Below are 56793 nucleotides of genomic sequence, written 5' to 3'. Positions count from 1 at the left end.
CGCCTGCGCCGTCGGCGTTGGACGGTCGTCACCCGGCGGCTCGGCCCGGTGGCGAGAAACCCCGTAGGCGTGCCTTCGACAAGTGACCGGCGGGGCCGTAACGGCAGGGCACGCTGAGCCACAGCCGGAGAAGAGCACTCAGCCCCGCCCCGCCGCCCAGCCCGCCAGCTCCGCCTTCGCCGCCCGCAGCAGTTCCCCCGACGGTGCCGCCGCCCCCGCCCCGTTCGTCACCAGCGCGTAGTGCGGCCCCTCCGCCGCCGGCGTGAGCAGCAGTCGTCTACTGCCCGTTCCGCCCACCTCCGGTGCCACTCCCACCGGCGCCCCCGCCGCGTACGCCGGCAGTCCGTGTACGGCACCCAGGTCCGAGACCACCGTGGTTGTGGCACTCGGGAACGAGGCCGGCAGGTGCAGTTCCGTCGGTGCGGTGGTGGTCGTCGAGCGCCAGAGCAGGAGGCCGTACTGGCCCCCGCCCACGAGTTCGCGGACCTTCGGCAGCGAGGCCGGGACCGGGTTCCATGTCAGCGTCGTCGAGCCGTCGCGCGCCCGGTCCTCGTAGGTGAAGGCCACCGTGCGGCCGGCCACGGCGCTCGGGTACAGCCGGTCCAGGAGCCGGGCGTCCTGGCGAAGGGTCGGGGTGCCGGAGTCGTCCAGACGGATCGCCGAGAGGTCCTCGTCGTTCCATGCGTCCGCCGCGGTCAGGACCTTGTCCGGGTTGCCGTTCATGAGTTCGTGGTGGCGGCCGTGGTAGATGTCCCACTGCCATTGGGTGCCCGAGAGCACGGGGCCCGAGTCCTGGGGGCGCGACCACCATGTGGCGCCGGGCAGGCGGGAGTCCAGGGCCTGGTACATCGCCTTGCCGATCGTCGGGGCCTTGTCGGACACCGAGCCCGTGAGCGGGTGGCCGAACTCGCTGACGATGCCGGCCGTTCCCGCGTCAGCCGCGCGGTCGCGGACCGTGCCGAAGTCGGCGGTGTACTGCCCGTCCGCCGCCTTGCCCCACATGAAGATGCCGGAGATGGCCTTCTGGTCGTAGAAGTGGGTGTTGAAGACGTAGCGCGGGCCGAGCGCGCCGGCGTCCAGCAGACCGCCTTCCTGCTTCTGGAAGGCGAGGTTGGCGTTCCAGAAGAGGTTCGGCTCCACGAACGCGGGCTTGTGGCGCCAGCCGGCCTCGTCCATGCGGGCACGGAACTTCTCGTAGAACGGCCAGAGGACGTCCCGCTCCCAGGCGCGGCTGCTCTGGCCGGAGTCGTAGGTCCCGGCGTGCGGTTCGTTGTAGGGGTCGAAGCCGGCGACCCCCGCGAACTCCGCCGGGCTCAGGTGCTCGGCGAGGTACGCCATCGTGGTCCGCGCGGTAGCGAGGAAGGCGTCCTGGACTCCGCCCCTGTTGTGCCAGAAGTCGTACGTGGCGCGCTTCACGGCCTCGTTCTGGGTGATGTTCTGCCCCCAGAAGAGGCAGATTCCGCAGGACTCGCGTGGGTAGCCGCCGGCCTCGACGACCCATTGGGGCGCGCCGTCGCCGGTGTACCAGCTGCTCTCGTGGAAGAGATGGCGGGAGAAGAGGTCCTGGTGGAAGTCGGGGTAGACGCGGACGCCTGCCGCGAGGAAGGCCCGCATCTGCGCGGTGACGGCGGCGAGGTAGGTGACGTCGACCTGCCCGCGTACGGGCTCGGCGTATGCCCAGGAGAGCAGGAAGCGCGCGGTGTTGCCGCCGCCGAGGTTGCGCAGCGCGACCGCCGACTTGTGTGCGTCGGCGACGGAGGCGAAGGGCAGGCCCTTGTTCTCGGCGAGCTTGGTCTCGCCCGAGACGTTGTAGCCGCGCAGGACGACTTCGCGGCCGAGTCCGTCGGTGAAGCGCCCGTTCAGGGCGGTGAACGAGGAAGCGGCCTGCTCGTCGAACCACTGCCCGCCCGGGCCTGCGCGCACGGCCGATGCCCGTTCGTCGAACAGCGGCGTGCCCGGCGCGGGTTCGGGCATCGGAGCGGCGGCGGACGACTCGGCCCCCACCGTCAGGGGGGCCGTCAGGGAGGCCGTCAGGACGATGAGGAGACCGATCAGACGCTCGCGCATCTTCGCCATGCTCACAACATCCTGACGGGTCGTCAGAATGTCAATGGGTGCGGCAGGGGTCGTTGTCGCACCTTGCACCACCTCGCCCCGAAAGCAGCCGAAGAGGGCCCGGGGCAACCGAAGAATCCGCAGTAATTCGACCATTCCGTGCCTCGCCCGACGGAACTCCGTTATGCCTTTATGTGCCGCCCACTCAGGCCCGGCGGTAGCGCGGAATAGCCTCTCGACTGCATCGCGTGACGATCGGCGAGATGCCGCCGGAACCCACGCCACTCTTCAGCGAATCTGCACACTGAATACCTCGGCGTCACAACGTGTCCGACACGCGTTCCCATAGAGGTCCGCGCACCGTACACGTCGAGGCGGAATGTCCCGTTCCGTCGGTGTGGTCGCGCTGACATGCGGCGATCAATGCGTGGAGACACGTGAAGAAGCTGCTGCCAACTCATGGACGCGCGTACACGTCAGGTAATCCAGCGGCCTTTGAGGCAGCGGTTCGGTGCTTGTCCGATTGGCTGAGCAACGCAGGCCCGTGCTTTGATCCTTCGCACCGCGGGAGTTGTACGAAGGGGTTTCCGAATACGGGCTCGCCTGACTCGTACGACCACCGCCGCTGCGACAGGACTCACCTGACGATGGCTCGGTCGCGGCAATTTCGATGTATCCATGCGAAGGGAACCCCCATCATGAACAACTTCCAGGTCGAGACCCAGGAAATCTCGGACGCCGACCTCGACAACGTGGCCGGTGGCCTCGTGAACCAGGCCGTCGGCGCCGTCACGGGCACCGTTGACTCGGTCGTTCCCGTCTCCGGCACCCTCGCCGCCGCCGCCGGCACCGTCGGCTCCGTGACCGGCACGGTCGAGGGCCTCACCGGCCTGAACACCGCCGGCGTGACGGGCCTCGTCGCCGGTCTCTGACTGGGCCGTGTGCCGCCCCGAGCGGCACACCCACCGGTCGATGACGGCCCGTCGGCTGTCCCCCTCTTGAGCCGATGCGCCATGGCCGTGCTGTCCGAGCCCACCAGGTTCCGGACAGCACGGCCGTCGTCCGTGTGGGGGTCCGGCCCCACACGTCCTTCCCGCCGTGCCCGTGCACCCCACGGACTCGCCGTACCCGTGCACCCCACGGACCCGTACTTCCACGGGTGTTCCGCGCCCGTCACCGGTCCCCCGCACCGCCGGGGATCCCGCAGTAGAGGGAAAGCGTCGTGCAATTCCGCCAACAGGCCCTCTCCAAACTGCGTTCGCCCGAGGAACTCGACCTGCCGGTACGGTTCGCCCGGCCGCAGGGTCTGCTCGTGCTGTCCGTGACCGTTCTCGTCATGATCGCCGCAGCGTTCTGGGCCGTGACCGGATCGGTCACCTCGACCGTGAAGGCCCCCGGCGTCCTCACCTACGGCCAGGGCAGCTACGTCCTCCAGAGCCCCGTCTCCGGCCAGATCACCGAGGTCCTCGCCGAGGAGGGTGAACGGGTGGCCGCCAACACCCCACTGGTGAAGGTGCGTACGCAGCAGGGAACGGTCGTCGTGCGCAGCATCGCCGCCGGACGGCTGACGACGCTCGCCGCCACCATCGGATCCGTGGTCACGACCGGAGCCGACGTGGCAGCCGTGGAGCGGGCGAAGGGGGCGGACGACCCCCTGATGGCGATGGTCTACGTACCGGCGGAGCGGGGATCGACCGTGCCCGTCGGCGCTTCGGTCGATCTCACCGTGCAGTCCGTGCCGACCCAGCAGTACGGCGTGCTCCGCGGCACGGTGAAGGCCGTGGGCAGGACCGCGCAGACCCGTCAGCGGATCAGCGGCTTCCTCGGCAGCAGCCAGCTCGGGGAGCAGTTCTCGCAGAGCGGCCAGCCGGTGGCGGTCCTGGTGCGGCTCGACGCGTCGAAGACGACCACCTCCGGTTACACCTGGTCCTCCTCGGAGGGCCCGCCCTTCGAGGTCGAGTCGATGACCCTCACGAGCGCTGCCATCCGTCTCAGCGAGCAGCACCCGATCGATTGGCTGCTTCCATGACCGCGACAGGCAACACCGCACCGTCACAGCGGCAGGGATCACAACGGCAGGCGCCGCAGCAGCAGTTGCCGCCCGGGGGCCGCCGTCGCGGGCGGCAGGAGACCGGTGGTGGCCGGCGGCGCGCACAGCGCAGCCGTCCCCCGAAGCCGCGCAGGCGCAGCGCCGTCCGCACGCCCACCATCCTCCAGATGGAGGCCCTGGAGTGCGGGGCCGCCTCGCTCGCCATGGTGCTCGCCCACTACGGACGGCACGTACCGCTGGAGGAGCTGCGGATCGCCTGCGGCGTCTCGCGCGACGGATCGCGCGCCAGCAACGTCCTCAAGGCCGCCCGCAGTTACGGCCTTCAGGCCAAGGGCATGCAGATGGAGCCGGCGGCGCTCGCCGAGGTCCAGGCGCCGGCCATCCTGTTCTGGGAGTTCAACCACTACGTCGTCTACGACGGCATGGGGCGCCGCTTCGGCCGGCGCGGGGTGCACATCAACGACCCCGACAAGGGCCGCCGCTTCGTCACGATGGAGGACTTCGACACCAGCTTCACCGGTGTCGTCCTGGTCTTCGAGCCGACCGCCGCCTTCCGCCGGGGCGGCCGCAAGCCGGGTGTCGCGGGCGCGATGCCCGCCCGGCTGCGCGGCACCAAGGGCACGCTGCTGGCCGCTCTGTTCGCGAGTCTGCTGCTGGTCGCCGTGGGTGCCGCGCTGCCCGCACTGAGCCGCACCTACATCGACATGTTCCTGATCGGCGAGCAGACCTCGCTGCTCGGACCGCTGTTCGCGTCGATGGCCGCGCTGGTGGTGCTCACCGCCGTCCTCACCTGGCTCCAGCAGGCGAATCTGCTGCGCGGCCGGATCATCTCCTCGACCCTCGGCAGCGCACGGTTCTTCCGGCATCTGCTGCGGCTGCCGGTCACGTTCTTCGCCCAGCGCAGCCCGGCCGACCTGGTGCAGCGGCTTCAGTCCAACGACGCGGTCGCCGAGACCTTGGCGCGCGATCTCGCCGCGGCGGGCGTGGACGGCGTGGTCGTGATCCTCTACGCCTTCCTGCTGTGGACCTACGATCCCCAACTCACCGTCATCGGTGTGCTGATCGCGCTGCTGAACGTGGTGGCGATGCGGATCGTGATCCGGCTGCGGGCCACCCACACCCAGAAGCTGCGGGCCGACAGCGCGAAGCTGACGAACACCTCGTACACAGGCCTTCAGCTCATCGAGACCATGAAGGCCACCGGGGGCGAGAACGGCTTCTTCCGCCGCTGGGCAGGCCAGCACGCGACCACGCTGGATGAGCAGCAGCGCCTGGGTGTGCCGAGCGCGGTCCTCGCGGTCGTCGCACCGACCCTCGCGACCTTCAACAGCGCGCTGATCCTGTGGATCGGCGGTATGCGGGCGGTGGAGGGAGCGATCTCGGTCGGTCTGCTCGTCGCGTTCCAGGCGCTCGTGACCCGCTTCACCGCGCCGATCACCCGGCTGAACGGTGTGGCCGGCCGTATCCAGGACTTCGCCGCCGACGTGGCCCGTCTGAAGGACGTCGAGAACTTCCCGGTCGACGAGCTCTACTCGCGCGACGAGCCGGACCCCAGCACCCGCAGGCTCACGGGCCATGTGACGCTGGACGGCATCGCCTTCGGCTACAGCCCGCTGGACAAGCCCCTGCTCACCGATTTCTCGCTGACGGTCGGGCCGGGGCAGCAGGTCGCGCTCGTCGGCGGGTCCGGCAGCGGCAAGTCCACCGTCTCGCGCCTCATCGCCGGGCTCTACAGCCCGTGGGAGGGCACGATCCGGATCGACGGCCGCCGCCTGGAGGACATTCCCCGCAGCGCGCTGGCGGCCTCGGTCTCCTTCGTCGACCAGGACGTCTTTCTCTTCGAGGGCACCGTCCGCGACAACGTGGCGCTGTGGGACCCCTCGATCCCGGACGACGCCGTCGTCGCCGCTCTGCGGGACGCGGCGCTCTACGACGATGTGATCGCCCGCCGCCCCGATGGCATCCACAGCCGCGTCGAGCAGGACGGCCGCAACTTCTCCGGCGGGCAGCGCCAGCGGCTGGAGATCGCCCGCGCGCTGGTGCGCCGGCCCAGCGTCCTGGTCCTCGACGAGGTGACGAGCGCCCTCGACGCGCAGACGGAGCAGCTCATCATCGACAACCTGCGGCGCCGCGGCTGTGCGTGCGTCGTCATCGCCCATCGGCTGAGCACTGTGCGGGACAGCGACGAGATCGTCGTCCTCGACCACGGCACAGTGGTCGAACGCGGCCGTCACGAGCACCTGGTGGCAGCCGGCGGTGCCTACGCCGATCTGGTCAGGGAGCACTGACGTGTCGTCCGTCCACCCGTCCGCCGTCGCCGATCCGGGCAGCGGCGACCCGGTCACCCACGCCCTCGGCGGCCTCGGCCACCCCGTCGACTGCACGGAGCTGCGCAGTGTGCCGCTGGAGGGGCCGCAGGTGCTGTGGCTCGTCGTGGGCGGCGCGCTCGACGTGTTCGCCGTCGACGCGGCACAGCAGGGGCAGTGGCACTTCCTCGGCCGGCTGGAGGCGGGGGCCGTGCTCCTCGGCCCCGTCGAGGGACCGCAGCACACCCTGGTCGGCCGCCCGTCGCAGGACTGTCTGCTGCGCCGGATCCAGCTGAGGGAGCTGTACCGCCCCGAGTACGCCGGATACGACACCGGACAGTTCGACACGGGCCAGTACGACACCGTGCAGTACGGCCAGGAGGGTGTGCCGACCGCCCTGGAGTACGCGTTCTCCCTCGGGACGGGCCGGGCTCTCGGCGTCCTCTTCGAGGCGGCCCTCAACGGCCGGCCGGTCGAGGAGGCCGTCGCCGACGACGACATCCTGTGGATGCCCGTACCGTCCGGCAGCGTCCAGTACGGAGGCGCCTACAGCGCCGACGCGGCCGGCGACCTGCTCGTCGACGCCGCGCTGTGGCAGCGCATGGTGAACCAGCACTACCGCCTCCTGTCGGCGGTCGACCGCTGGATCGACCAGCTGGAGCGCGCCCACGAGGACCGTACGGCCGCGGGCATCAGGGCCGGTGAAGCCGTACGGGTCAGGGCCGATCAGGCGCTGATCGCCTCGATCGGCAGACCGGACCGGGCCGGACGCGGCGCGAGCGGCCGGGACACCGCCGCGGACGACGCCACGTACGCGGTGTGCCGTCAGGTGGCCGAGGCGACGGGGATCACGCTGACCGAGCCGCCGAAGGGCACCGCGGTCGACGACCAGGTCGGCCCGGTGGAGCGGGTGGCCATGCACTCCCGCATCCGGACCCGTACGGTCCGGCTCTCCGGACGCTGGTGGCGCACCGACGTCGGCCCGCTGGTCGGCCACTGGGCCAAGTCGGGGGCGCCGGTGGCGCTGCTGTGGCGGCGCGGGCGTTACGAAGCGGTGAACCCGGCATCGGGTCTGCGGCGGCGTATCGGCGCGGACAGCGCGGAGGAATTCGAACCGAGCGGCGTGATGTTCTACCGGCCGTTGCCGGAAGAACCGCCGACATTCTGGCGGTTGCTGCGGTTCAGCCTGCGCGGCACCCGGATGGATCTGCGCAATCTCGCCGTCGGAGCGCTGGTGACGGTCGGTCTCGGGGCACTGGTGCCGATCGCCACCGGGCAGGTCCTCGGCGTGTACGTGCCCACGGCCGAGCGGAGCCTGATCGTGCAGGTGTCGGTGGCCGTGATGATCGCCGGCATCGTGGCCGCGGCCTTCATGCTGCTGCAGAACCTCACCGTTCTGCGGATGGAGGGACGGATCGAGAGCTCCTTGCAACCGGCCGTGTGGGACCGGCTGTTGCGGCTGCCGACGACGTTCTTCGCCGAACGCTCGACCGGGGAGCTGGCCAGTGCGGCGATGGGTGTCAGCGCGGTACGCCGGGTGCTGTCGGGCATCGGCCCGGTCGCCGTGCAGGCGAGCACGATCGGGACCATGAACGTCGTGCTGCTGCTGTGCTACAGCGTGCCGCTTGCGCTGGCGGCCATCGGGATGCTGGTCGTGATCGGCGCGGTCTTCCTCGGGATGGGCCTGTGGCAGTTGAAATGGCAGCGGGAGCTGGTGGAGCTCGGCAACAAGCTGAACAATCAGGCGTTCCAGACCCTGCGGGGGCTGCCGAAGCTGCGGGTGGCCGCGGCGGAGAGCTTCGCGTACGCGGCGTGGGCACGGGAGTTCGCGCGGTCGCGCGAGTTGCAGCAGCGGGCGGGCCGGATCAGGAATCTGACGACCGTGCTCGACGCGGTGTGTCTGCCGCTGTGCGCCCTCACCATGTTCATGCTGCTGGCGGGCCCCGCACGCGGCAGCATGTCGGCGGGTGAGTTCCTGACGTTCAACACCGCCGTCACCATGCTGCTCTCCTCGGTCACCCAGCTCACCGGCGCGCTCGTCTCGGTCGCCGCCGCACTGCCGATGATCGAGCAGATCAGGCCGGTGCTCGACGAGGCCCCGGAGGTCCGCGGCTCCAGCGCCCAGCCCGGCGCGCTGACCGGCGCCCTGGAGGCTCGCCGGCTGTCGTTCCGCTACGGCGACGACGGCCCGCTGGTTCTCGACGACGTCTCCCTCCGGGTGGGTGCCGGCGAGTTCGTGGCGATCGTGGGTCCGAGCGGCTGCGGCAAGTCGACCCTGCTGCGGCTGCTCATCGGCTTCGACCGTCCGGTCTCCGGCAGCGTGCTCTACGACGGTCAGGATCTGGCGGCGCTGGACCAGGCGGCCGTGCGACGGCAGTGCGGCGTCGTCCTGCAGAACGCGCAGCCGCTCACCGGCTCGATCCTGGACTGCATCTGCGGTGCCGAGGAATTCGGTGAGGAAGAGGTTTGGGAGGCCGCCGAGATGGCCGGCCTCGCCGAGGACATCAAGCGGATGCCGATGGGGCTGCACACCATGATCGCGGGAGGCGGCGCGGTCTCCGGCGGCCAGCGGCAGCGGCTGATGATCGCCCAGGCGCTGATCCGCCGACCGCGCGTCCTCTTCTTCGACGAGGCCACGAGCGCACTGGACAACGAGACCCAGCGCATCGTCATCGACAGCACCCGCAGGCTCAGCGCCAGCCGGGTCGTGATCGCGCACCGGCTCTCGACGGTGATGGACGCCGACCGGGTGATCGTGATGGCGGACGGCAAGGTGGTCGAGGAAGGGGCACCCGCGGACCTGCTCGCGCGCGGTGGCCACCTTCAGGAGCTGGTGCGCCGCCAGATGGCGTGAGGACCGGCCGGGCAGACGCGGCCGGTCCGGCTGACGCGACATCACCCGGTCGTGGGGACCTTGTCGGCGCGGCCCGAGGAGCCCGCACCGACGTCGTCGGGTCGCGGGGGCGCGGGCCCGTAACGGCGTGTCCCGGCCGCACCGACGTCGTCCGATCGCGGGGGCGCGGGCCCGTAACGGCGGCGTCCCGGCCGCACCGCCCCGGTCGCCAGCCCGGCTCTCGACGATTCGCGTGCCACCGCCGACGGACGCCCCACCCCCGGACGACCCCGCGCGGGCTGCCGACGTACGACCGCCGGGCGACGATGGGTTCGTTGTCCGCGCAGGTGACGCACGGTGAGGAGGCCCATGACCGGCGCGCAGACCGAGACCGGGCGCCGGCAGCGGGCGGTGGAGCGACGCTGGCGAACCTGGCTGCTCCAGGGCAGCGAGCAGGCGGCCCAGTACCCCGCGCCGCACGGCGAACCGCCGCCCGATCACCCGGGCCATCCCTGGTGGCGGGTCATGTGCCTCAGCGGCGTGGACTACTTCTCGACCCTGGGCTACCAGCCCGGTATCGCGGCGCTCGCCGCGGGACTGCTGTCCCCGATCGCGACCCTCGTCCTGCTGGCGCTGACCCTGTTCGGCGCACTGCCCGTCTACCGGCGGGTGGCGAAGGAGTCACCGCACGGCGAAGGCTCGATCGCGATGCTGGAGCGGCTCCTGCCGTGGTGGTCGGGGAAGCTGTTGGTCCTGGTGCTGCTGGGCTTCGCGGCCACCGACTTCGTCATCACCATCACTCTTTCGGCCGCCGACGCCGCGGCGCATGTAGTGGAGAACCCGTTCGCGCCGCACTGGATGCACGGCTCGGGCATCTGGATCACCCTGATCCTCATCGGACTGCTGGGGGCCGTCTTCCTCAAGGGCTTTCACGAGGCGATCGGCGTCGCGGTCCCTCTCGTGGCCGCATATCTCGGGCTCAACCTGGTGGTACTGGCCTCCGCCGCCTGGCAGGTGATCGACAAACCCGTGGTGATCGGCGACTGGTGGAGCGCCATGACCGCCGAGCACTCCTCGCCACTGGCCATGATCGGTGTGGCACTGCTGGTGTTCCCGAAGCTGGCGCTCGGCATGTCCGGCTTCGAGACCGGCGTGGCGGTGATGCCCCAGATCAAGGGCGATCCCGGCGACACCTACGCGAATCCGGCCGGCCGCATCCGCGACACCCGCAAGCTGCTGACCACGGCCGCGCTGACGATGTGCTGCTTCCTCCTGCTGTCCAGCCTGGCCACCACCCTGCTGATCCCGCAGGAGGCGTTCCGGGCCGGCGGCCCCGCGAACGGGCGGGCGCTCGCCTATCTGGCGCACGAGAATCTGGGCGAGGTCTTCGGCACGGTCTACGACGTCTCCACCATCTGCATCCTGTGGTTCGCCGGAGCGTCCGCGCTGGCCGGACTGCTGAACCTCGTACCGCGGTTCCTGCCCCGCTACGGCATGGCGCCCGAGTGGGCACGGGCGGTGCGGCCCCTCGTCCTGGTCTTCATGGCGATCGCCGTGCTGATCACGGTGTACTTCGACGCGAACGTGGACAAGCAGAGCGGAGCGTACGCCACCGGCGTGCTGGTCCTCATGCTGTCGGCGGCCTTCGCCTCGACGGTCGCGGTGCACCGCAGGGGCCGCCGGCGGGCCGCCATCGGCTTCGGGACGATCACCGCCGTCTTCGCGTACACGCTGGTCGCCAACATCATCGAACGCCCCGACGGCATCAAGATCGCGCTGCTGTTCATCCTGGCCATCACGGTGACGTCCTTCGTCTCCCGCGTCCGCCGCGCCTTCGAGCTGCGTGCGGTCGAGGTCGTCTTCGACGACAGGGCGGCGCAGTTCATCGATGAAGCGGCCGCCGAAGGGCCGCTCCAGCTCATCGCCAACGAACCGCAGGAACACAGCACGGCCGCCTACCGCGAGAAGGAGCGGAGCCAGCGCGAGGAGACCCCCATCCCGCTGGGACGGCAGGTCCTCTTCCTGGAGGCGTTCGTGAGGGACTCCTCCGACTTCAGCGCAGACCTGATCGTCCACGGCGAGGAGAAGCACGGCGTGCGCCGGCTGCGGGTCGAGGGCACGACCGTGCCGAACACGGTCGCCGCGGTGCTGATGGCGTTGCGCGACAGAACGGGCCAGGTCCCCCACGCGTACTTCACCTGGACGGAAGGCGGCCCCGTCGGCCAGTTGTTCCGCTTCCTCATCTTCGGCAGCGGCGAGGTGGCCCCGGTGACGCGCGAGATCCTGCGCCGGGCGGAACCGGACCCGGCACGCCGCCCCCGGGTGCACGTGGGCTGACGGCAGACTCGCGCCCGAGCCCGTCCGCGACCGGGCGACGAAGGGCAGAGCGGCGGGCCCGCGGGTCTCTTGACTTCACGAGACCACCGCGCGACCTTCTCTGACGACCCATCAGCATAGCGCCGCACCGCCCCCGTCACCCCACTGGAGCGACTCACCATGCCCGAGATCACGTCGGTACCGGACACCATCGGACCCTCGCGCCGCCGCGTACTCGGCGCCGCCGGGGCGGGGCTCGTCGTCGCGGCCGGTCTGCCCGCGGCCGCCGCTCACGCGGCGGAGCCGCCTCTCCTCGGGACGTACGACGTCGTCGTGGTCGGCTCGGGTGCGGCCGGGATGACCGCCGCGCTCACCGCCGCGCGTCGCGGGCTGAGCTGCGTGGTCGTGGAGAAGGCGCCCACGTACGGAGGTTCGGCCGCGCGGTCCGGCGCGGGGATCTGGATCCCGAACAATGAGGTGACCCTGGCCGCGGGCGTGCCCGACACCCCGCAGAAGGCCGCGGCCTATCTGGCCGCCGTCGTCGGCGACGAGGTCGGCGCGGACCGGCAGCAGGCGTTCCTCACCTCCGGACCGTCCATGATCTCGTTCGTGATGGCCAACAGCCCGTTGCGCTTCCGCTGGATGGAGGGCTACAGCGACTACTACCCCGAGCTGCCCGGCGGGCTGTCGGTGGGACGGTCCATCGAGCCCGCCCAGTTGGACGGCAACATCCTCGGCGCGGAGCTGGCCCCGCTGAACGCCCCGTATCTCCCCGTCCCCGCCGGGATGGTCGTCTTCAGCGCCGACTACAAGTGGATCGCCCTCGCCGCGGTCAGTCTCAAGGGTGCCGCCGTGGCGGCCGAGTGCCTGGCCCGCGGGACCCGGGCCGCCCTGCTCGGACAGCGGCCGCTCACCATGGGCCAGGCCCTGGCGGGCGGACTGCGGGCCGGGCTGATGAGCGCGGGCGTCCCGGTGTGGCTGAGCACCCCGCTCTCGGATCTGCACATCGAGAACGACCGGGTCACCGGAGCGGTCGTGACACGCGGCGGCACCCCCGGGCTCGTCCGCGCCCGGCGCGCGGTCGTCATCGGGTCGGGCGGCTTCGAGCACAACGCGGGGATGCGCGACCGCTATCAGCAGCAACCGATCGGCACCGACTGGACGGTGGGCGCCAAGGAGAACACGGGTGACGGGATCCGGGCGGGCGAGCGGGCCGGAGGTGCACTCGCCCTGATGGACGACGCCTGGTGGGGGCCGGCGATCCCGCTGCCGGGCGAACCGTACTTCTGTCTGGCCGAACGGACCCTGCCGGGCAGTCTCCTGGTGAACCAGGCCGGGGCACGTTTCGTCAACGAGGCGGCGCCGTACGGCGATGTCGTCCACGTCATGTACGAGCGCCACGCCAGCTCACCGGACATCCCGGCGTGGCTGGTGGTGGACCAGAACTACCGCAACCGGTATCTGTTCAAGGACATCGCGCCCACCTTCGTCCTCCCCGAGTCCTGGTACGCGTCCGGTGCCGTGCACAAGGCGTGGAGCCTGGACCAGTTGGCGGGGCGGATCGGCGTTCCGGCGGCGGCGCTCCGAGCGACCGTCAACCGCTTCAACGGCCAGGCCCGTGCGGGCTCGGACGCCGACTTCCACCGCGGCGACAGCGCGTACGACCACTACTACACGGACCCCGGAATCGTGCCCAACTCCTGCCTGGCACCGCTGTGGCTGCCGCCCTTCTACGCGTTCCGGATCGTGCCCGGCGACCTCGGCACCAAGGGCGGGCTGACGACGGATGCCAACGCCCGGGTCCTCCGCCCCGACGGCACGGTGATTCCGGGCCTGTACGCGGCGGGGAACGCCAGCGCGGCTGTCATGGGGCGCAGTTACGCCGGCGCGGGCTCGACCATCGGCCCGGCGATGACGTTCGGCTACATCGCGGCGAACGACATCGCGGACAGGCCCTGACCGGGCCCGGATACGAGCGCGCCGGGACCCGGGCACCGGGCCGACCACCGTGACCTGAGCACCTGGCCGACCAGCCTGACCTGAGCACCCGGGCCAGGCCACGGACATGAGCGCCGGGCCGACCAGCCTGACCTGAGCACCCGGGCCAGGCCACGGACATGAGCGCCGGGCCGACCAGCCTGACCTGAGCACCGTGCCGGCCCCGGACATGAGCAGCAGGTCTGCTTCGGCCGCCGGCCGCACCGAGTTGCGCCTCGCGCCGGCAGACCACCGCGCCGAGCGCGCCACCGACCGGGACAGTCCACAGGGCTCAGTCCGCCGCGACGTCCAGATGCGGCAGGTAGTGGTCGAGGCGGTCGCGCTTCGTCCACTGGTAGGACTTGTTCTCCTCGCTCGGCGGAATCAGCAGCGGCACCTGGGAGTCGATCTTGATCCCGTGTCGTTGCAACGACTCCCGCTTGCGCGGGTTGTTGGACAGCAGTCGCACGGACCGCACGCCGAGATCGTGCAGGATGTCGGCCGCGACCTGATAGTCGCGCGCGTCGACCGGCAGCCCCAGGGCGATATTGGCCTCGACCGTGTCCATGCCCTCCGCCTGGAGTTTCATCGCACGGAGTTTGGCGAGCAGTCCGATTCCCCGGCCCTCATGTCCTTGGAGATAGACGAGAATGCCCCGGCCCTCCTTGACTATCGCACCCAGCGCCGCGGACAGTTGGTCACCGCAATCGCAGTGCTTGGAGCCGAAGACATCTCCGGTGAGACACTCCGAGTGCATTCGAATGAGTGCGCCTTCGGTCTCGACGTCTCCGTAAATGAGCACCATCTGCTCCTCACCGCGATTGCGGTCGAGGTAGCCGATGGCAAGGAAATCGCCGTGCACGGTGGCAAGTCGGACACTCACCGCGCGTTCGACTCCGGACGGGCGAGTACCGTCGCCGAACACGGCATCACTTTCTATCATGTCTCGATCCTAACCGGGCAGGTGGTAATTCCAAGGCGGTGTGGGGGAAAATGAGAGACGACGCATCAACCGAGTGCCCGGTTCATCACGTTCGACCGGCCATATCCCTTGCAGTGACGTACGAAAGGCCGGAACGACATGAGCGGTTCGGGAACACCACAGTGGGCTTCGGGCCTGCTCCCGACGGACACCACGGAGGACGTACGGGCCCGCCGGGCCGACGTTGCCGTGCTTCCCATCGGCAGCTTCGAGCAACACGGCGCATTTCTCCCCCTGGTGACCGACACGGTCATCGCGTGCACGATCGCCGCCGAGATCGCCGCCGCGCATCCGGTTCTCCCACTCCCTCCCCTGACGGTGTCCTGCTCCCACGAGCATGCCGCCTGGCCGGGCACGGTCAGTATTTCCGCGACGACGCTTTACGCCGTGGTCCGTGATATCGCCGACTCCCTCCACCGCTCCGGTATCACCTCGCTGATTCTGGTGAACGGGCACGGCGGAAATTACGTGCTGCGCAATGTTGTTCAGGAATCCGCCTCCTCCAGCGGTATGCGGATGGCTCTTTTCCCGGGCTCGGGCGACTGGGGCGCGGCCCGGACGAGAGCCGGTCTTCAGACCTCGTCGCACAGCGATATGCACGCCGGAGAAGTGGAGACTTCCATCCTGCTGCACGCCCATCCGGACGTGGTCCGTACCGGATATGAGACGGCCGATCACCTCGCCGACGACCGCAGACATCTGCTCACTCTCGGTATGCCGGGCTATACGGAGTCCGGTGTCATCGGCCGCCCGTCGCTGGCGTCCGCGGACAAGGGGAAGGAGCTGATGGCCTCACTGGTCGATTCCTTCGGTGAATACCTGTCACTTCTCTCCGGTGGGGAGGCGTGATGAGCGTTCACAGCACTGCCCTGACGGAGGAACAGGCCTGGGAACTGCTGCTCGGCGTGCGCTCCGAGGCGGACGCCGAGGCCGCCGGGCTCGTACGCGGACCGGACGGGATCCGGCGGTGGAGCCAGGACGCGTCGCCCGAAGCGGAGACCCTCGCCGATCTGTATCTGCCGCTGTGCCTGGCCGGTCCGCGTCTGACCGTCGCTCAGCTCGGTCAGAGCGTCGACGGCTTCATCGCCACCCGCACCGGAGACGCCGACTTCGTCACCGGCGAGGAGGACCGTCGTCATCTCCACCGGCTCCGTGCGCTCGCCGACGCGGTCGTGGTCGGGGCGGGCACCGCCGTCTCGGACGACCCGCAGCTGACGGTGCGCGCCTGCGCCGGCGCCAACCCGGTGCGTGTCGTGCTCGATCCGCGCGGCCGGGTTCCGCTGGAGCGCAAGGTCTTCACGGATGGGTCAGCTCCCACTCTGTGGGTGGTCGGCGCCGGCGGCGACCACGAGAAGCGGGTGCCCGACGGGGTCGGTGTCGACGTGCTGACGCTGCCGGACGACGAGGCGTTCGCCCCGCGGCGTCTGGTCGAGACCCTGGCGCGCCGCGGTCTCGGCCGGACGCTGATCGAGGGCGGCGGTGTCACCGTGTCGCGCTTTTTGCACGAGCGGGCACTCGACCGGCTCTATGTCACGGTCGCACCGGTCCTGCTGGGCGACGGCGTTCCCGGTCTGCGCTTCGCGGGCACGTCCGTGATGCGTGAGGCGCTGCGCCCGCCGACGCGGCGCGCCCTGCTCGGCGAGGACACCCTCTTCGAGTTCGGTCTCGGGACGCCATAGCCGCACGAGCCACTGCCCGGCAAGCACGAGGATGCCGGGCAGACTCGCGGCGAAGGCGAGAACTCCGTAGATCACGGCGACGGTCAGGCCCTGTGCCGCGCCGAGGCCGGCGGCGCCGAAGGCCCAGGCAGTGGCGCCTTCCCTGGGGCCCCAGCCGCCGACGTTGAGCGGCAGCGCCATGGCGAGCAGCGCCAGCACCATCAGCGGCGCCAGTTCGGCGAAGGGCGCTGTGGAGCCGGCGGCTCGGGCCGCCACGAGGAACATTGCGAGGTGGCCCGCCAGTACCGCGACGGACGAGACCACCACGGCGGGCCAGCTCCCCCGCGCCAGCAGGGCGGTCCGTGCCTCGGTCAGCGCGGCGCGGACCAGCCGGCGCCGGCCGGATGTTCCGGGCTTCCGGCGCCTGCGGACGGCGGCCGCGACGCCGAGGGCGCACAGCGCGGCGATGACGACGGCGGCCAGGGGGGACGCCACCGCGTCGCGGGTCACGGCCAGGAAGGGTGAGGGCAGCGTGAGCAGGATCGTTACTCCTGCGACGAGCAGCACGATCTGGCCTGCCGTCCGCTCCAGGACGACAGCGCGGACTCCCCTGCCGATGTCGCCCGTGTTCCTCCCGTGCCGTACGGCTCGGTGCACATCGCCGAGTACGCCGCCGGGCAGCGCCGCGTTGAGGAACAGGGCGCGGTAGTAGTCGGCGACGGCGCCGCCGAGCGGCAGCCTGATGTTCAGTCCGCGGGCGACCACGCACCAGCGCCAGGCGCTGAGGACGGTGGTGAACAGACCGATTCCGAGCGCGGCCAGCAGGGAGGGGCCGTCGATCCTGCGCAGTCCGTCCAGGAAGGCGCCGGTGCCCAGGCGCCACAGCAGCACCGCGAGGATCGCCGCACCGGCTGCCGTGCCGATCCGGCCCTTGAGGTTCTGTGCGCTCATGACGTCCCGCCCGCCGTCCGTGGCTGTGCCAGCAGATCGCTGTGGTGCACCACCACCTCCAACTCGCCCGCGGCGCATGCCGCCAGTCGGCGCCGCAGATACTCGACGGCGCGCGGCCCGAGGCCCGGGCGCTCCTCGCACGCGGCGCCGACCCAGCCCTGCAGCCACTCCCCCGTCAGCTCCGACTCCTCGGCGCCGAGCCGCCACGGGCTGGCCTGCACCCGTACGGTCATGCCGTACCGTGCGAAAGCCTCCGAGGCCTGCGTCACGGCGTCGGGACCCAGCAGTTCGCCGCGCCGTTGATGGGCGTTGAAGGCCTCTTGGATCTCGGCGTCCAGCGGGTCGGCCGGAGTCAGCTCGACCCGGCCCGTGACGGACAGGGCCAGCAGGGCCGGACAGCCGGCCTCGGCGCAGGCCGCGGCGAGAGCGTCGATCTCCTCGCGGGTCAGGACGTCCAGCAGAGCCGACGCCGTCACGAGCGAGGCGCCCGCGAGGCTCTCGGCGGTGAGACCGGCGAGGTCGCCGCGTACGGTCGCCACCGTGACGGGACTGCCGTCGTCGGCGGTCCGGGGCGTACGGTCGGCGGCCAGCACCAGCAGTTCGGGGTCGCGGTCGTGCAGGATCCAGTGCTGCGGGCCGGTCAGCCGGGGTGCGAGCCAGCGGCCCATGGACCCGCTGCCGCAGCCGAGGTCGTGGATCACGAGGCCCGTTCCGTCGTCCTGACCTCTCGGCAGAGCGCTGATCAGGGGGTCGAGGAGTTCGCTCGCGCGGGCGGCGGCGTCGGCGGGCTCGCGCAGCTCCAGCCACTCGGGAGCGTAGCGAGGTACTTCGGTGGCGGTCATGCGACCCTCCGGGTTTCGTGCAGGAGGTGTTCGAGTGCTCCGGCGAGATGACGCGCTGTCGTCTCCCAGCCGTCGAGCACGGCGCGGCGGCCGAGTGCCGCCGTCTTCAGCCGGCGACGCAGCTCGGGCTCGTCGAACCAGCTGCGGAGCGCCGTCGGGAGGGCCGTCGGGTCGTCGGAGCGGACGAGGATGCCCGGCACAGTGCCGTCCGGTGCCCGGCCGACCGCCTCGGGGAGTCCGCCCACGGCCGTCGCGAGGACGGGGACGCCGTGGGCGAGCGCCTCGGTGACGGCCATGCCGTACGTCTCGGCGTACGAGGTGAGGACGAGCAGGTCGGCGGCGGCGTAGTGGGCGGCGAGTTCGTCCCGCGCGAGCGGTCCCGCGAGCCGGACACGGTCGGCGAGACCGGAGTTGCCGATGAGCTCACGCAGCCCGGAGACATAGCCGGGGTCGGGGTCGAGGCCGCCGACGCACAGACACGACCAGGGCAGATCCGCGACCCCGGCGAGCGCCTTCACCAGCCGGTACTGGCCCTTGCGCGGGGTCACGGCCGCCACGCACAGCAGCCGCGACACCCCGTCGGTGCCCGGTGCGGCGGGCCCGATGTCGACGCCGGGGGCGGCCACATGGAGCCTGTCGGGTGCGAGCCGGTGGTGGGCCACGAGGCGGCGGGCCGCCCAATGACTGGTCACCACGACCGCCCTGACGGCGCGCAGGGTCTCACGCTCCAGGGCGTCCAGCTCCGCCGCCCGGGCGGCGACCAGTCCCGTCTCGTCGCCGAGCGGCAGATGCACCAGGACCACCAGTCGCAGCCGCTCGGCCTCGGGGACGACGATGTCGGGCACCCCGCAGGCGACGATTCCGTCGACGAGGACGAGGGAACCATCGGCCCGCTCGGCGAGAATGCGGCGCAGTTCGTTGCGCGCCGCGGCGTCGGGCCGCGGCCAGCCGCCGGCGACCGTGTGCTCGTGGACCTGCCAGCCGATTCGGGACAGGTCCCGGCAGACCCGGCGGTCGTACACGTTGCCGCCGCTGGGTGCGGCGGGGTCGTCGACACCACCGGGCATGACGAAGTGCACCGCGCGCGAGGGCGGGGTGGCGGCACCGGCACGGTCCACGGGCGTCACAGCGTGCGCTCGTAACTCGCCCACGCGATGTGGGACTCGTGCAGCGTGACCGTGATTCCCGCGATCTCCCGGGCGCCTTCGCCCAGTGCGCCGGCGTGCACCCGGTCGGCGAGACGGTCGGCGATGACCTTGGCCAGCGCCTCCGTGGAGGTGTTGATGCCCGCGAAGTCCGGTTCGTCGTCGAGATTGCGGTAGTTCAGCGCGGCGACGACGGTGTGGAGCTCGGTGGTCGCGAGGCCGATGTCGACGACGATGTTGTCGGCGTCGAGTTCGGCCCGCCGGAACGTGGCGTCCACGAGGAAGGTCGCTCCGTGCAGGCGCTGCGCGGGCCCGAAGACCTCTCCACGGAAGCTGTGGGCGATCATGAGGTGATCGCGGACGGTGATGCTGAACAACGGACGATCCTCCAGGTACGGCGCCTCTGACCCCCTGCCGGGGTCTGTCGTGTAGTACGGCCGGCCTGTTCTCCTTGTTCAGGCCGGATCAGCAGCAGATTCGTACAGAACCCGGAGGCACATCGCAGGCAGGTCGCCCGAGGCGAGCCGCGGCAGTACCTCCGGAAGCTCGTCGAACGCGCACTCGCCGGTGACGAACGTGTCGAAGACGGGGTCCGCGAGAAGATCGAGCGCGATGGCGAGCCGGTCGGCGAAGGTCCGGCGGGAGCCGCGGGCCGGGGACACGGTCCCCACCTGGCTGCTGCGGACGACCAGCCGGCGGGAGTGGAAGGCCTCCCCGAGCGGCAGGCTGACGCGACGGTCGCCGTACCAGCTCAGTTCGAGGACCGTCCCCTCCGGGGCGAGCAGTTCCAGCGAGCGGGTGAGTCCGGCCTCGGTGGCGCTGGCGTGGACGACGAGATCGCAGTCGCCCGTGGCTTCCGCGGGGAGCGCGAAATCGACACCGAGGGCCTTGGCGACGGCGGCGCGGCCGGGGTCGGCGTCGACCAACTGGACGCGGACGGCGGGGAACCGGGCGAGGACGGCGGCCACGGACGCGCCGATCATGCCCGCTCCGACGACGGCGATACGGTCGCCGACCAGCGGCGCCGCGTCCCACAGGGCGTTCACGGCGGTCTCCACCGTCCCGGCCAGCACGGCTCGCGCGGCGGGCACGCCGTCCGGCACCGGTGTCACGGCGCTCGCGGGGACGACATAGCGGGTCTGGTGCGGATAGAGACAGAAGACGGTACGTCCGACGAGCTCCTGCGGACCCTCTTCCACCAGGCCGACGTTGAGGTACCCGTACTTCACCGGGCCGGGGAAGTCACCCTCCTGGAACGGCGCCCGCATCGCCGTGTGCTGGTTCTCCGGAACCCCGCCCCGGAAGACGAGGGTCTCCGTCCCACGGCTCACTCCGGAGTAGAGCGTGCGCACCACGACGTCGTCGTCCGCGGGCGCCGGCAGGGACACGTCCCGGATCTCTCCGTGGCCGGGCGAGCGAAGCCAGAAGGCGCGGGCGGTGAGCTCCATGAGGCGTCCTCCTGAACATTCGGGCAGCGGTCCACGTACTGATCTTTACGAAGCCGCGGACACGGTACGCGGCACTCACGGACTCTGTCACACGGCCGGAGGACACACGGTGACCTTGAACGACACGCTCGACAGGAGGCTCCTGCACCAGGAGACGGCCGTGGGTGCGGGTGCTCAGCTGCTGCTTCTTGCCCTGCTCGGATCGGCGATGGGTCTGGGGCTCGCGGGCTGGCTGACGGGCCTGGCGTTCGCGTTCGTCACCTGGGCGGTGCTGACCCGCGCCCTGTCCCGCTCCTGGCTCCGCTCCTTCGGCGCGGCCAACCGCGTCACCCTCGCCCGGGCCACGCTCGTCGGCGGAGTGACCGCTCTCGTCGCGGACTCCTTCGAGAGCCCCCGCCCGGTCACCGTGCTGGTCGCCCTGACGGCGGTGGCGCTGATACTCGACGCGGTCGACGGCAAGGTGGCCCGCCGCACGGGCACGTCGTCCGCACTCGGGGCGCGCTTCGACATGGAGGTCGACGCCTTTCTCATCCTGGTGCTCAGCATCTATGTCGCCGTGTCGCTGGGCCCCTGGGTGCTGCTGATCGGCACGATGCGCTACGCGTTCGTCGCCGCGGCCCGCGTCCTCCCCTGGCTCAACGGCGCCCTCCCCCCGAGCACGGCCCGTAAGACCGTGGCGGCGCTCCAGGGGATCGTGCTGCTGGTGGTGGGCGCCGGAATCCTGCCTCGGTTGCCGGCACTGACGGCCGTGGGCATGGCGCTGGGCCTCCTGCTGTGGTCCTTCGGACGGGACATCAGGTACCTGTGGCGGGTGCGGAACGTCCCGGAGTCCGAGGTCTTCGCAACGTCGTGTCACCTGGCGGCGGACGCCGTGCGGCACAGCTCGGCGGCGTAACGGGCGGAGACCGCACGGGCGTTGTGCAGGGACCGTCTGCTAGGACCCACGGCCCTGAGGCGCCTGCGAGTCCCGCCTGTGTGCGCCGGACGGCAGCAGGAAGACCCAGGTGCGGTAGGCCCAGAACCGGAAGGCCGTGGCTGCCGCGATGCCGAGCGCCTTCACCAGGTTGTTCTCCAGGACACCGTTCCAGCCGAGCCCGTAGGTCGCCGCGTAGAGCGTTCCGTTCTCGATGAGCAGGCCGACGAGGCTGAAGGCGACGAACAGGGAGAACTGCCGGGCGGGGCTTCGCTTGTCCCTCTCGCGGTAGGCGAAGTAGCGATAGCCCAGGTAGTTGAAGACGATCGCCGCGGCGGTGCCGGCGATGCTGCATCGCACGACCGATTCGGACGTGACCGCCCGGCACAGATTGAAGACGGCGAAGTTCACCGCCACGCCGAGGCCGCCGACCGTGCCGAACCGCAGCATCTCGCGCATCAGCGGGGGCGGCGTCGCGTGGTGCCTCGGCTTCGCCTCGTGCATGGGCAGCTCCGGGACGGGACGAGGCACGCACCGTGTGGTGACCGGTCACGTGCGACTGGGCCCTGGTCGGGGTCATGCGCTCGACGCCACCGTTCCCGCGCGGCGGGTCGCCCCTGGACGAAGGGGCCCGCCCGGGCGGCAGACACACCACCTATGCCCGGGGACATCGCATGGGTGGTGCGTGACGGCGGCAGTTCACCCGGTCGCGCCACGCCACAGGGCGTACGAGCTGAGCCGTGACACGGAATCCGCGGACGGGAACCGGGACACGGACAGCTCACCGGCGCCCTGAGGTGTGGCTCCGACCTGCATGACGGGCCGTCATCCCGCGTGACCGAGCAGCCGTGCCGACAAACGGAAATGTGACGATGTGCCCGGAACCTAGGCAGCCGGACCGTCCGGACGGTATCTTGCGCTTCCCTGAGTGCACGGCACGGCGCCCCGGGGGCGGGGGAAGGAGAGGCCACGATGCAAGGACACGGTCCTCCGTTCCGTCCCGGGCACGAACGCGCGGGCGGCCTCGCCGACTCGGTGTTCGAGGCCGCGCTGCGTCATCCCTCCCTCGTGCAGGTGTCTCGCCGTACAGGACGGGAGGAGGGCACCTGGGAGCCGGTGACCGCACGGGAGCTGTGCGATCAAGTCGTCGCCGTGGCCAAGGGGTTCCTGGCCAACGGCATCCGGTTCGGCGACCGCGTCGCGCTCATGTCCCGTACGCGCTACGAATGGACGGTGCTGGCCAACGCCCTGTGGTCGGTGGGTGCGGAGGTCGTTCCCGTGTACCCCACCTCGTCCATCGAGCAGGTGCGCTGGATCCTCAACGACGCCCAGGTCAGGGCAATCGTGGTGGAGCACGAGAACCACGCGATGACGGTCGCGGCAGCCTCCGACGCACAGTCCGCGCTGACGGCGATCTGGCAGATGGACCGCGGCTGTCTGGCGTCCCTCGTCGAGGAAGGGCTCTCGCTGGACGACGAGATGATCCATCGTCACCGCGCCGCGGTGCTGCCGGACCAGATCGCCGCGATCACCTACACCTCGGGAACCACCGGCAGCCCCAAGGGCTGCCTCATCACGCACGGCAACCTCGCCGCCGAGTGCGACATCCTGCTCGAAGGGTGGGGCGGGCTGCTCGCCGAGCCCGGTGAGCAGCCGTCGATCCTCAACTTCCTTCCCGTCGCGCACATCTACGGTCTGATGGTGGGGGTCGCCTGCCTGCGCGGCGGCATACGGCTGGGCCATCAGCCCGACCTGAGCCCCGAGTCACTGCTGCCGGCCCTGTCGTCGTTCCGCCCGACGTCCCTGTTCGCGGTGCCGTACATCTTCGAGAAGATCTTCCACAAGGCCCGCCGGACCGCCGAGGGCGCGGGCAACCTCGGTCTCTTCGACAAGGCAGCCGCCGTCGCGGTGCGTTACGCGGAGTCCGTCGAGCGCCAGTCGACCGGCACGGGCCACGGCCCGGGTCCCTCGCTGAAGGTCCTGCACGCCGTGTACGACCGGCTCGTCTACACCAAACTGCGTGCGGTACTGGGCGGCCGGGTGCGCGCCGCCGTCTCGGGCGGCTCCACTCTCCGCCGCGAGCTGGGGCTGTTCTTCGCGGGCGCGGGCATCACCGTGTACGACGGCTACGGCCTCACCGAGACCGCGGGAGCGATCACGGCACAGCCCCCGGGCGAGGTCAGGTTCGGCACGGTGGGCCGGCCGATTCCCGGCTGCGCGGTGCACATCGCGGACGACGGCGAGGTGTGGGTCGCCGGCGACACGGTCTTCGCGGGCTATCTGAACAACCCGAAGGCCACCGAGGCGGTGCTGAGGGACGGTTGGTTCGCCACCGGTGACACCGGCCATCTCGACGAGGAGGGCTACCTCGTCATCACCGGCCGCAAGAAGGACATCATCATCACCAGCGGCGGCAAGAGCGTCGCCCCGCTGCCGCTGGAGGAGCAGCTGCGCCATCATCCGCTGATCTCCCAGTGCCTGATCGTCGGCGACGATCAGCCGTACATCGCCGCCCTGATCACGGTGGATCCGGAGGCGCTGGCGCACTGGCTCGCCCTGAAGGGGAAGCCGCAGGGGGACGTGTCGGCGATGACGGACGACGAGGACCTGCGGGCCCAGATCCAGCGCGCGGTCTCGCGGGCCAACACCCAAGTGTCCCAAGCGGAGTCCATCCGCGCCTTCCGGATCCTGCCGGGGGAATTCACCCTGGACTCCGGCCTGATGACTCCGACGCTGAAGCTCAGGCGGCGGGCGATCGCGGGAGCGTACGCGGCGGACATCAACGCGCTGTACCGGCGCTGAGGCGACGGCTCGCGGGCGGGGCGACCGGAACCGCGTGGGCGCGGCACGCGGGCCGGACGGCGTGGCCGGAACCGCGTGGGCGCGGCACGCGGGCCGGACGGCGTGGCCGGAACCGGACGCCCGGTCACTCCCCGGACCCCGCGGGCCCGGAAACACAAGAAACCCCACATGATGTGGGGTTTCTCCGTGGTGTCCGAGGGGGGACTTGAACCCCCACGCCCGATAAAGGGCACTAGCACCTCAAGCTAGCGCGTCTGCCATTCCGCCACCCGGACAAGGTGTGTGTCGGCCGTGAGGCATCCCCGCGGCGACATGGACAACAATACCAGGGGTTCAGGGCCCTCCGTGACTGCCTTTTCCCGGCGTCCGTATCGGCCGTGACCAGGCAGGACGAGCCTCCGGGACGGGCCGGGCCGACCAGCCGGGCGCTCCGTTTGGGCCACCGTCGGGAGCCGAGCGCGCACCTGCCGGCGTTTCCGCAGCGTCACACCGGTCACCGCCCGTGCCCGGCCACCGTACGCAATCGCCCCACCGGCCGCTGGACGAGGTGGGGGCGGTGTCAGTCCTTGCGGCCCGTCGCGGCGACCGTGACACCGAGGCCGATCATGGTCACCCCGCCCACCCCGCCGACGAGTGCCAGCCGCCGCGGCGACCTGGCGAACCAGCTCCGCGCGGTGGCGGCGACCAGCCCCCAGATGCTGTCGGAGGCCAGCGCGATGATGTTGAAGACCAGGCCGAGCAGCAGCATCTGGGCCGTGACGTCTCCCTGGCCGCGGTCGACGAACTGCGGCAGCACGGCGGCGAAGAACACGATGGTCTTCGGGTTGGCCACCCCGACGGCGAACCCGTCCGCGAGCGTGCGCCAACTGCTGTGCGCAGGAGTGCCGCCCGGGAACGCGGCGTGCAACGACCCGCGTTCCCGTACGGCCTTGATCCCCAGGTACACCAGGTACGCGGCGCCCACCAGCTTCAGCGTGGTGAAGACGACGACCGAGCGCTCAACGACTGCCCCGACCCCGAGGGCCACGGCGACGACGAGGACGCAGGCACCGAGCGTGTTCCCCACGACCGTGGTCAGCGCGGCGCGACGGCCCTGCGCCAACGCCCTCCCGACCACGAACAGCACGCTCGGGCCGGGTATCACGATCAGCAGGAAGGACATCGCCGCGAAGGCGAGGAGACGGTCGGTGGACACCATGCGGCCGATCGTAGCCAGAGCCCCGCTCGCGTCCGCAGCCCTTTTCCGCCTGCGGATCCGCCGCCTACGGGCCACCGGCACGTCGTCCGGCGGCCGACGCGATCAGTGCAGTCGCGACAGCGCGCGCTCCAGCCCGCCCGGAGTCGGCGCGGGGCCGGGCAGGGACGCGCCCGTGGCCCGCAGCCCATTGAGGAGGAGCGCCAGCGGACGCCGCCATGCGCCGGGCGACGCCGCCTCGGCCGCGGGGACGGCGCGGCCCAGGGCGGCGAGGACGAAGAGCAGGTCCTCCACCGTCACGTCCTCGCAGACCGTGCCGCTCTCGCGGCAGCGGGCGAGCAGCAGGCCGAGGGTTTCGGCGTTGTGGGCGTGCAGGTCCTCCAGGGAAGGGATTCCGGGGATCGTCGTGGTCATCAGATCGGTGACGCCCCGGTCGGCGGCGAGCCCCGTGAAGATGTGCATCACGTAGCCGACCAGGCCTGCCCACGGATCCTCCGCCGCGCGGGCACGCTCGCCCGCGTCACGCGTCGCTGCCAGCAGGTCGTGGAACACCGCCTCGATCAGGGCGGCACGGTCCGGGAACCGCCGGTAGAGCGTGGCGTTGCCGACGCCCGCCCGGCGGGCGATCACGTCGAGCGGGGCCTCGACGCCCTGCTCCGCGTAGACCTCCCGTGCTGCTTCGAGGATCCGTAGCCGGTTGCGTTCCGCGTCTTGTCTCACGTCCTCACGCTACCCGAACCGTGGAGCACTCCCCACTTTCTGCTACGGTCGAAAAACATAAGCGGGGAGCAGTCCCCATTTGATGGACGGGCCGCGGCCGCCGTCATCCCCCGCACGTCCACGACCCCGGAGGGCAGGCACCGTGACGCTCGTCGAACTGGTCCCCGACCCGGACCGCTTCACCGCCGATCCGCACAGCCGCTACGCGGAACTTCGCGCCCGGGGAGGCATCCACCATCTGCTCCTGCCGTCGGAGGAGGCCGCCTGGCTGGTGACCGACGCCCGAGCGGTACGGGCCGCGCTGGCCGACGAGCGGCTGCGCAACGACGTACGGCACTCCGCGTCCTGGACCCACGACGGCGGGTACTCGATCGGGCGGAACCTGCTCCAGGTCGACCCGCCGGACCACACCCGGCTACGACGGCTGGTGGCACGCGAGTTCACCCGGCACCGCGTCCGGGCGATGCGCGGGCGCGTCCAGGAGACGGCCGACGGTCTGGTCGACGCGTTGGCATCGGCCCGGGAGGCGGACCTGGTCGACGCCTACGCCTTTCCGCTGCCGGTGACGGTGATCTGCGAACTCCTCGGCGTACCGGAGGAGGACCGCGGCCCCTTCCGTGCCTGGTCCGCCGAGATCGTCGCGGCCACCGGTCACGAGGCCGCGTCGGCCGCCGGGTCGGCGATGACGGCGTATCTCACCGACCTGATCGTGGCCAAGCGCGCCCTTCCGTCACCGGCGGAGACCGAGGCGGCCGGATCGGCACGGGGCGACCTGCTGCACGCTCTCGCCCATGCCGACAACACAGAGGAAGAGCCTTTGACGGCACCGGAGTTGCTCGGGATGGCCTTCCTGCTCCTGGTGGCCGGCCATGAGACGACGGCCAACCTGATATCGAGCGCCCTGCATCTGCTGCTCCGCAACCCGGAGCAGCTCGCGGCCCTCCGCGCGGACTGGACCCTCCTCGAAGGCGCCGTGGAGGAAGCCATGCGCTACGAACCCCCTGCCCTCGCCGCGGCCTATCGCTATCCGGTGACCGACGTGACGATCGCCGGCATCACCGTCCCCAAGGGCGACCCCGTCGTGCTGAGCCTGGCCGCAGCCAACCGCGACCCGGCGGTGTTCGCCGAACCCGACCGCTTCGACATCCACCGCGACCCGGCCGCCACGCGTACGCATCTGTCGTTCGGCCATGGCATCCATCACTGCCTGGGCGCTCCGCTGGCTCGGATGGAGTCCGCGGTCGCTCTGCGAACCCTGCTCGAACGCCTGCCGGGCCTCGCTCTCGCCGACCCGTCCGCTCCGCCCGCGTGGCGGCCCAGCCTGCTGCGAGGACTGGACCGGCTGGACGTGACGTGGTGAGGAGAAGCCCGGGCGGGGACACCCGCTGAGCCGGGCGAACAAGGTCGCCTCCGTCGACGGCTTCGTGGTGGTGACGCCTGAGTACAGCCTCTCCCCGTCCGGCGCGCTGAGCAACGCCGTCGACTTCCTCTACGCCGAGTGGACCATCAAGGCCGTCGGCTTCGTCGGCCACGGCTCGGCCGGCGAAGCACCCGCGCGGTGGAGCCTGCGCCGGACAGCGGGGAGCTCCGGGTGGCCGATGGGCGTGCGCAGAGCGCGTTGTCGCAGTTCACGGACTTCGAGAGCGTCAGCGGGTTCAATACGGGTGACCTCCGGCGGGACGCGCTCACGACGACACCCGACCAGGTCGTCTCCTGGAGCCGGCCGCCGGCGCCGCTGCGGGCCGTCTCGGCGGCCGCGTCGCGAGACCGGGCGGAACCCTGGGCCCGGGGGCGGGACCCCCGGCCCCACCACCTTCGGCAGCCGCCCGCGCCCGGCGGTCAGGGCAGCAGTTTGTCGATGGCGCCGGGGCCTTCCTCGGCCATCTTGCGCTGCGCCCAGGCCAGGTTCTCCGGGGTGAGGTCCCGCCCCGAGGCGAGAACGAGATCCTCGGGTGAGACCTCGCCCTCGGCGCCGGTGTGCAGCAGCGAGTCGGGCGTGACGGAGTCGTCGGGCGGAGGGTTCGCGCCGGACTGTGCATCGGTCATGGTCTCTCCCTGTTCGGTCCGATGTGTCCCCTCGTACCCACCCCCCGTCCGCGCGCGCTCCCCCTCCTCCTAAAACACTCGTCTGGCCGGTGCGGCACGCCGCCGGCCGGCAGGGCCTCCCTTCCGGGGACCCCGGGTGCCGACGGACATACGGCGCTTCGTAGGGTGAACCCTTGGGGAGTGGTCCGGCCAGGGCCACTGGGAGGCGTGGGGCTAGATGTTCAACGGTGAGGACGTCGGGACCGTCCGACGGCGCGGGGTGGTGCCGGACCATGGGTAAACACGGACGAGGGCCCGGGACGGACGGCGACGACGCCGCACCGGCCTCCGGCCGCACCGCACTGAGCAGCCTCCGCACGCGCCTCAGGGTCGTGCGCCTCCAGGAGGCGATGCGGCAGCCGAACGTCAAGCGGGTCGTGCGCGCGCTCGGACTGCGCACCCGGCTGGCGGACATGTGGCACAGCGTGGACTACCCGCGCTCGGCCCGGCAGGGCTGGCGGCGCTGGGTGCCGTCGTGGCGCCAGTCCCTGAGCCTGTTCCTGGTCTCCACGGCCGGTGTGACGCTGCTGGTGATGTTCGCCTACGTCAAGACCGACATACCCAAGAACCTCAACGAGTTCGCCACCCAGCAGGACAACGTCTACTACTGGTCCGACGGGACGCAGATGGCACGGTCCGGCTGGGTCAGCCGGCAGGAGACATCACTCGACCAGGTGCCGGAGGACGTCCAGTGGGCGGTTCTCTCCGCCGAGAACGCCAACTTCTACTCCGACCCCGGCATCTCCGTGTCGGGCATCCTCAGGGCGCTCGGTCACATGGTCGGCGGCGGCAACACCGAGGGCGGCTCGACCATCACCCAGCAGTACATCAAGAACGCCTATCTGAACCAGGACCAGACCTACTCCCGGAAGTTCACCGAAGTCCTGCTCGCGGTGAAGCTGGACAACCGGCTGAGCAAGAAGGAGATCCTGGAGGGGTACCTCAACACGAGCTGGTTCGGCCGCGGGACGTACGGCATCCAGCGGGCGTCACAGGCGTACTACGGCAAAGAGGCCTCGCAGCTCAACGCCAGCGAGGGCGCCTTCCTGGCCTCGCTGCTCAAGGGCGCCGCGCTCTACGACCCGACCATCAGCGCCAAGAACCGCGAGCGGGCGGAGCAGCGGTGGAGCTGGACGCTCGACCGGATGGTGGCGGTCGGCAAGCTCTCACGCGAGGAGCGGGCCCGGTACACGAAGTTCCCCGAGCCGAAGCCCTCGGCGCCGCAGGGCAATCTGAGCGGCCAGCAGGGCTATCTGGTGGAGCTGGCGAAGGACTACACGTCCAAGCACGTGGAGATCTCCGACGCACAGTTCGACCTCGGCGGCTACCAGATCTACACGACGTTCGACAAGCAGCGGGTCGCCTCGCTGACCTCGTCGGTGGAGAAGGTGCGGGCCACGTTCGACCCGAAGAAGCGTCCCACCGACACGTACGTGAAGACCGGCGCCGCGTCCGTCGCCCCGAACGGCCGCATTCTGGCCGTGTACGGCGGGCCCGACTACCTCAAGCAGGGTTTCAACGAGGCGAACGCGGTGACCGTGCCCGCCGGTTCGGCCTTCACGCCGTTCGTGTACGCCGCGGGACTCGCCGAGGGCGTCCAGAAGGAACGGGAGACGCCGCGCGTTCCGGTGTCCCCGGACACCCTCTACAACGGCAACGACAACATCGCGGTCCGTACGCCGGAGGGCCCGTACTGGGACCGCAGTGGCAAGATCGTCAAGGGACGCAACGACGAGAACCGGTCGTGGGGCGAGGCGATCAGCCTGCGCACGGCCCTGGCCAACTCGGTCAACACGCCGTTCCTCCAGCTGGGCATGGACGTCGGCCTGGACAAGGTCCGCAAGACGGCGGCCGACTCCGGGCTGCTGACCTCCAGTTTCGGACGCTCCATACCGGAGTTCTCGCTCGGCAACTCCAAGCCCAGTGCCATCCGCATGGCGACCGCGTACGGGACCTTCGCCGCGGGAGGCATGCACACCGAGCCCTACTCGGTGCTGAAGGTGACCCGTAACGGAAAGCTGCTGCGGCTGCCCCGGCCGGACGCGGACCGGGCGATGAGCCCCGATGTGGCCGCCAAGGTCACCGACGCCCTCCGGGACTCGGTCCAGGAGGGCAGTGGACGGGCGGCCAAGTCGGTCGGCGAGGACGCGGCCGGCAAGACCGGGACGACGCAGGACGACATGGCGGCCTGGTTCGTCGGGTACACACCGCAGGAGTCCACGGCGGTGGTGCTCTACCGGACGGACCTGAGGAAGCTGGAACTGTTGCCGCTCAAGGGGCTGGGCGGGCCGGACGCCGACTCACCGGTCTCCATGGCGACGAAGATCTGGAAGGACCACATGTCGACGGCGTGATGACCGGCGGCCGGGCGTGACGGGCTGGGGGGCGGCCGGGCCAGGGGCGTGCGGCGACCAGGGTGCGAGCGGCGGTCGCAGGCCACGGCCCGGCCGGGTGCGCGTGCCGCTGCCGGCGGGCACGGGCGGTCCCGGCGACGACCTTCCGCCGTGCAATGCGCCATCCGGCACAGCGCGCCGCCCGATCGGGGATGACGGGACGGCCCTCAGTCGATCAGCGTCTTCCAGTCCGGGGACTGCGCCGGGTCGAGACCGCGCAGATTGGCGAGGACCTTGGGGTCCTGCACGTCGAGCCAGTCGCTGAGTTCGCGGAACGACACGCACTTCACGTCGGAGCGGGGGCACACCTTCCGCATGACGTCCTCCACGGCGTCCATGTAGATGCCGCCGTTCCAGTTCTCGAAGTGGTTGCCGATGAACATGGGGGCGCGGCTGCCGTTGTAGACCCGCTCGAAGCCGTTGAGGTAGGCGTCGCGGGTCTCCTTCTCCCACTCCGCGTAGCGCGACGGATCACCTTCGGTGGTACCGCCGGACTGGTTGTAGAGGAAGTTGAAGTCCATGGCGAGGACCTGGAGTTCCTTGCCCGGGTAGGGCAGGAGCTGCAGCGGGAAGTTCCAGATGCCGTTGATCTTGGACGGCCATATCTGGAAGTCGCCGGACGAGCTCGCGTCGTAGCGCCAGCCGAACTTCTTGATCGCGGGGATCAGGTTCTTCTGGCCCTCCAGGCACGGAGCACGGCCGCCCACGGTCTCCTTCTGGACGTCGAAGGGCAGCGGCGGCAGATCCTTCAGGCCGGTGTTCGTCTTCCACTTCTTGACGAACCCGTAGGTCTGCTCGATCTCGCTCTGCCACTCCTGGACGCTCCAGTCGCCGCCGCCCTTCTCACCGCAGAAGTGCCCGTTGAAGTGGGAGCCGATCTCGTGGCCGTCCTTCCAGGCGCCGCCGAGCTCCTTCAGGGTGGTGCGGATGTGTTCGTCCGTGGGGTACGAGATCGCGGCCTCGCCGACCTCGTGCTGCGGGGGGCGGTACAGGTCGGCCTTGTCCTTGGGCAGCAGGTAGATGCCCGTGAGGAAGAACGTCATGGTGGCGTCGCTCTCCTTGGCCACCTGGCGGAAGCGGGAGAACGTCCGGTCGTCGCCCTCCAGGGCCCCGTCCCAGGAGAACACGACGAACTGCGGGGGCTTCTCCCCCGGCTTGAGCTTCTTGGGTTCGAGCTGCTTGGGCTGCGGCCCGGTGTAGGAGGTCGAGCCGTCCCCCAGCACCTTGGTCGTGCCGTCCCACTTCTCCTCGTCGCCCTTGGCGGACTTCTCCCCCACGCCCGTGCGTGACGCCGCGTTGGCGGCGCCGTCCCCGTCCCCGCCGGTCAACGCCAGGATTCCCACCGCGCCGGCCACGACGGCAGCCACCCCCGCGGCTCCGAACCGGATGCGTGCCCGTTTGCGGGCACGGGCACGTGCTTGGGCCCTCACACTCTGCGCCATAGATTCCGCCCCCAGAAAAAACGAACACACGCCCCCGGTTACACCTGTCCGAATATACGTGTTGATTCGGAACAGGGCGGAAGTGGTCCGTGATGTGACGTGTTTTGCACGGGCGGATGTGGCCGACGCGCCGCCAGTGACAGTGCCGTGATCAGCCTCGCCCTACGTCAAACCGGTCGACCGCCGGTCCGGGACACCTCTACGGTGTCGGCCATGACCGGCCTGCCTGTACGGGTACCCGACGTCCGTGTCCACGTCAAGATGAACATCGGCGCCTGCGGCCCCTTCGCGTACATCGTCGCCACGTTCGAACCGCCCCGCGCGGACGCGGTGTTGGAGTTCCGGAACGCCCTGCCGGAGGACCGGCTGCCCCCGGAGTACGTGCCGGCGCTACGGGAGGGCCTGCTGGACGGGCTGGGCGGAGTGGCGGCCGCGGTACTGCTCACGGACGGCAGACACCATGAGGTGGATTCGTCCGAGTACGGCTACCGGATCGCCGGCCATCAGGCCGGCCGCGCGGCACTCGTCGGCGCGGGCCTGCTGCCGCCGGAGGAGTGCGACTCCCTGCGCTGGGCCACCTGGCCGGGCCGGCTCCGCCCGTGGTCCCTCCGACCGCAGGCCTGACCGGACCGGCACGACCGAGCGACATCACGAGGATGAGCCGATGATCACAGTGCGCCAGGCTGAGCCGGACGACGGGCGTGTGCTGGGTGAGATCCATGCCGCCGCCTGGGAGGCGGCCTACGCCCCCTTCTTCGCGCGCGATTTTGCCGCACGCGGTGTCCGGAGCAGGCTGACCCGGTGGCACGATCGGGTCGCGGAAGGAACGGGGACGATTCTGCTCGCGGTCCTCGACGACCGCCCCGTGGCGCTGTCCCTCTGCCTCCCGTCCCCGGCCCTCCCCGGTCTGGCGGAGATCTGCAGTTTCTACAGCCATCCAGACGCCTGGGGCAGCGGGGTCGCCGCCGCGTTGATGACGGGGACGCTGAACCGCCTCCGCGATGACGGGTTCACGCGGGTGCATCTGTGGACGTTGCGCGACACCCCGCAGTCGCGTCGCTTCTACGCCAAGTCCGGCTTTGCCGAGACCGGCGTCACGCGGGCCTTCGACTTCGGCGAGGGCAACCTGCTCGACCAGGTCGAGTACGAGCGAGGCTGCTGACCTACGCCAGCAGTCCCGGCACATCCGCGAACGAGTCGACGACGTGGTCGGGTTCTCCGGACGCGGCCCGGTGCGTCTCGGCACGGTACTTCCCCGTCCTGACCAGGACACCCGTGATGCCCCGGCGCTGTGCGGCGAGGACGTCGGACTCGATGTCGTCGCCCACCATCAGCGTCCGCGACGCGTCCGCGCCGAGACGGGCCAGGGCGGTGTCGAAGAACGCCCCGGCCGGCTTGCCGAGCACCTCCGCCTCGACACCGGCCGCGCGTTCCAGGCCCTGGAGGAAGGCACCCGCGTCGAGTTGCAGCCCCGCGTCCGTACGCCAGTAGAGGTTGCGGTGCATCGCGAGAAGGCGGGCTCCGCGCTGGAGGTGGGCGAATGCCGTGTTGAGGGCCTCGTAGCCGAACTCCGGTCCCGCGCCGCCGACGACGACCACATCGGGGCGGGCGTCCGGGTCGTCGAGGTCCACGAGGGTCACTTCCGCCAGGTCCTCGGCGATGTCACCGCTGTTGAGGACCGCGCACCGGGCCCCGGGGAAGTGCTCCGTGAGATACCCGGCGGTCGCCGCCGGCGCGGTGAGGATGTCGTCCGCCGTGACCGGGAAGCCCGAGTCCACGAGGAGCCGCGCGATGGAACTCCTGGTACGCGACGTGGTGTTGGTGAGCAGGGCCAGCGGTACGCCCGCCTCACGCACGCGTTCCATGGCCTCGACGGCTCCCGGAAGCGGCTTCCAGGAGACCGTGAGCACACCGTCGATATCGATGAGGACAGCGCCGACCCGTTCCATGGCCCCGACCGTACCGACGGACGGGGGCCGGACCAAGGAGCCTCCCGGTGACCGGCCCGGTCGTGCGGTGGGCCGTCCGCCGGTGCGACGTCACCAGTCGCCGTCGGCCACCGGTTTCCCGGGCTGCGGTGCGTCACCGAGGGGGTGCACCTGGTGGGCGCCGGGCGCCTGCCAGGGCACGGAGTCGTCGCCGAGCCATTCACCCACCGGCTCGACCCCGCCGAGGGAGTCGGTGGGCGCGAGGTCGTCCGCACCGTCGTCGTAGTAGTCGAACCACGGCAGTCCGGCACGCGTGTACGCGGCCCGGTCGACCGGCGACGGGGGTGCCGCCTCACCGGTGATGCGACGCCATTCCGGAGGTGTCACCAAGTGGACGAAGACCCGCCCCGCGGGCGTCTTTGCCCAGTCGGACAGCGGCCGGTCGTCCTGGTAGACCTCTTGGCGCATGGTGCCGCCCACTCCCAGCCCCATCGCGGCGGCCCGCGGCCGGGACGGGGCCGACGCCGGCGCGGCCGTCGCCGGTGCCATGGCCGGGGCGTCGAAGGCGGCGGGCGGTGCGCCCGCGGGCATCGGCATGCCTCCGTAGCCGGCCTGAGCGGTCGCCGCCCTGGCCCGCGCCTCGCGCTCGGCGCGGACCCGCTGCTCCTCGCGCCAGGCCTGGAGGACACCGTCCGCGAGCGGGAACGACTGGAGCTGCACTCCGCCCCAGGTCTCCTCGCCGGTCACCTGGCCCTCCACGGTGGCGCCCATCCCCAGCGGTACGGCGACGAACTGACGCACTGTCCCCTTGCCGGAGTTGATGCCGTCCAGCCACGGCTGACGGGGCAGCACCACGTAGTTCTGCGGCTTCCGCGTGAGCTCGCCGCTCCAGCGCTCGCCGGACACGGCACACACCTTGCCGACGCCGACCTGGAGTGCGGCCGGCTCCACGGTGCCGGAGAAGCTCAGCCACATCGCCTCCCGCAGATACACCGGGAGCATGACCCCACCGCGTGCCGACCACTCGGGCGGCACGGTGTCCGGGAAGTCGGCGACACGCCGCACCGGGAACTCGCCCAGCCCCGGCGGCAGCGGGTGGGTGCCGGACTCCGGAAGCCGCAGCGTGCGGATGAACCGCACCCGTACTCCCCCGCCCAGCACCAGACAGTTACCGTCGATCCGCACATCGCTGGTGGACACAGCGAACTCCCCTCGTCCCGGCCGTCTTCCAGGTGCTATCACGACGGGCGGCCGACAGCGGTTCCGGTCTGCCGGCACGCAGCGCCGATCAGGCGCCGGCGGCCGTCGGCCCGGCTACTCGAAGCGCTCGGGGTCGCCGGCCCCCCGGCGAACGATCTCGATCCCGCCACCGGAGAAGTCGATGACCGTGGTCGGCTCCGTGCCGCAGTCGCCCGAGTCGATCACCGCGTCCACCACGTGGTCGAGCCGTTCCTTGATTTCCCAGCCCTGGGTCATCGGTTCGTCCTCGTCGGGCAGGAGCAGGGTGCTGGAGAGCAGCGGCTCGCCCAGCTCGGCGAGCAGGGCCTGGGCCACGGCGTGGTCGGGAATCCTGACGCCGACCGTCTTCTTCTTGGGGTGCAGCAGCTGGCGGGGCACCTCCTTCGTCGCGGGGAGGATGAAGGTGTAGCTGCCGGGCGTCGCCGCCTTGATCGCGCGGAAGACGTCGTTGTCGATGTGCACGAACTGCCCGAGCTGCGCGAAGTTCTGGCACACCAGCGTGAAGTGGTGACGGTCGTCGAGGTTCCTGATGGTCCGGATCCTGCTGATGCCGTCACGACTGCCCAGCTGGCATCCCAGGGCGTAACAGGAATCCGTGGGATACGCGACCAGCGCACCCGACCGGATGCTGTCCGCCACACTGCTGATGGTGCGCCGCTGAGGGTTCTCGGGGTGCACGTCGAAGTACTTCGCCATCCGGCGAGCTTACGGGCTGGAACCCGTTCGGCCTCCGCAGGCTCCGCCGGCGGTGGACACGGGGAGCGGCCGTGTCCCACGATGGGGCCCGTGGGTTCGGGGAATTCCGCCGCAGCGTGGGCACTGAGTCAGGTCGAGGCCGTGCGGGACGATCCGGCGGCCCGCCTCGACCTGGTCACCCGCACGTATCACGGCCCGGTCGGCAGGGCCCCGCAGCATCTGCCCTTCCGGCGGGCGTCGCTGTCGTTCATGCGCTGGCAGATCCGCCGCGGTGTGCTGGCCCCGATGGACGGGGCGCTCCCCGGGAGCCCATGGTGGCGCGCGGTCAACGAGCGGCTCCTGCGCGACGGCTGCGAGGCCGTCGCCCGCAGCGGCGGACTCGGCGGTACGGCGTCCTCGCCCACGGTCGGACTGTGGATGTCCTTCATCTCCGAGCCGACCGCGCGTACGTGGTACCGGGCCCACAACGCGAGCATCGCCTCCGCCTACCTGGACCACCGTGACCTGGCCGGTGAGGAGAGCCGGCCCGAACGCTTCTTCATGAATGTCGTGCTGCTGCGCGTCCTCTACACCCACGCCCTGGTCTCGGCCCCGCGTCTGGCGCTCGGACGCCTCGCCCCGCTCGGTCCACGGCTCGGCGACCCCCGGCTCGGGATGGCCGGGATCTTCCTGTCCCTCTCGCGCGTCCTTCCCGACCGGTACCCCCTCGACGACGCGGTGGCCGACTACCTCGCCGTCGAGCACAACATCGGCCGGGTCCTGGACTACGGCCTGATCGGGCCGCGGCTCCAGCAGCTCTACGCGTGGTCGGCCGAGGAGCTTGACGAGCCGCGGCTCCTCGACTGCATCCGGGACGGCAGCCCGACGTACGCCTGGCCGTTCGCCGACCGGTCGGTGTGGCATCCGATGCGGCCGACCGCGATGGTGCGGGCGATCGAGCGGGTCCTGCCGCCGGACAGCCGCGCTCGGCGCTGACGTCTTCCGGTCGGCGTCCCGGGGCGGCGGAGCGGTGCGCGGTCCGGTGGGGTGCGCGGTCCGGCGGGGTGCGTCGCCCCCTGCTCGGCGTACCGGAGAGCGACCCGTGCGGTCCGCTGCGAACACGAGAAGGCCCCGGCCGAGGACTGAGGAGGCCTGCCGGGGCCGTTCGTGGTGGCCGGCGGAGGGCGGTCGCCTCGCGGCGAAAGGCTCCATGGGGCTTCAGCCGAACGATCTTCCCCATGGGCAATGGGTAGGCCCGGGGACACTGTCCCCTCCGCAGCCACGTAAACCAGAACCGCGGATGCCCCCGCATTGTTCCCGGCCGTCGCCAGACCTTCGGAGTGGTTCACCGCGGCCGCCGCGGGTGCGGCTCGTACGCTGGGTCGGGGCCGCGCCGGGGCCCTGCGAGGACGCCGGGCCCGTGATCGGTGCCGGCGCGGAAGCCGGGGGACGCAGGGCGATGACTTCTGCCCGCTCGCGCCGTCTACCGAAGCACACGGGACATCACCGACGACCTTGGGGAAGAGCCCACCATGAAGAAGATCATCGCTCAGCTGTTCATCTCGCTCGACGGCGTCGTGGAGGCGCCCGATCAGTGGCACTTCCCTTACTTCAACGACGAGATGGGTGCGGCGGTCGACGCCGCCCTCAGCCCGTCGGACACGCTGCTCCTCGGCCGTAAGACCTACGACAGCTTTGCCGGAGCCTGGCCGGAGCGCGAAGCGGCCGGCGGTGAGGACGCCCACTTCGCCAAGACCCTCGGAGACGTCCGGAAGATCGTCGTATCGAACCAGCAGCTCGACTTCACCTGGCGGAACTCCGAGCTGCTCGGCGGCGACCTCGTCCAGGCGGTCACCGCTCTGAAGAAGGAAGCGGGCGACGGTCCCATCGGGATCAGCGGCTCGGTCTCCGTCGTCAGGCAACTGCTGGAGGCGGGCCTGCTGGACGAGCTGCGCCTGCTGGTGCACCCGATCGCCGTGCGCAAGGGAATGCGCCTGTTCGACGAGGGCGGGGCCCCGATCCCGCTGACCCTGATCTCGTCCGAGACCTTCCGGACCGGGGTGCTGAACCTCGTCTACACCCGCGCCGAGTCTTCCGGCGACGGCACCTACGAGGACGCCAAGACCCAGCTGCCGCAGTCCGAGTAGTCGCGGCTTCCAGGCCCGCGCGACAGGTGCGGGCGGTCCCGGACACGCCTCGGCGACTGTCCGCGGCTCTCGCGGCCATGCCGGGGCCGGTGCACAGTGCACCGCCCCCGGCCAGCAGGTCTCGGGATCCAGGGATCTGGTGGGCCGGTGCCAGGACGAACTCCACCGCCTGGGCGACCAGGACGACCTCCTGCGGCGTCCAGCAGTCCGACCGCTCCACCGCGATGTCGGCCGTGCAGAACCGGCACACCAGGTTGGGCCCGTCGCAACCGTCCAGCCCGCAACAGCCGTTCCGCCGCGCCCGGATGGCCGACCGCAGGCCGGCCGGATCCGAACGACCGGCTCTACGACGTCGGCAGTGTCAGCACCACAACCGCCAGCAGGACGTCGAGGACGCCGCAGAACTCCGCGTACCACCGGGGGACGATCAGGTCTGCGCGGTGGTGTGCGACATCCCAGCCGGCGTGGGCCAGCCATCCCGCCGCGAGCACCAGCCGTGCCTGTTCCCCGTCGAGAGCCAGGGCCACCACCATGACCGCGCCGAAGAGGACGACACCCGCTGTCTCCAGCGTCAGCCGTCCGGGCCGCCACAGCTGTCCGCGTACAGCGCCCCAGACCCAGTAGACGATCGCCGCGACGACGATGCCGTGCGCGAACTTCGTGTGCACCCCGATGACGGCGAGCAGCGCCACGGTCGCCGCCCCGGCCCAGCTGGGCCAGTGGTACCTGACCAGCACCGGTTGCATCCGCGTGGCGAGGTCGGAGGGTCTCATGACCCCACTCCGTGGGCGGCGCGGCGGCGGAGCATGACGAGCAGCATGAGCGGGAACATCGCCACATGCAGCAGGACCATGAGGGTCTCGTCCGAGACGAAGCCCAGCCACAGCAACGGGAGGAGTACGGGGAGGGGGACGAACATGACCCCCGACGTCTCCGCGATGCCCGCCCGCGGGTGGCCTCGCAGGCGCATCCAGATCGCCATTGCGAGCGCCATCTCGACGGTCATCACCACACAGGCGAGGGCCGGTTGCCGCTCTGCCGAGTAGCCGATGTCCGCGGCGGCCACGATGCCCTCCACGACCGCGCCGAAGACCATCATCCCGGCGAACATGGCGACGACCATCTCCGCGTAGTGCAGTGCGAAGCGCGGCCAGTGCCCTTGTTCCGCTGCGACGTTGCTCATGAGAACCCTCCCTGCTGTGACGACCGGACCGATGTCCTCACCCTCGGATTCCGGCGAGGCAGCGGCAAGGAAGACCGAAGGCGGTGTCCGAATACTTGGGATCCCTGTCTTTCGGACATAGCATGGGGGCCATGGACGAGCGGTTGGTGGTCGTCGTCGCCTACGACGAGGCGCAGTTGCTGGACATCGCCTGCGTGACCTCGACGCTGGAGGCGGCGAATCTGGGAGGCGCCAAGCCTCCGTACCGCGTACGCCTGGCCACCTCCGGCGGCCGGGCGGTCAGCTGCGACCAGGGGCTGACTCTCCAGGCACAGGAGTGTCTCGAACGGATCAAGGGCCCGCTGGACACGTTGATCGTCTCCGGGGGCCTGGGGTTCAAGGCGGCAGCGGCGAACCCGCGCATCGTGGGCCATGTGCGCCGCCTCGCGGGCGAGAGCCGGCGCGTGGCGTCGGTGTGCACCGGCGCCGGTGTCCTGGCGGCCGCAGGCTTGCTCGACGGCAGACGCGCCGCGACCCATTGGATGTGGGCCGACGAGATCGGCATGACGTATCCGAAGGTCACGGTGGACCCGAGCCCCATCTACATCCGCGACGGGCAGGTGTCCACCTCGGCCGGCGTGACCAGCGCGCTGGACCTGACGCTGGCGTTCGTCGCGGAGGACAACGGCCCCGAGCTGGCGCGAGGAGTGGCCCAGGCTCTGGTGACCTATCTGCAACGGCCGGGCAATCAGGCGCAGATGAGCATGTTCGTCGCCGCCGCCCCGCCCGAGCACGACCTCGTACGCCGCGTCGTCGACCACGTCACCAGCCATCCGGGAGCCGACCTGACCACGAAGTCGCTGGCCGCGCTGGTAGGGGTGAGCGAACGCCACCTCACGCGGCTGTTCCTCGAGCATCTCGGCCGGACACCGGGCCGGTTCGTGCGCCACGCACGGACCGAGGCGGCGGCCCACCTGCTGGCCGCCACCGGACTACCGGTGGCGAGCGTCGCGAAGCGCTGCGGCTTCGGGACGGCCGAGACCCTGCGCCAGGCGTTCGTCGACCGCTACGGGATCCCGCCCTCGCGCTATCGGGCGGCCCAGGCACACTCCGATGCGCACCACGCCGTGGCGGCCTCACCGCCGAAGGCTCGTGGAACAACTTCCGGGGCCGGGCAGCATATTCGGGCCGTGCGGGGTGATCGTGCCTGCACGGAGCCGACGGCGGGGCATAATTTGCCGATGGAGGGCGGCGGATGATGCGTTTGACCGGCAAAGACAGCCAAGGACCGGACCACGGGGGTCCGTTACCTGTGCCTGTCTTCCCCTGGCCCACGTGGCGCGGCGACGAACCCGTGACCGCGCCGGACGGCCACCCCTATCTCCTGGCCACACTGCGGATGAGCGTGACCAGCGGCAGGACATGGCAGCGCCACCGTCTGATCGAGAACGACCGGCTCCGCACCCGGCTCACCCCCCTCCTCGGCACGCTCCCCCTGAGCCATTCGTATTTGCAGGAGCCACACGGCGGCCACGCCTGCCGCTTCAGCGAAGCCGGCCTGACGATGTGGCAGGACGCCGACCCCGACCACTGGCCGAACACGCTCTACCGCCGACTCACGGCGGAGGACGGCCCCCGCCAGGGCCTGGGCGAGGTCACCGTGACCCTGCGTCTGGAGCCCCGCGACGGCGAGGTCTGCCAGGTGGATCGAGTCATCAGCGAGTGCAACGTACGGGCGGACGGCCGGCTCCTGGTGGCACAACTCGGCCACGACAGGCTGCCGTTCACCGCGTAGCCGCGGCCGGCCGTCCGGCGGTCGGCCCGGGGGCGATGTAGACGTACAGCCCTCGGTACGGACCCGGGTCTTCCAGGCGGTACGCGCGCCAGGTGAGGGCGTACGGCGGCAGGGCCGAGGCGCTGGTGGTGAGCACGGCGACCGGCATCCTCTGCGCCGCGCGGCCGATCTCCGCCGCGGTGGTGTTGGCGTTGTTGCCATGGGTGTGCGCGGAGGCGCAGCCGGCGTAGTAGGCGATCGGAATGGACTCGTGCCCGGACAGCAGGCACGGCGGTCGCACCCCGAGCCGGTGCAGCTGCTCGACGACGCGGGACCAGGCCGCGCGGGAGACCGTGGTGCGCTCCACGGTGCGTGAGAGTACCGCGTACTGCACCGCCAGATGCCCGGCCAGTGCGACCGCCAGCAGGGTGACGGCCACCGCACGCCACCGCCCGCTCGGCGCGACGGCCAGGTGCAGGAGCCCGTCGGCGACCGGAATGGCGAGCAGGGCGTAGGCGGGCAGCAGGAACCGGGGAGCGGCGTAGCCGATCAGGAAGAGATACGGCACGGCCACACTGACGGCGCAGGCCAGCGGTACCAGCGTGCGCGCCGTGCGCCGGGCCCGGACCGCGACGGCCAGCGCGAGGGCGGCGAGCAGCGGAAGGGCGCACCACCAGAGCAGTACCGCCACGTCGGGCATCGGGCTGGTGCACGGCCGGCACAGGGTGCGGCCGCTCAGGCTCCGCAACTGGTCCCCCACGGCGATGTTCCAGCCGAGATCGCCCTGCACGCGTGAGGCCTCGGCCATCCGGGTGCGCAGACCCCCGTAACTCACGTACGCCTCGACCACCCATGGCGCCGCCCCGACCAGCAGCCCCGCCGACAGGGCGGCCAGCAGCCGCAGGTGCCGCCATCCGGGTACGCACACGAGGAGCACGAACAGCGGCAGCCCGACCCAGACCGCGTCGGTCGGCCGCATCAGCGCCATCAGGGCCGCGCCGCACGCCACCCCCCACACGGGCGCCCGGGCGGAGCGGTCGGCCTGGGCCCGCAGGAAGCAGCCCACCGCCGCCAACGCGCCGATCGCGACCCAGAAGTTGGGCATGGCCTGCGGGCCGTAGAACATCGTGATCCACAGGGTCACGAACAGCGCGCCGCCCGCCGCGAGCACGCGCACGGGGAACAGGCCCCGCCAGCATCGCAGGGCGATGAACAGCCCCAGCCCGGCCAGCACCGCCAGACAGACGCGCAACAGGGCGGTGGACGACGACCAGGAAGCGATCGGAGCGACCAGCAGCGAGACGCCGCGGGCGCGGGGCGCGCTGAAGAACGCCGCCGGCGCCTGCCCGCCGACCTGGCTGACATACACCGTCTCGTCCCAGCCCAGCCCCATCCACGGCGGTACCAGAACCAGTTGCAGCACGGTGAACGCGACCGCCACGGCCGCGAGCAGCCGCGTGTCCGACGGGCTCCACGACCGCCTGTCGACCACCGGCAGTCCGCGCGAGGTGGTCCGGGTCCGCCGCGAGTGCACGGTCGTCTTCGGCATCGTCCACCCTTCGCGCTTGACGGCCGGGAGCCTCCTTCGTCCTCGGTCCGCAGGACGGAGAGGTAGAAACATGCACAAATTACCCCGCAGGAGTCGGGTGCGCAGTGCGGGGACCGGCGAGAGTGCCGTACGAGATCGGGGAGACGGGTGGTTCACCCGGGTGGTCAGTGGGAGCCGTACCTCCCGGGGCGGGTAGTCAGGAGTGCGTGCCTCCCGTTCCTGCCCGTGTCCGACCTTCCCCGGAGCCGACGTGAAATTCGGAGTCTCGACCTTCATCACCGACCAGGGCATCAGCCCGACCGCACTCGGCACCGCGCTCGAGGAGCGCGGGTTCGATTCCCTGTTCGTCGCCGAGCACAGCCACATCCCGGCCGACCGCCAGACCCCCTACCCGGGCGGTGGCGACCTGCCGGACATCTACTACCGCACCCTCGATCCCTTCGTGGCCCTGACCGCGGTCGCCGTGGTGACCGAGCGGCTGTTGCTGGGCACCGGCATCGCACTGATCCCGCAGCGGGACCCGATCATCACGGCGAAGGAGGTCGCCTCCCTCGACCTGGTCTCCGGCGGCCGCGTGATCTTCGGCATCGGGGTCGGCTGGAACCGTGAGGAGATGAGGAACCACGGCGCCGACCCCTCGACCCGTGGCCGGCTCACGGACGAGCGGCTGCGCGCCATGCGCGCGCTGTGGACCGAGGACACGGCCGAGTTCCACGGCGAGTTCGTCGACTTCGATCCGGTGTTCGCCTGGCCCAAGCCCGTGCAGCGGCCTCATCCACCGATCTACGTCGGCGGCGGGGAAGGCGCGTTCCCGCGCGTGGCACGGCTCGGCGATGCCTGGCTGGCCCTCAGCGTGCCGCCGGAGCAGCTCGGTCCGCAGATCGAGCGGCTGCGTGCCCTGGCCGACCGTGAAGTGCCGGTGACGGTGTACGCGGCGTCCGACGACCCCGAGCAGATCGAGGAATACGCCCGCCTCGGGGTCGAGCGGCTGCTGTTCTACGTGCCGACGATGCCCGAAGGGGAGACGCGTGCCTTCCTGGACCGGCTGGCCGATGTCGCCGCCCGGTACCGCTGAGGCGGGGGAAAGGGTGCCATGCCCGCTCTGACGAGCACCCAGGTACGGGAGCGGTTCGCCGCGTCGCGCGTCGCCCATCTCGCGACGGCCGATGCCACGGCCCGCCCGCACCTGGTACCGGTGGTGTTCGCGGTGGAGGGCGACACGGTGGTGCTGGCCGTGGACCACAAACCGAAGCGGACGACACAGCTGAAACGCCTCGCCAACATCGCCGCCAACCCCTCGGTGTGCCTGATCGTCGATCACTACGAGGAGGACTGGGACCGGCTGTGGTGGGCCCGCGCGGACGGCAGGGCCCATGTGCTACCGCCACCGGACCGCTGCCCCGAGACGGCCCGGTGGGTCGGCCTGCTCACGGCGAAGTACGAGCAGTACGCGGAACGGCCGCCCGGTGGTCCGGTCGTCGTGATCACCGTCGCGCGGTGGGTCGGCTGGCGGGCGTGGTGAGCGGCAAGGCGAGTCGGCGGGAGGCCCGGACCGGCAACCGGGTTGCCCCGTGAGCGCGTTGTGGCCGGACGGACGGGCGCCTGCGGGGCACCGGCGTCGAGCCGGCACCCCGCAGGCGCGGAGCGCTGTTCTTCGTACCGCTGATCGGCGTCAGGCGTTCCCTGTGCCGCTGATCGGCGTCAGGCGGCGACCGAGCTGGCCCAGTCGTTGTAGGCGCCGAGGTTCGAGCTGTAGGAGTTGGGGCTGATGGAGATCGTGCCGCCATTACCTCCCTCGTCGCGGGCGAGCCAGGCGTAGGAGTCCGACTGCCTGTTGCGCCAGGACGACGTCTGGTCGTTGAAGCTGTACTCGTTGAGGTTGTGCCAGTAGTAGTCGCTGAAGATCAGCCGCCGACCGCCGCCGTTCGCGTGCTCGTACAGGCACGTCCAGCCGGAGGCGCAGGCCGGCAGTGCTTGGGTGCCGAGGCTGCGGGCCAGCGGATCCGTGGCGCGGGAGTAGCCGAGTGCCTTGTCCGCTTCTCCGTGGGTCTTGAAGCAGCGCACTGCGCTCTTGGAGTACACGACGCAACTGCGGGCGTCGCCCCAGCCTTCCTGCTTGAGGTTGACCTTCTTCTGCCCGTAGTCGGCGACGGCACCGCCCTGGGTCCCGGCAGCGGATGCCGTCGGCGCCGGACCGGTGAGCAGCGCGGCGGCCGCTGCCAGCGCGGCCGCGGCCAAGACGGAACGTGATGTCTTCACTGTTTCCCCCTGATCGAATTCAGCGGGCCGGCCAGGTGCGCCCAGGGAGATGATGTCGAACGTCCCCCTGTGGTCAGTCAGGGCGTGAAGTCCTCCTGGCCGTTCCCTCGTTCGGACAAGGGCAACTAAAGGGGCGGCACGCTTGCCCCGTCAATACCGCACGAAAGGTTGGCAGAGGAACAAGCCATTCTTTCGGGGAATCGGGGGTGCGGCACTCCGCATGTCGCGATCCAGTGAATTCGGTGAATGCCGTGAAATGCATTGACCGAATTCCGCCGTGGTGTTTCCTTGATGCCCCGTCTGCGCCCCCCTGCCGCCCGGTGGCGCACGAGTGCGCCGGGAGCGCAGGGACTGCGCCCCCTGCCCAGCCGTCCGACGGCTACGGCTTGTTGCGCCGGCACCGGCACCGGCACCGGCCCAACGCAGGCCCGGAGAAGGCAGTCGCCACGACGATCAGGTCACCGACATCGGGACGCCGTCCATGCCCTTGCAGGACAGTGGTCCAGTCGACAGGGTCCGCAACAGGACTGCCGTCCTGCCCACCGCGTGGCCGTAGTCCGTCGTCCGCACGGCGGCCTCGGCCGGCACGTCGGCACTCACCGCACGAGAAACCGCGCCCGCTGAACTCCAGCACACTGGCTCGACGGCCTGCCAAGCCGTCGCACCATGTGCCGTAACCCGGCCTGAACCGCAGGGCCGATTCACGACGCGACGAGCGGAGTGGCGATGGTGGATCTCCATCAAGGCCGGCTTTCGCGTGTGCCCCTGAGGAATAGGAACCCTCCACTCCGGGTGATGACGACGATCCCGAGGAGAGGCCATCCTCCGGCATTCCCCATGGCGATGAGCACCACGGAAAGGAGGATCCCCGAGGATCGCGAAAAGGAGCTCATCGCGAAAAGCGCTTCACGCCGGCTTCCTGTTCAGCGGTCCGCCCCGGACGACTCATGGTGATCCTCTCCAGGGGCCTGGGGGGCAGGGCGGCGGCGTTCAGTGGATCTGTCGGGGTTGATCACGTGCGCCGGGCCAGTACCGCGCAGGCGGCGAGCGCGCAGGGACGAAGGCGAGGGGATGGCGGCGGCCCTCGGCCCGACCTGGCCCCGGGCCGAGCGTCCAAGGTTGGTCACGCGGAGGAGCGGGGGTGGTTGTGGTCGCGCCAGGCCCGAGGCGAGAGCCCGTATGCCTGTTTGAACACCTTGCTGAAGTGGGTCGCGTCCACGAAGCCCCACCTTCGTCCTATTGCTGCGATGGTCCGCAGCCGGCCGTTCGGGCCGGACAACTCTCGCCTGCATTCAGCCAGGCGGCGTGTACGGATCCAGTCTCCGAGGCTGATGCCCGACCGGGACAGCACATCGTAGAGATGACGTACGGAGATGTCGTGCGCGGCGGCGATCCGTGCCGCCGACAGATCGGGATCAGCCAAACGCTGCCGAAGGTATTGAGTGATCCGCAGGCTGAGTGTCGCCTCCAACGGCGACCTGGCCAGACTGGAGTTACCGTGCTGGGAGGTCAGGGCGGCCCGGAGCAGTTCGACGCTGGGTGCCACGACGGCATCGGCGTGCACACCCTGGTGTAATTCGTCGCTGACGGCCAGTTGGGAGAAGTAGGTGAAGGCGAGGCGCGCAACCGCGTTGTCGGATCCCAAGGGGACCGCGGTGATGTCTCGTAGCAACCGGTCGGGTAGCGCGAGTGCCGCGCGGGGGAAACGGATGAAGCGGTGGTCGACTCCCTCGTCGAAGAGAAGTGTGTAGGGAGCGATCGATTCGTAGACGGCGCAGTCTCCCCGTCTCAGCAGGCACTCGCGACCGTTCTGCACCACCACGCTGCTGCCCGTCATCTGTACACCGAGAGTGACGGCCGGCTCCTCGTCCTCCCGGCTCAGCCGCTCCGTCCGACGAATCGTGACCGCGGTCGACCGCGCCGAACAGATCCTGATAGGCCCCACGGTGCCGAGCCCCATGCGCGCGGAGATGTTCCCAGCCGCGGGACGGTGATCGATATCGACGGCCACCATGGACTCCCACACCGCGTTCCGGACCACTTCCTCCCGGTCCCGCGGCAGTATGAACGCCGTGTCCAGGACGGGGCTCACGAGGCAGACCTCCGTCCGCATCGGTCATAGAGCCGGCCTGACAGCACCTCGACCCGTACTCCCACAAGTCCCCCCTTGATACGGACGGTTCCCGACTTCAGTTTGGCGGGATGCGATCTCGCAGCGCAACGGCTTCGCCGGGCACACACACAGGGCCCTCACCTGACGCAGCGTCAACTTGAGGCTGTGCACAAGTGACAAAGTTCCCTGCACGGACGACAAACTCCCAAGCCGAAGATGACCCTAAAGTCCAAGGGCGAGGCCAGGAAAAGGGGCGTCACACATCCGCATCACGAGCCTTGTCCAGGCCATCCTCTGCCTGCATCACGCCGGCTCGGACCGAGGATGGAAAAGGCCTATTGCTTTCCCCATACGTCGATGAGACCCGCTTCCCAACGTAGGCGATCGCGAGCACGACGGACGGAGGGCGGGAGCGTTGTCACGTCAGCTTCACGGTCTCCTGGGCACAAACTGCCGGCCAGCCAGAGCTGATGGCGAAGAAAACACCGAGGGAGGATGTGCCGAGTGAAGGAAAAATCCTCTGCCCTTCTTTGCACGGCTCTCATCGCCTGCCTGGCAGTCGGCTGCGGGATCGGGAGCGGAAACCCGAAGGACATGGAACGGCCGCAGAAAGGCGAAGCGGTCGGCGCAGCGGGTGAACAGGTCAGGGACCTGACCGTCGCGGAGGAGGTCGAGGTCGACCGCGCTGAGGAAAAGCTCATCGAGAAGTGCATGGAGCGCCGGGGTCACCGCTACTGGCCGGGGCCGGTGGCGAGCATCGCGGAACGCAAGGCCGGGGCGTACGTGGTGGACGACGTCGACTGGGCTCGCCGGTACGGCTACGGTCGGCCCTTCGACATCGCGGCCGAGAAGACACGCCGCAGTCATCCCAACGTCACCTACCACAACGCACTCTCCGAGCAGGAGCGCATCCGCTATTCCCTCGCACTCGACGGCGACTTCGACGACAACATTTCCGTCGAGCTGCCGTCCGGCGGCACCATTCGGACACCACGCCAAGGCTGTCACGTCGAAGCGCGGGAGCGGCTCTACGGCGACTATCCGACCTGGTTCCGGGTCAAGAAGACCGTGACCGGGCTGACTCCGCTGTATGTCCCACGGATTCTCCGGGACGAGCGCCTGATCGCGGGGGTCAAGGCATGGTCCCGATGCATGAACGAGTCGGGAAACCCCTTCAAGAGCCCGGACGACATACGCCAGAAACGGGACTCTCTGGTCAAAGGGATGAATGCATCCCAAGCCCAGAGCGCCGAAGTGAAATTGGCTGTGGCCGAGGCCGAGTGCGCCAGCAAGACATCCCTCGGGGAGACCGCACGTTCTCTCGAAGGCGAATACAGAGAAAAGACGCTGCGCGATTACCCCGAAGAATTCGCAACCTATCAGCAGATGAGGATGACCGCCCTTTCCCGGGCCAGGAACTTCAAAATCCGGTAGGTGCCGCACCGAAGATTTCCGTGGCGTCATGGCCGCGGGGAGTCCCACCCAACAGATGATCGAGGAGTTGTACCCGTGAGGAAACTACCCGCCGCCCTGACCGTCCTGGCCATGGCTGCTCTCGGAACCGTCATTCCCGTCTCCGCCGCGCACGCCGCCGAGACCTGCTCCGACAACTACAGTGGCGCGGTGGCCGGCTACATGTACGCCTACGACAGTGTCGACTGCGTCGGGCAGCTCGGCCGGGCCACGGGCAACGACGCAAACTGGGGCGACAGCTCGCAGAGCTTCCAGGGCAGCGACACCAACAAGGCGTCGTCCATCCTCAACAAGGGCAACTCCTACGAGGTCCAGTTCTTCAACGGAACCGGCACGGGCTGGACCGGCGGCCACACCTGCCTCTCCCGCAACGAGGGCTACGCCTCCGACCTCACCAACAACTACTTCACCAGCGGCTACTCGGCCAACAACTCCATCAGCTCGTACCGCTGGGTGAGCGCCAGCACCTGCGACAGGTGGGCGACCTGACCTCCGCTTCCCCGTAGCCGAGGCTGACGGGCCTGTACCTTGCGGGGATGCCGCCTTCATGGCATCCCCGCAAGACGTCGGGGCTTGGTGGAGCCCACCTTCACCGGCGGCTGGTGAGCGGCGCCGTCTACTTTCCCCACACCGATCCCGGGCCTGGACCGGCATGCGGCGGTGTCGGCGCGCGAACGCCAGAACATTGCCCCTCGGCAACACTTTCCCTGATCAACAGCAAGGGCTTTCCCACGGCGAACGTGGCCGGGATGCGTTCCCACACGTGCCGAACAGGGTGCCTGTGGGAGCCGGGAGGGTCTGCCGGGGGCCGGTCTGGGGGCGGCCCGGGAGACAGTGAGCGGCGGTCGGGACGGCAACCCGGCTGAAGGTCGGCGGAGTACCGGAGGGTCAGCGGGGACGGCCGGTCGCCGAGTGACGGCCGGTCAGCGGGCGTCGAGCTCGGCGATCAGCTTCTTCGTCGCGATGACGCGATAGCTCTCCTCCACCCAGTCGCAGAGCACCTCCGCCGAGGGTGCACCCTTCTGGGCGAGCGGGACCTGCACCCAGCCCGCCTTACCGAGGCCGTAACCGGACGGCTCGGCGCCCGGGCAGGACAGCGCATGAGCGTGCACGGCCTCGTCCTTGAGCTTGACGCCGACACCCAACGGGTAGCTGCCGTCCGCCACTCCGAGGAAGACGAAGATCTTCTTGTTGACCTTGACGACCGTCTCGCCCCAGGGGAACTCCTCGCCGGCACCCGGCAGTCCCAGGGCAAAGGAGCGCACCTTGTTCCACTTCGCCAGCGCGGCCTTCGGTGGTGCCGCCATGCCGTCCTCCTGATCGAGCGATCCGTCGCTCCCACGCTAGCTTTCGCGGCGGGTATCCGCCGGGCGCTCGCGTGAGGGCGGGTCGTGGCGGGCGCGTCGCACGGTGGTTCGGCCGAGCCGGTACGCGGTCCGGCGGCGGCCGGTCAGCGCTGGGGCTCCCAGTCGATGCCGGCCGCGACCGGCAGGTGGTCACTGCCGGTCGCGGACAGGGTCCACACATCGGTCACCGTCACCGAACGGCCCATGACGTGGTCGATCCTGGAGACCGGGAATCCGGCGGGCCAGCTGAAGGAGAATCCCTGCTCGGACGATGTCAGCCTCGAGGTGACCGGCGCGAGTCCCCGGTCGTCCAGTGTGCTGTTGAGGTCCCCGAGGAGGACCACCTTGTCCAGCTTCTCCACGCTGAGGGCCGCACCCAGCAGGTGAGCGCTTTCATCCCGTCGGCCTGAACCGAACCCGCTGGGTCCGATGCGGACCGAGGGCAGGTGGGCGACATACACCGCGAGGTCGCCGCGCGGCGTCCGCACGGTGGAACGCAGCCCGCGGCTCCAGCCGTCCCCGATCCCCTTCGGTTTGATGTCCACCGTCCGGACGTCCGACAGCGGTACGCCGACCAGAGCCCGACGGTGCCTCTGACCGTGTGGTGGGGATAGGCCGACTCCAGCGTTCTCTCGTAGGCCGGCAGAGCGGCAGGCGTCAGTTCCTCCAGGGCGATGAGGTCCGGTGCGGAGTCGGCCAGGGCGGCGGCGGTGCCCGCGGGGTCGGTGTTCTCATCGCTGACGTTGTGCTGCACGGCCAGGAAGTCGTACGTCATCCGGCCCTCCCCGAGCAGCATCCCGCCGAACAGGCCGGCCCAGACGGCCGAGGGCAGCAGCAGGGCCACCAGCGCGAGGGCGGACCGGCGCAGCAGGGCCGGCCCGAGCAGCATGGGGAAGGCCAGGCCGAGCCATGGCAGGAAGGCCTCCAGCAGGCTGCCGAGACGAACCGCGGTGTTGGGTACGGCGGAGGGGAAGGCCAGGAGTCCGGCGGTCAGGACGGCGAGCGCGGCGAGAACACGCCCGCGGGCCCAAGGCGATGGGTGCTTCTCGTCCTTGCCGCGGCGCCACGGCGTGAGAAGGGTCGGCCTGCGCCGGGCGATCGCGGCCCTCGCCTCCGAGGACGCAGCGGAACTACCCGATGCCACAAGGCCGTTCGTCCGCCCCACCAAGGTCGACCCATCCGTTCGGTGCTCGTCCCGCGCCGCGGTCGTGAGCGCACGCCGTGCTCCGTACCACGCATGATCAGACGATCTGGTTGCGGGCGGCGACTGATCAGCCCGGGGCACACCGCCGCATGTGCTCGGTCGGTGAACACCACCGTCGTCCTTCAGGCGTACGCGACGCCGGTCGCGCCCGGCTCTCGTTCTGCACCCGTGGCCTCGACCGGCCCGGACGTCCCGGCGCCATATCGGAGTGACTCGGCGGGAGGCCGGTGACGTTACGCTCCCCTGACGGGGGCCGAGACCAACCAGAGCCGGGGGGTGAGCATGAGCCGACCACTGCTGTTCCTCGATGTGGACGGTCCTCTCAACCCCTACGCGGCCAAACCGGAGAGGCGTCCCGACGGGTACACCACACTCAGAGTGCCCCGGCCGGCCGGGACCCCGGACGGACTCTCGACCCGGCGGCGCCCCCTGCGGGTGTGGCTCAACCCGGAGCACGGGCCGGCCCTGCTCGGGCTCGGCTACGAGTTGTGCTGGGCGACGACATGGATGGCCGATGCCAACCGTTGGATAGCCCCGGTGCTCGGACTTCCCGAACTCCCCTACGTCGACTTCGGCGACGCCCTGTTCCAGGAACGGCCCGACGGGGTCCACTGGAAGACAGGTCTCCTGGTGGACTTCGCGGACGGCCGTGCCTTCGCCTGGGTGGACGACGAGCAGAGCGGCCTGGACGAGGAGTACGTGACCGCCCACCACCGCGGGCATGGGCTGCTGCACCATGTCAATCCGCGGATAGGGCTGCGCGGTCACGACTTCCGCACGCTCGCCGACTTCGCCCGGTGCCCGGACGCCTCACCAACCACCGGCTGACCCCGACTCGGGCTTTTTTCCTTCCCGTGTACGGGAGTTCACGACCTTCGGCCACCGAACTGCCAGGGGTGAACCTCGATGTCGGCGTACCGCTCCGGGGTCAGGACGGCGCGTGCCGTGTCCTGGTCCGGTGCCCGCAGCAGCGCGGCCGTACCCACCCAGGTGGAGCCGTCGTCGGACAGCAGCGGCCCGTAGGCGATCAGCTCGTCCCGGCCGCCCGACACCGTGAGGTCGGCGGCCTGCCCCGTGCCGAGGCCGAGCACCAGATACCGGTTGCCGTCATCAGGCCCACCGGCGAAGTCCCACATGGTGCGGCCGAGCAGGTTGCGCCACCGGCGCAGCAGCACGTCGCGGTACACCCCCGCCTGGTAACCGGGCTCATCGAAGGCGAACGCGCGGGCGGCGGCGGGATCCGGGAGGTCGACGATGTGCACGCTGCCGGTGGGCACTTCGCCGTCGCCCGTGAGGGTCGGGCCACGGGCGATCATCTCCGCCGCGTACCCGTCCATGTAGGACCAGTGGGCTTCCAGCAGCTCGTGACGGAGCTCCAGGGAACCCGGGCGGTCGCGGTGGTAGCAGAAGAACTCCATGGTCCACAGTCTTCAGCACGGGGGCCGGCGGTCTCACGACGGGTCGCCTCGCGAAGTGATGGCGCGAACGCGACCCGCAGGGAGGCCGGTTCAGCGCTACCCCTTTCCGTCCGCCGGAATGTCTGGTGAGGACAACGGCGAGACATCCGTATCCGACACTCAGGGGGACCCATGAAGCGTGCACTCACTCTGGCAGGCGCGGCCGTACTCGCCATGACGGGCGTGGCCCTGACAGCGCCGCAGGCGGCGGCAGCGGCACCTCCCGGATACGGCGGTCCGGTGAGCACCTGCTCCGGAGCCGAGATCGTGACCCGCAAAATGACCGACAACTGGGAAGGGAGGCCCGGACGGCCGTTGCTGCGGATCTGGTACTCGCCCGCGAACCGCGGAACGTTCTGCGCCAAGGTGACGGACGAGATGAACGGGAAACACCCCATGGCAGTTTCCATCCGACGCGCGGACTGGAAGACCGTCTGGAGGGACGGCGGCACGTTCGAGCACTATGCCGGCGGTGTGGTGGTCTACGGCGCAGCGGGAAAGTGCGTCGATGTGTACGGGTACGCCAAGGAGGACGCCCTCACCGAGTACCGCTCGCACGCGTTCGTCGAGGCAGAGGGTCAGAACTGCTGACGGGATGGGACCGGAGCCCTACCCGGCACATCGGTGAGATCGCGGGTATTGCCGGTGCCGGTGTGCGGAGTGCGCGGAGCCGGCACGGTCGTACAGCAATCCGCCGCTACGACAGCGACTTCGCGACCACCGACGCCGCCTGCGCGATCAGCTTGTCGTCGTGCTCGGCGGTCTTCTCGGCGCGGTTCGACATGATCGCCATGACGATGGGGGCGCCGTCGGGCCGCCACACCACCGCGATGTCGTTGCGGGCGCCGTAGCCGCTGCCCGTGCCGGTCTTGTCACCGACCACCCAGCCCTTCGGGACCCCGGCCCTGATGAGGTTCGCTCCGGTGGTGTTGGTCCGCAGCCACGTCGTGAGCTGTGCGCGTTCGGCCCTGCCGAGGACGTCTCCCAGGACGAAGGCGCGCAGGTCCTCGGCCAGTGCCCGCGGTGTGGTCGTGTCCCGTGTGTCGCCCGGGGTCCATCGGCTCAGTTCGGGCTCGCGGCGCTCCATCCGGGTGACGTCGTCGCCGATCTCCTTCAGCACGGCGCCCAGCCCCTGGGGGCCGCCCAGCGCGTCGAAAAGCAGATTGGCCGCCGCGTTGTCGCTGAAACGGACCGCGGCGTCACAGAGTTGGGCCAGCGTCATCCCCGTCTCGACGTGCTTCTCGGTCACGGGAGAGTTGGCGATCAGGTCGTCCCTGGAGTAGGTGATCACCCGGTCCATCCCGCTCATGGAGTACCTGCGCAGTACGGCACCGGCCTCCAGCGCCTTGAACGTGGAGGCGTACGGGAATCGCTCGCCGTCGTTGTGGGCCACCTCCCGTCCCGTGCCGGTGTCGATGGCGTACACACCGAGTCGTGCGTCGAATCTGCGCTCCAGTGCCGTGAGTTCGCCCACGAAGGCATTCGCATCCGTACGCGTACTCCCCGGCGAGGCGGACGAGGACGACCCGGAGGGGGACGACCCGGAGGGGGACGACGACGGCGACTCCTGCGGGCCGCCGCAGGCCACCAGCGGGACGAGCGCGAGCGTGGCGAGCGCGCCGGCAAGGGCGTGGCGGACGCGGGTGTGGTGCATGCTCCGAACCTCCGGGGCGCCCCGCACGCGGGGCACGTAGGGGACAGAGCTCGGCTCCGTCCCGGTGCGTGGTGATCTGTGCCGGACCACCCTCACCTTCCGATGGCCATGCGGTCCAATACGGTCCCGCGCTGTTCCATGCCGAAATGACATAGGGTCGGGCCGTGGATCTGGTGGCAGCATGTCGCGCGTTCGTCAGCGTCAGCGAGCACGGGAGCTTCACCGTCGGCGCCGCCGCTGCCCGGATGTCGCAGCCGGTGGCGAGCCGTCGGGTCGCCGCCCTGGAGGAACGCTTCGGTGAGCAGTTGTTCGAGCGCACCTCGCGGCGAGCGGTCCTCACCCCCTTCGGCCGGGACATGCTGCCGACGGCCAGGCAGCTCGTGCAGGCGGCCGAGGTGCTGCTGAACGAGTCGGAGGCCGCCAGGCTCAAACCGTGGCGGCTTGCCGTGCCCGGCATCTGCCCGGTGGCCTCCCTCGCCCGCCTCGTCGCCGAGGCACGGGGGCACGGTGTCACCCTCGACCTGCGGGTCGCGGCTCCCGCCCGGCGCAGGGAACTCGTCCATGCGCAGCAGGTGCGGGCCGCGCTGCTGGCCGTGCCGGCGGACGAGGCGACATGGTCCGTGCCGCTCGGGCTCGCCGGTGCCCGGCATCCCGGAGTGAAGCGCCTCTACCTCGAAACTCTGCGGGTCGGCCGCGCCTCGGTCGATCCCGCATCCCGTGTCTGGATCCAGCCGGAAGACGACGTGCCGCACATTCGTGATCCGCTCACCCGGCTGCGGGACGCGGTCGGCTTACGCCCGGCCCAGCTCGCCGCCGCGGCCGATCTGACATCCGCGGCGGCGGAAGTCCTCTGCTCACCGGATCTGTTGCTGTGCTCGCCCGCGCAGGCCGAGGAACTCGCCCTGCACTGGCGGCCCATCGGCGAGATCGCGCTCAGCAGGGGGTTCGCTCTCGTCGCCGCCGGTGACGGCAATCCCCAGACCGTCGAAGCGCGCCTGGGCGAGGCCATCGCCCGTTGCCTCGGAGCGGGCGCACCGGCAGGCAGCCCGACACGTGCACCGGCAGGCAGTGCGGCAGGCGCCCCGGCAGGCAGCACCGGAGGTACCTCGGCGTGAGCACCGAAGCCCTGCTGAGCGGCCTGCGCCGGGAGTTGCACGACGGCGGTCTGCACGGCTGTCTGCTCGTCCGGGATCTGCACACGGGCGACGAGCTCGGGATCGAGCCGGACACCCAACTGCCTGCCGCCTCCCTGGTCAAGGTCCCGCTCGCGCTGGCGACGGCGGAGCGTATCCGGCTGGGTGAGCTGGACGGTGCGACCGTGCTCGACGTGCGCCCAGGACGGATCACCACGCCCGGCCCCACCGGACTGAGCCGCTTCCGCCACCCCGCCCGGATCGCGCTCGACGACCTCCTCTATCTGAGCACCTGCGTGAGTGACGGTACGGCCGCCGACGTCCTGTTCGACCTCACCCCGCCTGCCCGGGTCGCCGAGATCCTCCACCGCTTCGGTCTGCGCGGTATCACCGTCCGGCACGGCATGCGCGAGCTGTCCGACACACCTGTGGAACGCTTCGACGCCGCCGAGGCCCATCTCGCGCACGCCCTCGCGATCGACGCCGGCACCAGCGGCCGGGGACACCGGGTGCCGCAACTCGACACCACCCGCGCCAACACCGGCAGCCCCCGCGCGTACGTCGATCTGCTCCAGGCGCTGTGGACGCCGTCGGTGATCCATCCCGAGGTGGCCGAGCGGGTGCGCGACCTCATGGCCCAGAACATGCTCCGGCACCGGCTCGCCCCCGACTTCAGTTCCGACGCCACCTCCTGGTCCTCCAAGACCGGCACCCTGCTCAACCTCCGCCACGAGGTCGGGGTCGTCGAGCACTTTGACGGTCAGGCGTTCGCCGTCGCCGTCTTCACCGAGTCGCTCGTTCCGGCCAGTACCCAGCCGGGCGCCGATGCCCTCATGGCTCAGGTGGCCCGCAGACTCCGGGACCACTTGCGGCAGTTGTAGCCCAGTGCCGGCCCGGAGCCGCCCGTGTCTCCACGGTCGGCCGAGTAGTGAAAGGGTTCGCTCACCTTTCAATGAAACCGAGTTGCCGGCACCTCGGCCGTTTCCGCAGGTCACCTCCACACGTCCGAAAGGGCGCGCACGCGCATTGACGCCCGCCATACGCGCCCTACGTTCGCGGCTGTGAATCGCCTCACCTTCTCCCTCCAGGGGCCGCTGTGATCAGTAGAAGGAACATCCTCGCGAGCGCCGTCGCCACCGCGGGAGCCGTGGCCGCCGGCGCCGGACCGGCCGTGGCCGTTCCCTCTCCCGCCGCGGGACGCGCGGGCCCGAGCGCCTTGCGGATCGCCTCCCCGACGGTCGAGTACGTGCGGCAGCCGCTGGGGCTCGACGCCGCCCGTCCGCGCCTGAGCCGGCCGATGACCTCGGCCCGGCCGGGAACAGCGGCAGAGCGCGTACCACGTGCGTGTCGCGACCAGCGCCGCCGGCCTGTCCCACCCGGACGTGTGGGACAGCGGCAAGGTCGTCTCGGACGCATCCGTCCTCGTGCCGTACGCCGGTCCCCTTCGCGGTTCAACACGCACCGGCTCGCACCACCGTCACGGTGGTGCGGTCGCCCTTCGCGTAGAACTCCCTGCGGCCGAGCAGCAGCGCGAGGACGAAGCCGGCCGTGAGGGCGAGCGAGACCC

General features: G+C 70.5%; 50 protein-coding genes, 1 tRNA gene and 3 pseudogenes. 28 read left to right on the top strand and 26 right to left on the bottom strand.

All coding sequences use genetic code 11. The features are described from left to right. Positions 1-138 precede the first annotated feature (138 nt). Positions 139-2076: an endoglycosylceramidase gene (locus ABTX78_RS20925; protein ID WP_352208276.1), complete on the bottom strand. Its 1938-nt coding sequence runs from the start codon at positions 2074-2076 to the stop codon at positions 139-141. 677 nt (positions 2077-2753) lie between these two features. Here ABTX78_RS20925 and ABTX78_RS20920 point away from each other — a divergent pair. The 6 genes from ABTX78_RS20920 to kstD all read left to right on the top strand — a co-directional run bounded on the left by ABTX78_RS20920 (position 2754) and on the right by kstD (position 13519). Then, complete coding sequence (locus ABTX78_RS20920) at positions 2754-2987, top strand: type A2 lantipeptide (RefSeq protein ID WP_313943035.1); 234 nt, start codon at positions 2754-2756, stop codon at positions 2985-2987. 290 nt (positions 2988-3277) lie between these two features. Then, positions 3278-4084, top strand: a complete 807-nt coding sequence (locus ABTX78_RS20915; RefSeq protein ID WP_352208275.1) for an HlyD family efflux transporter periplasmic adaptor subunit — start codon at positions 3278-3280, stop codon at positions 4082-4084. After that, entirely contained in the window at positions 4081-6393 is a 2313-nt protein-coding gene (locus ABTX78_RS20910) for an NHLP family bacteriocin export ABC transporter peptidase/permease/ATPase subunit (protein WP_352208274.1), read from the top strand. The genes ABTX78_RS20915 and ABTX78_RS20910 overlap by 4 nt, the downstream gene beginning before the upstream one ends. Before the next feature lies 1 nt (position 6394). Continuing rightward, entirely contained in the window at positions 6395-9265 is a 2871-nt protein-coding gene (locus ABTX78_RS20905) for an NHLP bacteriocin export ABC transporter permease/ATPase subunit (RefSeq protein ID WP_352208273.1), read from the top strand. Positions 9266-9613: 348 nt separating this feature from the next. After that, positions 9614-11581, top strand: coding sequence for an APC family permease (locus ABTX78_RS20900; protein ID WP_352208272.1), 1968 nt, complete (start codon positions 9614-9616; stop codon positions 11579-11581). A gap of 159 nt (positions 11582-11740) precedes the next feature. Then, positions 11741-13519: a 3-oxosteroid 1-dehydrogenase gene (kstD, locus tag ABTX78_RS20895; protein ID WP_352208271.1), complete on the top strand. Its 1779-nt coding sequence runs from the start codon at positions 11741-11743 to the stop codon at positions 13517-13519. A gap of 310 nt (positions 13520-13829) precedes the next feature. Here the strand turns inward: kstD and ribA are convergent, their stop codons facing one another. Continuing rightward, complete coding sequence (ribA, locus tag ABTX78_RS20890; protein WP_352208270.1) at positions 13830-14480, bottom strand: GTP cyclohydrolase II; 651 nt, start codon at positions 14478-14480, stop codon at positions 13830-13832. A 138-nt stretch (positions 14481-14618) separates the two neighbouring features. Between ribA and ABTX78_RS20885 the strand changes: the two genes are divergently transcribed. Both ABTX78_RS20885 and ABTX78_RS20880 read left to right on the top strand, forming a co-directional pair. Next, entirely contained in the window at positions 14619-15368 is a 750-nt protein-coding gene (locus tag ABTX78_RS20885; protein ID WP_352208269.1) for a creatininase family protein, read from the top strand. Further along, positions 15368-16198: a RibD family protein gene (locus ABTX78_RS20880; RefSeq protein ID WP_352208268.1), complete on the top strand. Its 831-nt coding sequence runs from the start codon at positions 15368-15370 to the stop codon at positions 16196-16198. The genes ABTX78_RS20885 and ABTX78_RS20880 overlap by 1 nt, the downstream gene beginning before the upstream one ends. A gap of 9 nt (positions 16199-16207) precedes the next feature. Here ABTX78_RS20880 and ABTX78_RS20875 read toward each other — a convergent pair. The 5 genes and pseudogenes from ABTX78_RS20875 to ABTX78_RS20855 form a co-directional block, all read right to left on the bottom strand. Further along, positions 16208-17128, bottom strand: a pseudogene (locus tag ABTX78_RS20875) (lysylphosphatidylglycerol synthase transmembrane domain-containing protein); the annotation flags it as partial. Beyond that, on the bottom strand, positions 17125-17970 hold the full coding sequence (locus ABTX78_RS20870) for a class I SAM-dependent methyltransferase (RefSeq protein WP_352208267.1): 846 nt from the start codon (positions 17968-17970) through the stop codon (positions 17125-17127). The gene ABTX78_RS20870 and the pseudogene ABTX78_RS20875, both read right to left, overlap by 4 nt. Continuing rightward, positions 17967-19037: a glycosyltransferase family 4 protein gene (locus ABTX78_RS20865; protein ID WP_352208402.1), complete on the bottom strand. Its 1071-nt coding sequence runs from the start codon at positions 19035-19037 to the stop codon at positions 17967-17969. Before ABTX78_RS20865 ends, ABTX78_RS20870 begins: the two co-directional genes overlap by 4 nt. Positions 19038-19093: 56 nt before the next feature. After that, positions 19094-19492 carry a 6-pyruvoyl trahydropterin synthase family protein gene (locus ABTX78_RS20860; RefSeq protein ID WP_352208266.1) on the bottom strand — a complete coding sequence of 133 codons (399 nt, stop codon included), beginning with the start codon at positions 19490-19492 and terminating at the stop codon, positions 19094-19096. Between the two features lie 78 nt (positions 19493-19570). Further along, the gene (locus ABTX78_RS20855; RefSeq protein WP_352208265.1) at positions 19571-20563 is read right to left on the bottom strand and encodes a zinc-dependent alcohol dehydrogenase; all 993 of its coding nucleotides are present in this window, start codon (positions 20561-20563) and stop codon (positions 19571-19573) included. Between the two features lie 109 nt (positions 20564-20672). Here ABTX78_RS20855 and ABTX78_RS20850 point away from each other — a divergent pair, with 109 nt between their 5' ends. Continuing rightward, entirely contained in the window at positions 20673-21458 is a 786-nt protein-coding gene (locus tag ABTX78_RS20850) for a CDP-alcohol phosphatidyltransferase family protein (protein ID WP_352208264.1), read from the top strand. A gap of 39 nt (positions 21459-21497) precedes the next feature. On the opposite strand, the gene ABTX78_RS20845 is transcribed toward ABTX78_RS20850, so the two are convergent. Beyond that, entirely contained in the window at positions 21498-22007 is a 510-nt protein-coding gene (locus ABTX78_RS20845) for a GtrA family protein (RefSeq protein WP_502993916.1), read from the bottom strand. Between the two features lie 441 nt (positions 22008-22448). Between ABTX78_RS20845 and ABTX78_RS20840 the strand changes: the two genes are divergently transcribed. Continuing rightward, positions 22449-24278 carry an AMP-dependent synthetase/ligase gene (locus tag ABTX78_RS20840; RefSeq protein ID WP_352208263.1) on the top strand — a complete coding sequence of 610 codons (1830 nt, stop codon included), beginning with the start codon at positions 22449-22451 and terminating at the stop codon, positions 24276-24278. Between the two features lie 187 nt (positions 24279-24465). Here the strand turns inward: ABTX78_RS20840 and ABTX78_RS20835 are convergent. From ABTX78_RS20835 to ABTX78_RS20825, 3 genes are all read right to left on the bottom strand, one after another. After that, positions 24466-24553, bottom strand: a tRNA-Leu gene (locus tag ABTX78_RS20835). Between the two features lie 284 nt (positions 24554-24837). Continuing rightward, a complete protein-coding gene (locus tag ABTX78_RS20830) occupies positions 24838-25476 on the bottom strand; it encodes a LysE family translocator (protein ID WP_352208262.1) in 639 nt (212 codons plus the stop codon). Between the two features lie 102 nt (positions 25477-25578). Continuing rightward, positions 25579-26193 (bottom strand): TetR/AcrR family transcriptional regulator, encoded by a 615-nt coding sequence (locus tag ABTX78_RS20825; protein ID WP_352208261.1) that lies wholly within the window; start codon positions 26191-26193, stop codon positions 25579-25581. A gap of 142 nt (positions 26194-26335) precedes the next feature. Here ABTX78_RS20825 and ABTX78_RS20820 point away from each other — a divergent pair, with 142 nt between their 5' ends. After that, on the top strand, positions 26336-27553 hold the full coding sequence (locus tag ABTX78_RS20820; RefSeq protein ID WP_352208260.1) for a cytochrome P450 family protein: 1218 nt from the start codon (positions 26336-26338) through the stop codon (positions 27551-27553). A gap of 25 nt (positions 27554-27578) precedes the next feature. Further along, positions 27579-28112, top strand: coding sequence for an NADPH-dependent FMN reductase (locus ABTX78_RS20815; protein WP_502993922.1), 534 nt, complete (start codon positions 27579-27581; stop codon positions 28110-28112). On the opposite strand, the gene ABTX78_RS20810 is transcribed toward ABTX78_RS20815, so the two are convergent. Continuing rightward, on the bottom strand, positions 28033-28239 hold the full coding sequence (locus tag ABTX78_RS20810; RefSeq protein ID WP_352208258.1) for a hypothetical protein: 207 nt from the start codon (positions 28237-28239) through the stop codon (positions 28033-28035). The genes ABTX78_RS20815 and ABTX78_RS20810 overlap by 80 nt on opposite strands. 272 nt (positions 28240-28511) lie before the next feature. Here ABTX78_RS20810 and ABTX78_RS20805 point away from each other — a divergent pair, with 272 nt between their 5' ends. Then, positions 28512-30632, top strand: a complete 2121-nt coding sequence (locus ABTX78_RS20805) for a transglycosylase domain-containing protein (RefSeq protein ID WP_502993915.1) — start codon at positions 28512-28514, stop codon at positions 30630-30632. A 206-nt stretch (positions 30633-30838) separates the two neighbouring features. Here ABTX78_RS20805 and ABTX78_RS20800 read toward each other — a convergent pair whose 3' ends face one another. Further along, on the bottom strand, positions 30839-32113 hold the full coding sequence (locus ABTX78_RS20800; RefSeq protein WP_352208257.1) for a polysaccharide deacetylase family protein: 1275 nt from the start codon (positions 32111-32113) through the stop codon (positions 30839-30841). Between the two features lie 213 nt (positions 32114-32326). Here ABTX78_RS20800 and ABTX78_RS20795 point away from each other — a divergent pair, with 213 nt between their 5' ends. Together ABTX78_RS20795 and ABTX78_RS20790 are read left to right on the top strand one after the other, a co-directional pair. Then, entirely contained in the window at positions 32327-32737 is a 411-nt protein-coding gene (locus tag ABTX78_RS20795) for a hypothetical protein (RefSeq protein WP_352208256.1), read from the top strand. Positions 32738-32777: 40 nt separating this feature from the next. After that, positions 32778-33275, top strand: coding sequence for a GNAT family N-acetyltransferase (locus tag ABTX78_RS20790; RefSeq protein ID WP_352208255.1), 498 nt, complete (start codon positions 32778-32780; stop codon positions 33273-33275). Position 33276: 1 nt separating this feature from the next. Here ABTX78_RS20790 and ABTX78_RS20785 read toward each other — a convergent pair whose 3' ends face one another. From ABTX78_RS20785 to ABTX78_RS20775, 3 genes are all read right to left on the bottom strand, one after another. After that, positions 33277-34062 carry an HAD-IIA family hydrolase gene (locus ABTX78_RS20785; RefSeq protein WP_352208254.1) on the bottom strand — a complete coding sequence of 262 codons (786 nt, stop codon included), beginning with the start codon at positions 34060-34062 and terminating at the stop codon, positions 33277-33279. A 90-nt stretch (positions 34063-34152) separates the two neighbouring features. Further along, on the bottom strand, positions 34153-35241 hold the full coding sequence (locus ABTX78_RS20780) for a hypothetical protein (protein WP_352208253.1): 1089 nt from the start codon (positions 35239-35241) through the stop codon (positions 34153-34155). Positions 35242-35355: 114 nt separating this feature from the next. Then, positions 35356-35976, bottom strand: a complete 621-nt coding sequence (locus ABTX78_RS20775) for an L-threonylcarbamoyladenylate synthase (RefSeq protein WP_327678501.1) — start codon at positions 35974-35976, stop codon at positions 35356-35358. Positions 35977-36066: 90 nt separating this feature from the next. Between ABTX78_RS20775 and ABTX78_RS20770 the strand changes: the two genes are divergently transcribed. Continuing rightward, positions 36067-36951, top strand: coding sequence for a hypothetical protein (locus ABTX78_RS20770; RefSeq protein WP_352208252.1), 885 nt, complete (start codon positions 36067-36069; stop codon positions 36949-36951). Between the two features lie 536 nt (positions 36952-37487). Further along, positions 37488-38102 carry a dihydrofolate reductase family protein gene (locus ABTX78_RS20765; protein ID WP_352208251.1) on the top strand — a complete coding sequence of 205 codons (615 nt, stop codon included), beginning with the start codon at positions 37488-37490 and terminating at the stop codon, positions 38100-38102. Positions 38103-38446: 344 nt separating this feature from the next. Here ABTX78_RS20765 and ABTX78_RS20760 read toward each other — a convergent pair whose 3' ends face one another. Next, positions 38447-38875: a hypothetical protein gene (locus tag ABTX78_RS20760; protein ID WP_352208250.1), complete on the bottom strand. Its 429-nt coding sequence runs from the start codon at positions 38873-38875 to the stop codon at positions 38447-38449. Then, positions 38872-39285: a hypothetical protein gene (locus ABTX78_RS20755; protein WP_352208249.1), complete on the bottom strand. Its 414-nt coding sequence runs from the start codon at positions 39283-39285 to the stop codon at positions 38872-38874. The genes ABTX78_RS20760 and ABTX78_RS20755 overlap by 4 nt, the downstream gene beginning before the upstream one ends. Before the next feature lie 131 nt (positions 39286-39416). Here ABTX78_RS20755 and ABTX78_RS20750 point away from each other — a divergent pair, with 131 nt between their 5' ends. Continuing rightward, positions 39417-40523 carry a GlxA family transcriptional regulator gene (locus ABTX78_RS20750; RefSeq protein WP_352208248.1) on the top strand — a complete coding sequence of 369 codons (1107 nt, stop codon included), beginning with the start codon at positions 39417-39419 and terminating at the stop codon, positions 40521-40523. Between the two features lie 95 nt (positions 40524-40618). Next, positions 40619-41059, top strand: coding sequence for a hypothetical protein (locus ABTX78_RS20745; protein ID WP_352208247.1), 441 nt, complete (start codon positions 40619-40621; stop codon positions 41057-41059). On the opposite strand, the gene ABTX78_RS20740 is transcribed toward ABTX78_RS20745, so the two are convergent. Continuing rightward, complete coding sequence (locus ABTX78_RS20740) at positions 41049-42587, bottom strand: glycosyltransferase family protein (RefSeq protein WP_502993914.1); 1539 nt, start codon at positions 42585-42587, stop codon at positions 41049-41051. The genes ABTX78_RS20745 and ABTX78_RS20740 overlap by 11 nt on opposite strands. Positions 42588-42837: 250 nt before the next feature. Between ABTX78_RS20740 and ABTX78_RS20735 the strand changes: the two genes are divergently transcribed. Next, complete coding sequence (locus tag ABTX78_RS20735; RefSeq protein ID WP_352208246.1) at positions 42838-43662, top strand: LLM class F420-dependent oxidoreductase; 825 nt, start codon at positions 42838-42840, stop codon at positions 43660-43662. A gap of 18 nt (positions 43663-43680) precedes the next feature. Further along, positions 43681-44109, top strand: coding sequence for a TIGR03668 family PPOX class F420-dependent oxidoreductase (locus tag ABTX78_RS20730; protein WP_352208245.1), 429 nt, complete (start codon positions 43681-43683; stop codon positions 44107-44109). A 179-nt stretch (positions 44110-44288) separates the two neighbouring features. Here the strand turns inward: ABTX78_RS20730 and ABTX78_RS20725 are convergent, their stop codons facing one another. The 3 genes from ABTX78_RS20725 to ABTX78_RS20715 form a co-directional block, all read right to left on the bottom strand. Then, positions 44289-44846, bottom strand: coding sequence for a peptidase inhibitor family I36 protein (locus ABTX78_RS20725; RefSeq protein ID WP_352208244.1), 558 nt, complete (start codon positions 44844-44846; stop codon positions 44289-44291). 453 nt (positions 44847-45299) lie between these two features. Then, entirely contained in the window at positions 45300-45446 is a 147-nt protein-coding gene (locus ABTX78_RS20720; RefSeq protein ID WP_352208243.1) for a hypothetical protein, read from the bottom strand. A 523-nt stretch (positions 45447-45969) separates the two neighbouring features. Continuing rightward, complete coding sequence (locus tag ABTX78_RS20715; RefSeq protein ID WP_352208242.1) at positions 45970-46938, bottom strand: AraC-like ligand-binding domain-containing protein; 969 nt, start codon at positions 46936-46938, stop codon at positions 45970-45972. Between the two features lie 525 nt (positions 46939-47463). Here ABTX78_RS20715 and ABTX78_RS20710 point away from each other — a divergent pair. Further along, positions 47464-48393 carry a hypothetical protein gene (locus tag ABTX78_RS20710; RefSeq protein WP_352208241.1) on the top strand — a complete coding sequence of 310 codons (930 nt, stop codon included), beginning with the start codon at positions 47464-47466 and terminating at the stop codon, positions 48391-48393. Between the two features lie 75 nt (positions 48394-48468). Then, a complete protein-coding gene (locus tag ABTX78_RS20705) occupies positions 48469-48921 on the top strand; it encodes a hypothetical protein (RefSeq protein ID WP_352208240.1) in 453 nt (150 codons plus the stop codon). A 434-nt stretch (positions 48922-49355) separates the two neighbouring features. On the opposite strand, the gene ABTX78_RS20700 is transcribed toward ABTX78_RS20705, so the two are convergent. Then, on the bottom strand, positions 49356-49739 hold the full coding sequence (locus ABTX78_RS20700; RefSeq protein WP_352208239.1) for an MmcQ/YjbR family DNA-binding protein: 384 nt from the start codon (positions 49737-49739) through the stop codon (positions 49356-49358). A 143-nt stretch (positions 49740-49882) separates the two neighbouring features. Next, positions 49883-50877, bottom strand: a pseudogene (locus tag ABTX78_RS20695) (endonuclease/exonuclease/phosphatase family protein). Between the two features lie 387 nt (positions 50878-51264). On the opposite strand from ABTX78_RS20695, the gene ABTX78_RS20690 reads away from it, so the two are divergent. Beyond that, positions 51265-51810 carry a hypothetical protein gene (locus tag ABTX78_RS20690; RefSeq protein ID WP_352208238.1) on the top strand — a complete coding sequence of 182 codons (546 nt, stop codon included), beginning with the start codon at positions 51265-51267 and terminating at the stop codon, positions 51808-51810. 38 nt (positions 51811-51848) lie between these two features. Here the strand turns inward: ABTX78_RS20690 and ABTX78_RS20685 are convergent, their stop codons facing one another. After that, positions 51849-52400, bottom strand: a complete 552-nt coding sequence (locus ABTX78_RS20685; RefSeq protein WP_352208237.1) for a YciI family protein — start codon at positions 52398-52400, stop codon at positions 51849-51851. 171 nt (positions 52401-52571) lie between these two features. Here ABTX78_RS20685 and ABTX78_RS20680 point away from each other — a divergent pair, with 171 nt between their 5' ends. Further along, positions 52572-53030: a hypothetical protein gene (locus ABTX78_RS20680; RefSeq protein WP_352208236.1), complete on the top strand. Its 459-nt coding sequence runs from the start codon at positions 52572-52574 to the stop codon at positions 53028-53030. Positions 53031-53136: 106 nt separating this feature from the next. Here the strand turns inward: ABTX78_RS20680 and bla are convergent, their stop codons facing one another. Beyond that, the gene (bla, locus tag ABTX78_RS20675) at positions 53137-54093 is read right to left on the bottom strand and encodes a class A beta-lactamase (protein WP_352208235.1); all 957 of its coding nucleotides are present in this window, start codon (positions 54091-54093) and stop codon (positions 53137-53139) included. A 164-nt stretch (positions 54094-54257) separates the two neighbouring features. Here bla and ABTX78_RS20670 point away from each other — a divergent pair, with 164 nt between their 5' ends. The 3 genes and pseudogenes from ABTX78_RS20670 to ABTX78_RS36170 all read left to right on the top strand — a co-directional run. Beyond that, entirely contained in the window at positions 54258-55208 is a 951-nt protein-coding gene (locus ABTX78_RS20670; protein WP_352208234.1) for a LysR family transcriptional regulator, read from the top strand. Beyond that, the gene (locus ABTX78_RS20665; RefSeq protein ID WP_352208233.1) at positions 55205-56107 is read left to right on the top strand and encodes a serine hydrolase; all 903 of its coding nucleotides are present in this window, start codon (positions 55205-55207) and stop codon (positions 56105-56107) included. Before ABTX78_RS20670 ends, ABTX78_RS20665 begins: the two co-directional genes overlap by 4 nt. Positions 56108-56566: 459 nt before the next feature. After that, positions 56567-56623: pseudogene (locus tag ABTX78_RS36170) on the top strand (hypothetical protein); the annotation flags it as partial. Between the last annotated feature and the right edge of the window lie 170 nt (positions 56624-56793).

Origin of the sequence: Streptomyces sp. NPDC096193, assembly GCF_040302905.1 — a bacterium.
Classification (GTDB): domain Bacteria; phylum Actinomycetota; class Actinomycetes; order Streptomycetales; family Streptomycetaceae; genus Streptomyces.
The sequence above is the reverse complement of the archived record's forward strand: the minus strand, read 5'-3'. Positions and strand labels throughout refer to the sequence as shown.

Coding starts and splice junctions, on each gene's coding strand:
- ABTX78_RS20925 (WP_352208276.1), bottom strand. CDS start 2,076: ATGGCGAAGATGCGCGAGCGTCTGATCGGTCTCCTCATCGTCCTGACG.
- ABTX78_RS20920 (WP_313943035.1), top strand. CDS start 2,754: ATGAACAACTTCCAGGTCGAGACCCAGGAAATCTCGGACGCCGACCTC.
- ABTX78_RS20910 (WP_352208274.1), top strand. CDS start 4,081: ATGACCGCGACAGGCAACACCGCACCGTCACAGCGGCAGGGATCACAA.
- ABTX78_RS20900 (WP_352208272.1), top strand. CDS start 9,614: ATGACCGGCGCGCAGACCGAGACCGGGCGCCGGCAGCGGGCGGTGGAG.
- kstD (WP_352208271.1), top strand. CDS start 11,741: ATGCCCGAGATCACGTCGGTACCGGACACCATCGGACCCTCGCGCCGC.
- ribA (WP_352208270.1), bottom strand. CDS start 14,480: ATGATAGAAAGTGATGCCGTGTTCGGCGACGGTACTCGCCCGTCCGGA.
- ABTX78_RS20885 (WP_352208269.1), top strand. CDS start 14,619: ATGAGCGGTTCGGGAACACCACAGTGGGCTTCGGGCCTGCTCCCGACG.
- ABTX78_RS20880 (WP_352208268.1), top strand. CDS start 15,368: ATGAGCGTTCACAGCACTGCCCTGACGGAGGAACAGGCCTGGGAACTG.
- ABTX78_RS20870 (WP_352208267.1), bottom strand. CDS start 17,970: ATGACCGCCACCGAAGTACCTCGCTACGCTCCCGAGTGGCTGGAGCTG.
- ABTX78_RS20865 (WP_352208402.1), bottom strand. CDS start 19,037: ATGCCCGGTGGTGTCGACGACCCCGCCGCACCCAGCGGCGGCAACGTG.
- ABTX78_RS20855 (WP_352208265.1), bottom strand. CDS start 20,563: ATGGAGCTCACCGCCCGCGCCTTCTGGCTTCGCTCGCCCGGCCACGGA.
- ABTX78_RS20840 (WP_352208263.1), top strand. CDS start 22,449: ATGCAAGGACACGGTCCTCCGTTCCGTCCCGGGCACGAACGCGCGGGC.
- ABTX78_RS20830 (WP_352208262.1), bottom strand. CDS start 25,476: ATGGTGTCCACCGACCGTCTCCTCGCCTTCGCGGCGATGTCCTTCCTG.
- ABTX78_RS20810 (WP_352208258.1), bottom strand. CDS start 28,239: ATGACCGATGCACAGTCCGGCGCGAACCCTCCGCCCGACGACTCCGTC.
- ABTX78_RS20805 (WP_502993915.1), top strand. CDS start 28,512: ATGGGTAAACACGGACGAGGGCCCGGGACGGACGGCGACGACGCCGCA.
- ABTX78_RS20800 (WP_352208257.1), bottom strand. CDS start 32,113: ATGGCGCAGAGTGTGAGGGCCCAAGCACGTGCCCGTGCCCGCAAACGG.
- ABTX78_RS20795 (WP_352208256.1), top strand. CDS start 32,327: ATGACCGGCCTGCCTGTACGGGTACCCGACGTCCGTGTCCACGTCAAG.
- ABTX78_RS20790 (WP_352208255.1), top strand. CDS start 32,778: ATGATCACAGTGCGCCAGGCTGAGCCGGACGACGGGCGTGTGCTGGGT.
- ABTX78_RS20785 (WP_352208254.1), bottom strand. CDS start 34,062: ATGGAACGGGTCGGCGCTGTCCTCATCGATATCGACGGTGTGCTCACG.
- ABTX78_RS20775 (WP_327678501.1), bottom strand. CDS start 35,976: ATGGCGAAGTACTTCGACGTGCACCCCGAGAACCCTCAGCGGCGCACC.
- ABTX78_RS20765 (WP_352208251.1), top strand. CDS start 37,488: ATGAAGAAGATCATCGCTCAGCTGTTCATCTCGCTCGACGGCGTCGTG.
- ABTX78_RS20760 (WP_352208250.1), bottom strand. CDS start 38,875: ATGAGACCCTCCGACCTCGCCACGCGGATGCAACCGGTGCTGGTCAGG.
- ABTX78_RS20755 (WP_352208249.1), bottom strand. CDS start 39,285: ATGAGCAACGTCGCAGCGGAACAAGGGCACTGGCCGCGCTTCGCACTG.
- ABTX78_RS20750 (WP_352208248.1), top strand. CDS start 39,417: ATGGACGAGCGGTTGGTGGTCGTCGTCGCCTACGACGAGGCGCAGTTG.
- ABTX78_RS20740 (WP_502993914.1), bottom strand. CDS start 42,587: ATGCCGAAGACGACCGTGCACTCGCGGCGGACCCGGACCACCTCGCGC.
- ABTX78_RS20730 (WP_352208245.1), top strand. CDS start 43,681: ATGCCCGCTCTGACGAGCACCCAGGTACGGGAGCGGTTCGCCGCGTCG.
- ABTX78_RS20700 (WP_352208239.1), bottom strand. CDS start 49,739: ATGGCGGCACCACCGAAGGCCGCGCTGGCGAAGTGGAACAAGGTGCGC.
- ABTX78_RS20690 (WP_352208238.1), top strand. CDS start 51,265: ATGAGCCGACCACTGCTGTTCCTCGATGTGGACGGTCCTCTCAACCCC.
- ABTX78_RS20685 (WP_352208237.1), bottom strand. CDS start 52,400: ATGGAGTTCTTCTGCTACCACCGCGACCGCCCGGGTTCCCTGGAGCTC.
- ABTX78_RS20680 (WP_352208236.1), top strand. CDS start 52,572: ATGAAGCGTGCACTCACTCTGGCAGGCGCGGCCGTACTCGCCATGACG.
- bla (WP_352208235.1), bottom strand. CDS start 54,093: ATGCACCACACCCGCGTCCGCCACGCCCTTGCCGGCGCGCTCGCCACG.